At 61.2% G+C, this 57,671-nt stretch carries 48 protein-coding genes (1 of these 48 running past the window's edge); 9 read left to right on the forward strand and 39 right to left on the reverse strand.

Annotated elements, in window-relative coordinates; genetic code table 11:
• The first annotated feature begins 237 nt into the window (after positions 1-237).
• Positions 238-1,587, forward strand: a complete 1,350-nt coding sequence (locus KHA73_RS19770; protein WP_234586165.1) for an MFS transporter — start codon at positions 238-240, stop codon at positions 1,585-1,587.
• Between the two features lie 38 nt (positions 1,588-1,625).
• On the opposite strand, the gene mscS is transcribed toward KHA73_RS19770, so the two are convergent.
• Positions 1,626-2,492 carry a small-conductance mechanosensitive channel MscS gene (mscS, locus tag KHA73_RS19775; RefSeq protein WP_234586166.1) on the reverse strand — a complete coding sequence of 289 codons (867 nt, stop codon included), beginning with the start codon at positions 2,490-2,492 and terminating at the stop codon, positions 1,626-1,628.
• A 203-nt stretch (positions 2,493-2,695) separates the two neighbouring features.
• Here mscS and KHA73_RS19780 point away from each other — a divergent pair, with 203 nt between their 5' ends.
• Positions 2,696-3,364, forward strand: coding sequence for a DUF1345 domain-containing protein (locus KHA73_RS19780; RefSeq protein WP_234586167.1), 669 nt, complete (start codon positions 2,696-2,698; stop codon positions 3,362-3,364).
• A gap of 56 nt (positions 3,365-3,420) precedes the next feature.
• Here KHA73_RS19780 and fbaA read toward each other — a convergent pair whose 3' ends face one another.
• From fbaA to epd, 3 genes are all read right to left on the reverse strand, one after another.
• Positions 3,421-4,500 carry a class II fructose-bisphosphate aldolase gene (gene fbaA, locus KHA73_RS19785; protein ID WP_234586168.1) on the reverse strand — a complete coding sequence of 360 codons (1,080 nt, stop codon included), beginning with the start codon at positions 4,498-4,500 and terminating at the stop codon, positions 3,421-3,423.
• A 114-nt stretch (positions 4,501-4,614) separates the two neighbouring features.
• Entirely contained in the window at positions 4,615-5,778 is a 1,164-nt protein-coding gene (pgk, locus tag KHA73_RS19790) for a phosphoglycerate kinase (RefSeq protein WP_234586170.1), read from the reverse strand.
• A 30-nt stretch (positions 5,779-5,808) separates the two neighbouring features.
• On the reverse strand, positions 5,809-6,825 hold the full coding sequence (epd, locus tag KHA73_RS19795; RefSeq protein ID WP_234586172.1) for an erythrose-4-phosphate dehydrogenase: 1,017 nt from the start codon (positions 6,823-6,825) through the stop codon (positions 5,809-5,811).
• Between epd and KHA73_RS19800 the strand changes: the two genes are divergently transcribed.
• Positions 6,824-7,123 carry a hypothetical protein gene (locus tag KHA73_RS19800; protein WP_234586174.1) on the forward strand — a complete coding sequence of 100 codons (300 nt, stop codon included), beginning with the start codon at positions 6,824-6,826 and terminating at the stop codon, positions 7,121-7,123. The two genes, epd and KHA73_RS19800, sit on opposite strands and share 2 nt — an antisense overlap.
• A 104-nt stretch (positions 7,124-7,227) precedes the next feature.
• On the opposite strand, the gene KHA73_RS19805 is transcribed toward KHA73_RS19800, so the two are convergent.
• From KHA73_RS19805 to KHA73_RS19820, 4 genes are all read right to left on the reverse strand, one after another.
• Positions 7,228-8,298 (reverse strand): ABC transporter ATP-binding protein, encoded by a 1,071-nt coding sequence (locus tag KHA73_RS19805; protein ID WP_234586176.1) that lies wholly within the window; start codon positions 8,296-8,298, stop codon positions 7,228-7,230.
• Entirely contained in the window at positions 8,291-10,060 is a 1,770-nt protein-coding gene (locus tag KHA73_RS19810) for an ABC transporter permease (RefSeq protein ID WP_234586178.1), read from the reverse strand. The genes KHA73_RS19805 and KHA73_RS19810 overlap by 8 nt, the downstream gene beginning before the upstream one ends.
• Before the next feature lie 81 nt (positions 10,061-10,141).
• Positions 10,142-11,230, reverse strand: coding sequence for an ABC transporter substrate-binding protein (locus tag KHA73_RS19815; RefSeq protein WP_234586180.1), 1,089 nt, complete (start codon positions 11,228-11,230; stop codon positions 10,142-10,144).
• Between the two features lie 175 nt (positions 11,231-11,405).
• On the reverse strand, positions 11,406-12,323 hold the full coding sequence (locus KHA73_RS19820; protein ID WP_234586182.1) for a DMT family transporter: 918 nt from the start codon (positions 12,321-12,323) through the stop codon (positions 11,406-11,408).
• A 308-nt stretch (positions 12,324-12,631) separates the two neighbouring features.
• Here KHA73_RS19820 and KHA73_RS19825 point away from each other — a divergent pair, with 308 nt between their 5' ends.
• The 3 genes from KHA73_RS19825 to brnQ all read left to right on the forward strand — a co-directional run bounded on the left by KHA73_RS19825 (position 12,632) and on the right by brnQ (position 15,423).
• Entirely contained in the window at positions 12,632-12,964 is a 333-nt protein-coding gene (locus tag KHA73_RS19825; protein ID WP_234586183.1) for a tRNA-binding protein, read from the forward strand.
• A gap of 35 nt (positions 12,965-12,999) precedes the next feature.
• Positions 13,000-13,881, forward strand: a complete 882-nt coding sequence (locus tag KHA73_RS19830) for a 2OG-Fe dioxygenase family protein (protein ID WP_234586184.1) — start codon at positions 13,000-13,002, stop codon at positions 13,879-13,881.
• A 222-nt stretch (positions 13,882-14,103) separates the two neighbouring features.
• Entirely contained in the window at positions 14,104-15,423 is a 1,320-nt protein-coding gene (brnQ, locus tag KHA73_RS19835; protein ID WP_234586186.1) for a branched-chain amino acid transport system II carrier protein, read from the forward strand.
• Positions 15,424-15,470: 47 nt separating this feature from the next.
• Here brnQ and tkt read toward each other — a convergent pair whose 3' ends face one another.
• On the reverse strand, positions 15,471-17,465 hold the full coding sequence (gene tkt, locus KHA73_RS19840) for a transketolase (protein ID WP_234586187.1): 1,995 nt from the start codon (positions 17,463-17,465) through the stop codon (positions 15,471-15,473).
• A 238-nt stretch (positions 17,466-17,703) separates the two neighbouring features.
• Between tkt and loiP the strand changes: the two genes are divergently transcribed.
• On the forward strand, positions 17,704-18,456 hold the full coding sequence (gene loiP / locus KHA73_RS19845; protein WP_234586189.1) for a metalloprotease LoiP: 753 nt from the start codon (positions 17,704-17,706) through the stop codon (positions 18,454-18,456).
• A gap of 41 nt (positions 18,457-18,497) precedes the next feature.
• Here the strand turns inward: loiP and KHA73_RS19850 are convergent, their stop codons facing one another.
• From KHA73_RS19850 to KHA73_RS19915, 14 genes are all read right to left on the reverse strand, one after another.
• Positions 18,498-20,138: a thiamine pyrophosphate-binding protein gene (locus KHA73_RS19850; protein WP_234586190.1), complete on the reverse strand. Its 1,641-nt coding sequence runs from the start codon at positions 20,136-20,138 to the stop codon at positions 18,498-18,500.
• A 50-nt stretch (positions 20,139-20,188) separates the two neighbouring features.
• Positions 20,189-21,658, reverse strand: coding sequence for an aldehyde dehydrogenase (locus KHA73_RS19855; RefSeq protein WP_234586191.1), 1,470 nt, complete (start codon positions 21,656-21,658; stop codon positions 20,189-20,191).
• A gap of 16 nt (positions 21,659-21,674) precedes the next feature.
• Positions 21,675-22,469, reverse strand: coding sequence for an aspartate dehydrogenase (locus tag KHA73_RS19860; RefSeq protein WP_234586192.1), 795 nt, complete (start codon positions 22,467-22,469; stop codon positions 21,675-21,677).
• A 16-nt stretch (positions 22,470-22,485) separates the two neighbouring features.
• Positions 22,486-23,280, reverse strand: a complete 795-nt coding sequence (locus tag KHA73_RS19865) for an SDR family oxidoreductase (RefSeq protein ID WP_234586193.1) — start codon at positions 23,278-23,280, stop codon at positions 22,486-22,488.
• The gene (locus KHA73_RS19870) at positions 23,277-24,095 is read right to left on the reverse strand and encodes an alpha/beta fold hydrolase (RefSeq protein WP_234586194.1); all 819 of its coding nucleotides are present in this window, start codon (positions 24,093-24,095) and stop codon (positions 23,277-23,279) included. Before KHA73_RS19870 ends, KHA73_RS19865 begins: the two co-directional genes overlap by 4 nt.
• On the reverse strand, positions 24,095-24,619 hold the full coding sequence (locus KHA73_RS19875; RefSeq protein WP_234586195.1) for a cupin domain-containing protein: 525 nt from the start codon (positions 24,617-24,619) through the stop codon (positions 24,095-24,097). Before KHA73_RS19875 ends, KHA73_RS19870 begins: the two co-directional genes overlap by 1 nt.
• 30 nt (positions 24,620-24,649) lie before the next feature.
• Positions 24,650-25,912 (reverse strand): MFS transporter, encoded by a 1,263-nt coding sequence (locus KHA73_RS19880; RefSeq protein WP_234586196.1) that lies wholly within the window; start codon positions 25,910-25,912, stop codon positions 24,650-24,652.
• A 22-nt stretch (positions 25,913-25,934) separates the two neighbouring features.
• Positions 25,935-27,146: an NAD(P)/FAD-dependent oxidoreductase gene (locus tag KHA73_RS19885; RefSeq protein ID WP_234586197.1), complete on the reverse strand. Its 1,212-nt coding sequence runs from the start codon at positions 27,144-27,146 to the stop codon at positions 25,935-25,937.
• Entirely contained in the window at positions 27,143-28,084 is a 942-nt protein-coding gene (locus KHA73_RS19890) for a VOC family protein (protein ID WP_234586198.1), read from the reverse strand. The genes KHA73_RS19885 and KHA73_RS19890 overlap by 4 nt, the downstream gene beginning before the upstream one ends.
• A 105-nt stretch (positions 28,085-28,189) precedes the next feature.
• Complete coding sequence (locus tag KHA73_RS19895; RefSeq protein ID WP_234586199.1) at positions 28,190-28,984, reverse strand: IclR family transcriptional regulator; 795 nt, start codon at positions 28,982-28,984, stop codon at positions 28,190-28,192.
• 26 nt (positions 28,985-29,010) lie between these two features.
• Positions 29,011-29,766 (reverse strand): SDR family oxidoreductase, encoded by a 756-nt coding sequence (locus tag KHA73_RS19900; protein WP_234586201.1) that lies wholly within the window; start codon positions 29,764-29,766, stop codon positions 29,011-29,013.
• On the reverse strand, positions 29,763-30,806 hold the full coding sequence (locus KHA73_RS19905) for an aromatic ring-hydroxylating oxygenase subunit alpha (protein WP_234586203.1): 1,044 nt from the start codon (positions 30,804-30,806) through the stop codon (positions 29,763-29,765). Before KHA73_RS19905 ends, KHA73_RS19900 begins: the two co-directional genes overlap by 4 nt.
• A gap of 19 nt (positions 30,807-30,825) precedes the next feature.
• A complete protein-coding gene (locus KHA73_RS19910; RefSeq protein WP_234586205.1) occupies positions 30,826-31,134 on the reverse strand; it encodes a recombinase-like helix-turn-helix domain-containing protein in 309 nt (102 codons plus the stop codon).
• A gap of 2 nt (positions 31,135-31,136) precedes the next feature.
• A complete protein-coding gene (locus KHA73_RS19915; RefSeq protein ID WP_061798670.1) occupies positions 31,137-31,454 on the reverse strand; it encodes a non-heme iron oxygenase ferredoxin subunit in 318 nt (105 codons plus the stop codon).
• A 396-nt stretch (positions 31,455-31,850) separates the two neighbouring features.
• Here KHA73_RS19915 and KHA73_RS19920 point away from each other — a divergent pair, with 396 nt between their 5' ends.
• Entirely contained in the window at positions 31,851-33,086 is a 1,236-nt protein-coding gene (locus KHA73_RS19920; RefSeq protein WP_234586207.1) for an MFS transporter, read from the forward strand.
• 32 nt (positions 33,087-33,118) lie between these two features.
• On the opposite strand, the gene rluF is transcribed toward KHA73_RS19920, so the two are convergent.
• The 9 genes from rluF to speA all read right to left on the reverse strand — a co-directional run bounded on the left by rluF (position 33,119) and on the right by speA (position 43,975).
• Entirely contained in the window at positions 33,119-33,985 is an 867-nt protein-coding gene (rluF, locus tag KHA73_RS19925) for a 23S rRNA pseudouridine(2604) synthase RluF (RefSeq protein WP_234586209.1), read from the reverse strand.
• A gap of 219 nt (positions 33,986-34,204) precedes the next feature.
• Positions 34,205-35,125, reverse strand: a complete 921-nt coding sequence (gene speB, locus KHA73_RS19930; RefSeq protein WP_234586210.1) for an agmatinase — start codon at positions 35,123-35,125, stop codon at positions 34,205-34,207.
• Positions 35,126-35,416: 291 nt separating this feature from the next.
• On the reverse strand, positions 35,417-35,929 hold the full coding sequence (locus KHA73_RS19935; protein ID WP_234586212.1) for a fimbrial protein: 513 nt from the start codon (positions 35,927-35,929) through the stop codon (positions 35,417-35,419).
• Positions 35,930-36,005: 76 nt separating this feature from the next.
• Positions 36,006-36,551 carry a fimbrial protein gene (locus KHA73_RS19940; RefSeq protein WP_234586213.1) on the reverse strand — a complete coding sequence of 182 codons (546 nt, stop codon included), beginning with the start codon at positions 36,549-36,551 and terminating at the stop codon, positions 36,006-36,008.
• 11 nt (positions 36,552-36,562) lie between these two features.
• Positions 36,563-37,483, reverse strand: a complete 921-nt coding sequence (locus KHA73_RS19945; protein WP_234586215.1) for a fimbrial protein — start codon at positions 37,481-37,483, stop codon at positions 36,563-36,565.
• Positions 37,484-37,493: 10 nt separating this feature from the next.
• Entirely contained in the window at positions 37,494-40,022 is a 2,529-nt protein-coding gene (locus KHA73_RS19950) for a fimbria/pilus outer membrane usher protein (protein ID WP_234586217.1), read from the reverse strand.
• Positions 40,023-40,070: 48 nt separating this feature from the next.
• Positions 40,071-40,745: a fimbrial biogenesis chaperone gene (locus tag KHA73_RS19955; protein ID WP_234586219.1), complete on the reverse strand. Its 675-nt coding sequence runs from the start codon at positions 40,743-40,745 to the stop codon at positions 40,071-40,073.
• Between the two features lie 95 nt (positions 40,746-40,840).
• Positions 40,841-41,338, reverse strand: coding sequence for a fimbrial protein (locus KHA73_RS19960; RefSeq protein ID WP_061798657.1), 498 nt, complete (start codon positions 41,336-41,338; stop codon positions 40,841-40,843).
• Between the two features lie 660 nt (positions 41,339-41,998).
• Positions 41,999-43,975: a biosynthetic arginine decarboxylase gene (speA, locus tag KHA73_RS19965; RefSeq protein ID WP_234586220.1), complete on the reverse strand. Its 1,977-nt coding sequence runs from the start codon at positions 43,973-43,975 to the stop codon at positions 41,999-42,001.
• Between the two features lie 856 nt (positions 43,976-44,831).
• On the opposite strand from speA, the gene metK reads away from it, so the two are divergent.
• Complete coding sequence (gene metK / locus KHA73_RS19970; protein ID WP_061798653.1) at positions 44,832-45,986, forward strand: methionine adenosyltransferase; 1,155 nt, start codon at positions 44,832-44,834, stop codon at positions 45,984-45,986.
• Here metK and KHA73_RS24670 read toward each other — a convergent pair.
• The 7 genes from KHA73_RS24670 to hrpB all read right to left on the reverse strand — a co-directional run.
• The gene (locus tag KHA73_RS24670) at positions 45,902-46,180 is read right to left on the reverse strand and encodes a Hok/Gef family protein (protein ID WP_390900207.1); all 279 of its coding nucleotides are present in this window, start codon (positions 46,178-46,180) and stop codon (positions 45,902-45,904) included. The two genes, metK and KHA73_RS24670, sit on opposite strands and share 85 nt — an antisense overlap.
• 300 nt (positions 46,181-46,480) lie before the next feature.
• A complete protein-coding gene (gene fhuB / locus KHA73_RS19980; RefSeq protein WP_234586222.1) occupies positions 46,481-48,469 on the reverse strand; it encodes a Fe(3+)-hydroxamate ABC transporter permease FhuB in 1,989 nt (662 codons plus the stop codon).
• Positions 48,466-49,374 carry a Fe(3+)-hydroxamate ABC transporter substrate-binding protein FhuD gene (gene fhuD / locus KHA73_RS19985; protein WP_234586223.1) on the reverse strand — a complete coding sequence of 303 codons (909 nt, stop codon included), beginning with the start codon at positions 49,372-49,374 and terminating at the stop codon, positions 48,466-48,468. The genes fhuB and fhuD overlap by 4 nt, the downstream gene beginning before the upstream one ends.
• Positions 49,374-50,171, reverse strand: a complete 798-nt coding sequence (fhuC, locus tag KHA73_RS19990; protein WP_234586225.1) for a Fe3+-hydroxamate ABC transporter ATP-binding protein FhuC — start codon at positions 50,169-50,171, stop codon at positions 49,374-49,376. The genes fhuD and fhuC overlap by 1 nt, the downstream gene beginning before the upstream one ends.
• Before the next feature lie 47 nt (positions 50,172-50,218).
• A complete protein-coding gene (fhuA, locus tag KHA73_RS19995; protein ID WP_234586226.1) occupies positions 50,219-52,414 on the reverse strand; it encodes a ferrichrome porin FhuA in 2,196 nt (731 codons plus the stop codon).
• A gap of 254 nt (positions 52,415-52,668) precedes the next feature.
• Positions 52,669-55,173: a bifunctional glycosyl transferase/transpeptidase gene (gene mrcB / locus KHA73_RS20000; protein ID WP_234586228.1), complete on the reverse strand. Its 2,505-nt coding sequence runs from the start codon at positions 55,171-55,173 to the stop codon at positions 52,669-52,671.
• A 105-nt stretch (positions 55,174-55,278) separates the two neighbouring features.
• Positions 55,279-57,671: the 3' portion of an ATP-dependent helicase HrpB gene (hrpB, locus tag KHA73_RS20005; protein WP_234586230.1), read on the reverse strand. Its footprint extends 70 nt past the window's final position; only the last 2,393 of its 2,463 coding nucleotides appear in the window; its start codon lies off the right edge, out of view; the stop codon is at positions 55,279-55,281.

Below are 57,671 nucleotides of genomic sequence, written 5' to 3' on the forward strand. Positions count from 1 at the left end.
CCATCAGAACGGCTAATAGCCAGGTTGGCGTAACGGCTCCCGGCGCCTGAGGGATGCGCCGAGCGGCCGGCCAAGTAGCCGCCACCGCATCGCCCACAACCCCCTGGCTCTGGTATAATCGGGTTTCTACGCCATGCCAGCCAAAGCGGCTTTGGATCAGGCCCATTCCAGAAGGAACTGGACGCCTGCACTGCCCTCCAGCCAGCCCCACACCAGCCTAATGAAAGTGGAACGCCCATGAGCCCAAATACCGCTCGCATCAGTGAGATCATCGATCAGGCGAAGATATCCCCCTACCAGACCCTGATCCTCAGCCTGTGTTTTCTGATAGTCCTGCTGGACGGTTTTGATACCGCCGTTATCGGCTATATTGCCCCCGCCCTGCGCGAAGAATGGAGCCTGCAGCCTGCACAGCTGTCGCCCACCTTTGGCGCAGGCTTGTTCGGCCTGCTGCTCGGCAGCCTGATCTTCGGCCCGATCGCCGATGCCATCGGCCGCAAACGCGTGTTGCTCGCCTCGATACTGATTTTTGGCGGCGGTACTTTGGCCTCGGCCTATACGAACTCGATCGCGTCGCTGACCCTGCTGCGATTAATCACCGGCATCGGTTTGGGAGGCGCCATGCCCACCTGCATCACGCTCAGTTCCGAGTACTCGCCGGCGCGCCGGCGAATGCTGATGGTCACCCTGAGTTGGAGCGGCTTTACGGCGGGCCTGGCATTGGGCGGCATGCTGGCCGGGCAGATTATTCCCACTTACGGTTGGCGCGGCGTGCTGATGCTCGGCGGCATTGCGCCGCTGCTGTTGCTGCCGCTGCTGGCCTGGCAAATGCCCGAATCGGTGCGCTTTATGACGTCCAACCCCAAATACGCCGACAGCCTGCGCCGGGTCGTCGGGCGCATCACCGGCAAAAGCTGGGCGGGGGTGACGATTATCGATGACGAACGCTCCGTGCAGGCCAGATCGCCGATTTCGCACCTGTTCACCGAAGGCCGCGCGGTGCGCACCCTGCTGCTGTGGCTGGCCTTCTTCTGTTCGCTGTTCGTGTTCTACCTGCTCACCAGCTGGCTGCCGAGCATTCTCAAAGACGCCGGTTACGATATCGCGCACGCGTCGCGCATTGGGGCGATGGTGCCGCTGGGCGGTACGCTCGGCGCCATTTTGATGGCGCTGCTGATGGACCGTGTCGGGCCATACAAAGTGCTGGCGTTGTCTTATTTGGGCGCCGCGCTGGTGGTTGGCGCCACCGGTTACCTGATGGGCGACGTCTATACGCTGGCCGCCGCCGTCTTCCTCATCGGTTTCGGCGTGGCGGGCGCGCAAAACGGCCTGAACCTGGTCTCCACCACCCTCTACCCAACCGCCGCTCGCGTTACCGGGGTAAGCTGGGCGATGGCCAATGGCCGCTTCGGCTCCATCGTCGGCTCGATGCTCGGCGCCTGGATGATTAGCGCGGCGGGCAGCGCCGAGGCGTTCTTCATCTGGCTGGCGCTGCCGGTATTGGTGGGCTCCGCCGCCATCTTCCTGCTCTACCGGCTCAGCCGAAGCCGCCGCAAGCCGGTCGCCGCTCCCCTCACCCGCACCTGACGGCAAAAACAAAAAGGGGGCCGAAGCCCCCCTTTCGCTTATTCCGCCTTGGCGGACGCGTCTTCAGTACGATACAGATGAACGTCCATCTGCGGGAACGGAATGCCGATATTGTTGGCATCCAGCGCGCGCTTGAAGTTTTCCATCAGGTCGAAGTACACGTTCCAGTATTCTGCGTTGGTGGTCCAGGAGCGGGTGACGAAATTCAGCGAGGACGGCGCCATTTCGTTCAGACGCACGGTCACGCCTTTAGCGTGCATGATGCGTTTGTCGGCGGCGATCACGTCACCCAGCACCTTCTTCACCACGTCGATATCGGCGTTGTAGGCAACGCCCACCACGATATCCACGCGGCGGTTCGGCTCGCGAGAGTAGTTGATGATGTTGCCGGCGATGATTTTGCCGTTCGGCACCACGATGGTTTTGTTGTCGGCGGTGCGCAGCGTGGTGGAGAAAATCTGCACCTGATCGACGGTACCGGCCACGCCGCCCAGGTCAACGTACTCGCCTACCCGCAGCGGACGGAAGATAACCAACAGCACGCCGGCGGCAAAGTTGGACAGCGAGCCCTGCAGCGCCAGGCCAACGGCCAAACCGGCGGCGCCCAGCACGGCGATCACCGAAGTGGTCTGCACGCCAACGCGCCCCAATACCGCGATAAAGGTGAAGGCCAGCACGCCGTAACGCACGATCGCCGACAGGAAGTCCGCTACCGTGGCGTCGATGCCGCGCAGCTTCATCACGCGGTTTAACGCATTGCCGACCACGCGGGCGATGATCGAACCGATGATCAGGATAACGATGGCGGCGACAACGTTCACCGCGTACTGGATCAGCAGATCCTGATTCTTCACCAGCCAATCGCCGGCGCCGTTGATGCCGTCTACTACATTCAAATCTTTCATTCGTGTCGTCCTAACTCTGCCCCTAAAGGGATAAACGCGCAAAAATACACCGGCCTCTTTGGCCAGTAGGAAACCACCGCATTAGGGTAACCAACATTAAAGCCGCATGCCAACCGTAAGCGTTAAAAATAGCCGAAACACCGTCCGCGTCTTCTATGCTGAACACAGCGCTCTCGCTTTTTAAGACAAGGATCCCGCCCGCCATGCACATTCGCTCCTCGCTCAGGCACTACTGGCAGGTTCGGCCCCGGCTGCTGTTTTCGATCGGCGCCGGGCTGCTATGCTTTGCGCTGCTGCCCGCGCAGCTTTCGCTGCTGCAGCGATTGATGATTGGCTGGAACGTGCTGGCCTGGCTTTACCTGCTGTTTTTGTGGCGGCTGATGCTGGTGAGCACGCCAACGCATATCCGCCAGATCGCCCGCTCGCAGGACGAAAGCGCCAGCAAGGTGCTGGCGTTAGTCAGCATCGGCTGCCTGGTGAGCATTCTGGCGATCCTGTTCGAGCTCGGCAGCGCCAAACAGGTCAGCGATTCATTGAAAACTCTGCATCTGGCGCTGACCGGCGCCACGCTGGCGGTGTCCTGGCTGCTGCTGCCGACCGCTTTCACCATGCATTACGCCCACCAGTTTTACCGCCAGGGCGCACAGCAGGATCCGCTGCCGCTGCTGTTTCCCGGCAATCTCACCGAACCGACCTATATGGATTTCGCCTACTTCTCGTTCACCATCGCGGTGGCGTCGCAAACCGCCGACGTGGCGGTCGGCGCAGCCGAGGTGCGTAAAATCACCCTGCTGCAGTCGGTTATCTCCTTCGTGTTCAATATGGTGATCCTGGGGTTGTCGATCAACGTCGGCGCCGGCCTGCTGGGCTAGAAACGAAAAAGGCTCCCGATAGGGAGCCTTGCATGTCTTGCAGCAGGTGCCGAAGATTACAGAACGTCTACCGCGTTCAGATCTTTGAAGGCCTGTTCCAGACGGGTCACCATGCTGGTCTGCGCTGCGCGCAGCCATACGCGTGGATCGTAGTATTTTTTGTTCGGCTGATCGGCGCCTTTCGGGTTGCCCAACTGGCCCTGCAGGTAAGCTTCGTTCGCTTTGTAGTACTGCAGGATGCCGTCCCAGGTCGCCCATTGGGTGTCGGTGTCGATGTTCATCTTGATCACGCCGTAGCCTACAGACTCTTTGATCTCTGCGTCGGTAGAACCGGAACCGCCGTGGAACACGAAGTCCAGGCTGTTGTGCGGCAGGTTGTATTTCTTGGACACGTAGTCCTGAGAATCACGCAGGATGGTCGGGGTCAGCTTGACGTTACCTGGCTTGTAAACGCCGTGCACGTTACCGAACGACGCAGCGATGGTGAAGCGCGGGCTGATGGCGTGCAGTTTTTCGTAGGCGTAAGCCACGTCTTCCGGCTGGGTGTACAGTGCGGATGCGTCCATATGGCTGTTGTCCACGCCATCTTCTTCACCGCCGGTGCAGCCCAGTTCGATTTCCAGCGTCATGCCGATCTTGGCCATGCGGGCCAGATACTTGCTGCAGATCTCGATGTTTTCTTCCAGGGACTCTTCGGACAGGTCGATCATATGGGAAGAGAACAGCGGTTTGCCGGTAGCGGCGAAGTGTTTCTCACCGGCGTCCAGCAGGCCGTCCAGCCATGGCAGCAGTTTCTTCGCGCAGTGGTCGGTGTGCAGGATAACCGGCACGCCGTAATGCTCTGCCATCTGGTGAACATGGTGTGCACCGGAGATTGCGCCCAGAATCGCTGCGCCCTGCGGGACGTCAGTCTTCACGCCTTTGCCGGCGATGAACGCCGCGCCGCCGTTGGAGAACTGTACGATGACCGGCGCACGCACCTTCGCCGCTGTTTCCAGCACGGCGTTGATGGAGTCGGTGCCCACGCAGTTAACCGCCGGCAGCGCAAAGTTGTTCTCTTTAGCTACTGCGAATACTTTCTGAACGTCATCACCCGTGATGACACCCGGTTTTACGAAATCAAAAATTTTAGACATGTTTCTTTGTCCTGTTTCGTCAGCCTAGATGGAGGTAAATCGATTTTTCACGCCGCGCCGCCGTTGCCGCGCGGTATAAAACAAACGGGCGGCTTTCGCCCCCCGTTGTCTGAATTACTGCTTAGCGCGCTCTTCCAGCATCACTACGGCCGGCAGTGGTTTCCCTTCCACGAATTCCAGGAAGGCGCCGCCGCCGGTAGAGATGTAGGAGATTTTGTCAGCGATACCGAACAGGTCGATTGCTGCCAGAGTGTCGCCGCCGCCGGCGATGGAGAAAGCTTCGCTATCGGCGATCGCGCGGGCGACAATTTCGGTGCCCTTACGGAAGTTAGGGAACTCGAATACGCCAACCGGGCCATTCCACAGAATGGTTTTGGCGTTCTTCAGGATAACGGCCAGACGCTCGGCTGAGACGTCGCCCATATCCAGAATTTGCTCGTTGTCTTTGATCTCGTTGGCCTGCTTCACGGTGGCCACCGCGTCTTCAGAGAACTCGGTCGCTACGCGCACGTCGGTCGGCACCGGAATGTCGCAGGTTTCCAGCAGTTTCTGCGCGTTCGGGATCAGGTCCGGCTCGTACAGCGATTGGCCTACGTTGTTGCCCTGCGCCGCCACGAAGGTGTTGGCGATGCCGCCGCCGACGATCAGCTGATCGGCGATTTTGGACAGCGAGTCCAGCACGGTCAGCTTGGTGGACACTTTAGAACCGCCCACGATGGCGACCATCGGACGCGCCGGATTGCCCAGGGCTTTGCCCAGCGCTTCCAGCTCTGCAGACAGCAGCGGGCCGGCGCAGGCCACGGGCGCGAACTTGCCTACGCCGTGGGTGGAAGCCTGCGCGCGGTGCGCGGTGCCGAAGGCGTCCATCACGTACACGTCGCACAGCGCCGCGTATTTCTTGGACAGGGTTTCGTCGTCTTTCTTCTCGCCCTTGTTGAAACGGACGTTTTCCAGCACCACCAGTTCGCCCTCGGCGACGTCGACGCCATCCAGATAGTCTTTCGCCAGACGAACTGGGGATTTCAGATGATCTTTCAGGTAGTTAACTACTGGCAGCAGGGAGAATTCTTCGTTGTACTCGCCTTCGGTAGGGCGGCCCAGGTGGGACGTTACCATTACGCGGGCGCCTTGTTTCAGCGCAGCTTCGATAGTCGGCAGGGAAGCGCGGATACGCGCATCGGAAGTCACTTTACCGTCTTTCACTGGTACGTTCAGATCGGAACGGATCAGTACGCGTTTACCCGCCAGATCCAGATCGGACATCTTAATTACAGACATGGTGAACCCTCTTAGTTGAATCTCTATAAACTAGAAACCGCTGGCGGCCATTGCCCGTGTTGTATCCAACATCCGGTTGGCAAAGCCCCATTCATTGTCGCACCAGACCAAGGTCTTAATCAGGTGCTGCCCGCTGACCCGCGTCTGTGTACCGTCAACGATAGCGCTGTGCGGGTCATGGTTAAAATCGATCGAAACTAATGGTAGTTCCGTGTAATCAACTATACCACGAAAAGAACCCCGTGCGGCCTTTTGCAACAGCTGGTTGACCTCTGTCACTTTCACCGCTGAACTCACGCTGACGCTGAGATCGATCGCCGTCACGTTAATGGTCGGCACGCGCACGGAAATCGCCTCGAACCTATCGCAAAACTGCGGGAAAATACGGGTGATGCCTGCGGCCAGCTTGGTGTCGACAGGAATAATCGACTGGCTCGCCGCTCGGGTGCGCCGCAAATCCGCGTGATAGGCGTCAATCACCGGCTGATCGTTCATCGCCGAGTGGATGGTGGTCACGGTGCCGGATTCGATGCTGTAGGCATCGTCCAGCAGCTTGATCACCGGAATAATGCAGTTGGTGGTGCATGAGGCGTTAGACACGATGCGATGCTCCGCCAGCAGCGTCTGGTGGTTGACGCCAAACACCACGGTGGCGTCCAGATCGTGGCCGCCCGGGTGGGCAAACAGCACCTTCTTCGCTCCCGCCGCCAGGTGGGCTTCGCCATCCGCCCGGCTGCCGTACACGCCGCTGCAGTCCAGCACCACGTCAACGCCCAGCTCGCCCCAGGGCAGCAGCTCTACCGCCGGCTGATGCAGCAGACGGATAGCATCATCGCCAACGCTCAGCGTGTCGCGCTCCTGGCGCACGTCCCAGGCGAAGCGACCGTGGCTGGAGTCGTATTTCAGCAGGTGGGCCATCCCCTCGGCGTTCGCCAGTTCGTTGATCGCCACCACGGAAATTTCCGCTCGCCGTCCCGATTCGTACAGTGCGCGCAATACGCTGCGGCCAATGCGGCCAAAGCCGTTTATCGCTATGCGGATGGTCATGCTGCTCCTGAAAAAGGGCCTTCCCTCGCCGGGCGAACTCACCGGCGCCGGGCCGGCGCTGACTGGTTATCTGAATAACCCGCATAGAGTAGTGTATCGTACCGCCCGCTGTGAATCGCCGCGTTGCATTATTCCTCGGCGCCGGCGCGATGCCGCCGCCCTCACTCCGGCGTTTCTGCTGAAGACCGCATCAACTGAAACGCTTCAGCCGAGCATAAACCAAAGTTTTGGCAAAAGGAACAGATGCAGCGAACCGGCAAGCAACGGGAAGGAGTTTTACGAGAATAAGATGATCTAGCGCACACTTTTGGCCTGAGCCGCGGCCAGAGACAACCGGCAGAAGGCCGAATTTATCGTCGAAAGACCGCGCCCCGAATCGGGACGCGGTGATTGCCGGGGGGCTTACTCTTTCGGAAACACCCACAGATGCTCCGTCGGCAAGGAAAGCCGGCACAGCGCCTGCTCGCGCACCTCGCTGCCGTAGGCGCGCACCACAAAATCCTCGGCGACGGTGCGGAACAGGTACTCCCAGCGGTCGCCGAGGTACATGCTGGTCAGCAGCGGCAGCTCAAGCTGGTTGCCCTGCGGATCCTCGCCCAGGCGCACGCGCTCCACGCGGATCACCGCGATGCCCTCCTGGCCGACCTGCAGCCCTTTGCCCGCCACGCCCCACAGTGACCAATCCTTGCCTTCAATGCGCGCCCTGTCGCCCTCCAGCGCCACTACCTTGCCGGGCAAGCGATTGTTGCTGCCCATAAACTCGGCGGTAAACAGCGTGGACGGCGCGCCGTACATCGCCTGCGGCGTGCCCTGCTGTTCAATTTTGCCGTTGTTGAGCAGCAGGATGCGATCAGAAATGGCCATGGCTTCGTTCTGATCGTGGGTCACCATCAGCGCCGACAAGCCGAGCTTGATGATCAATTCACGCAGGAACACCCGCGCCTCTTCGCGCAGCTTGGCGTCGAGGTTCGACAGCGGTTCGTCCAGCAGGATCACCGGCGGGTTGTACACCAGCGCGCGCCCTATCGCCACGCGTTGCTGCTGGCCGCCGGACAGCTGATGCGGATGGCGCTGGCCCAGATGCCCCAACCCCAGCTGCTCCAGCACCGCCTGCACCCGCTGGGTGATTTCCGCGCCGGCGATTTTGCGCAGCTTCAGCGGATAGGCGACGTTTTCAAACACCGTTTTATGCGGCCACAGCGCATAGGACTGGAATACCAGCCCCAGATTGCGCTCCTCGGCGGGAATTTCGCTGCGCGCGCTGCCGTCGTACACCGCATTGCTGCCGATGACGATACGCCCCTGAGTCGGTTTCTCCAGCCCGGCCACCGCACGCAGCAGGGTGGTTTTCCCGCTGCCCGACGGCCCCAGCAGGGAGACCACTTCCCCTCGTTTCAGCTCCATGGACACCCCTTTCAATACCGGGTTGTCGCCATAGGTCAAATGCAGGTTGTCTACCGAAAGTTCAATCATGTAGTTTCACTCCAAAGCGCAGGGCGATACCCAGCCCCAACACCACCAGCAGGATGTTAATGAACGACAGCGCGGCGACGATATCGATAGCCCCCGCCGCCCACAGGGAAACCAGCATCGAGCCGATGGTCTCCGTGCCCGGGGAGAGCAGATAAACCCCGGTTGAATATTCACGTTCGAAGATCAGGAACATCAGCAGCCACGAGCCGATCAGGCCGTAGCGCGACAGCGGAATGGTGACGTGGCGGGTGATCTGCCCACGGCTCGCGCCGGTGCTGCGCGCGGCCTCTTCCAGCTCCGGCCCCACCTGCAGCAGCGTAGAGGAAATCAGCCGCAGGCCGTAGGCCATCCACACCACGGTGTAGGCCAGCCAAACGCTGAAGATGGTGCTGCGCAGCGAACGCAGCCAGACGATGAGGTTTTCCCGCAGCCATTCGGCCACCGGCAGCACCGACAGCCAGCCCTCTTTCAGCGACTTGTCCAGCCACATCGGCAGGAACAGGAACACCCACAGGAACGCCAGGCCGGCCAGCAGCCCCGGCACCGCGCGCGGCACCAGCACGCTGTAGTCGAGAAAGCGCGTCGCGCCGTCCGGCTTGCGGTGCATGGCGATGCCGATAAAAAGATAGCAGCCCACTGCCAGCGCCCCACCGATCACCCCGATGGCCATCGAGTTGACGATAGCGCGCAGCAGGTTGGGCTGCTGCCAGATGGTGCGGAAGGTATTGAGGGAGAGCTCGTCCCAGATTGACACACCCACCCCCCAGTTGGAGATAAAGGCGCGCAGCACCACCCCCACCAGCGGCACGCCGATGGTGACGGTCAGCCAGAACACCACCACCGCACCGGCCACCCAGCGCCATTTGCCCAGCGGCAGCGCGCGGGCCTGCGAGGCCTTGCCTTTTACGGTAACGAAGCGGTTGGCGGTGCGCATCAGCCGGCGCTGCAACATCACCAGCGGGATGGTGATGCAGATCAGCACCACCGCCACCGCCGCCATCAGATGATACGACGGCGTGCCCAGCTTGTTGGTTAACTGATACAGGTAGGTCGCCAGCACCAGGTTGCCTTCCGGATCGCCCAGCACCAACATCAGGCCGAACACTTCCAGCCCGAGGAAGAACAACAGTACGCCGGCATACAGAATCGACGGCCGCACCATCGGCAGGCTGACCGCAGTCATCACCTGCAGCGGCGTGGCGCCGGCGGTACGCGCCGCTTCTTCCACGTCAGAGCCAACGCTGCGCAGCGCCGAAGAGATATACAGGTAGGCGTGAGGAACGTGGGTCAGCCCGGCTATCACCACGATGCTGGCCATCGAATAGATGTTCCAGGGCACAAAGCCCAACAGCGCCTCGGCCCACAGCGAGAAAAAGCCCACCGGCCCGGCGGCCACCACATAGCCGAACCCCAGCACCATCGGCGAAACGAAGATAGGCACCAGGATCAGCGGTTCGATGAATCGGCGGCCGGGCAGATCGGTACGCACCATCAGAAAGGCCAGAATGCCGCCCAACGGAATGGCGATAATCACCAGGCCAAACGCCAGAATAAAGCCGCTTCTCAGCGCCTTGTAGAAATCCGGATCGGTAAAGATAAACTCGAAGGCTTCAAGGCTAAACACCTTGGAGGGAGAAAAAAACGGGGCCGAGAGGAAACTCTGAATGATGATAAACGACAGCGGAACATAGATAACCAGCGCGGTTATCAACACCACTAGGCCGCGCGGCAGGCTCTGCCACTTTCTGCGCCATGCTTGCATAAATTATCCCTATGGTTGTGAACGACGACGACCAAAGGGCGCGCGCCCCAGTGGCAGGCGCGCGTCCGAATGCAGTCCCTGTTATTTCGCCGCGGCGGTACGCCACTGTTTGATGTAGTCCAGACGCTTGGCCGGCTGCAGATATTCCAGCAGGCTTTCATCCACCGGGATCGGCTTCAGCGCGTTGCCCAGCAGCTTGGTCATGCCGTCGATGTCGTTCTTGCCCTCGATATCGTTGCGGATCGACGGAATATCCGCCTGATTGGCCAGAATGCTCTGCCCTTTCTCCGACAGCACATAGTCGAACCACAGCTTGGCGGCGTTGGCGTTGGCGGCCTGTTTGCTGATGAAGCTCACGCGCGACAGCACCAGGGTATAGTCTTTCGGATAGACGATGCCGAGCGACGGGTCGCTCTTGGCGCGCGCTTCGGCATAAGAACCGAGAATGTTGAAACCTATCAGGTTTTCGCCGGAAGAGACGCGCTCCATCATGGTGCCGGTCGAGGACTGCACCGCCAAGCCGCCCTTGGCCACGTCGGCTAACGTCTTGAAGTAGTTAGGATCGGCTTTGAAGTCCTGCACCGACAGCATGAACCCGACGCCGGATTTTTCGATGTCGTAAGTGGTGACTTTCTTCTTGAACTTGTCTGTCTGCCCGGCAATCAGCTTGGCCAGCGCCGCATGGGAATCCGGCACGTCGTTTTGCGGGATCAAACGCTTGTTGTAGATGAACACCACCGGCTCATAGGTCGTACCGTAAACCTTCTCTTGCCACACCGCCCACTTCGGCAGCTGCGCCTGTTCCGGGGAGGCGTATTCCTGCGCATAATCGGTCGCCAGCTTCAGAATGGTGTCCATCGAGGAGCTCCAAACCACGTCGCCGCTGGTGCCCCCCGCCGCCTGCTCGCTGATAAAGCGGTTATACAACTCGGTGCTGTTCATGTCGTTGTATTCGACCTTCACGCCCGGATACAAGGCTTCGAACCCCTGAATCAGCGGCGCCGCCGCCTTGGTGTCGGTGGTCGAATAAATCACCACCTTGCCTTCTTTCTTCGCGCCGTCGACCAACTTCTGGTAGTCGGCGGGGTAGCCCGCCGGGAAAGCGGCATAGGCGGAAGCTGAGCCCAGTATTGCTATCGCCGCCACGGTCGCGCTGATTCTTGTCATCATGATTCATCCCCTGATTACATTTAACAAACCAAAAATTAACATATATTTAATAACCTCGCTGAGGCAACGGCGTTGCTTTGTTATCTTTCGGTTTTGTGAGGTTGGACGATTTTCAGCCAATAAAAAAGCCCGATTTCAACGGGCTTTGTTCAGATAACGGGCTGAATAAACGGTGCTATGCCTGCAGCCTGGAACGCCGCCGCAGGCTGATTTTCTGCACGATGGCCACCCCGAGCAGCGTCAGGACAAACCCGCCCAGTTGCATCGGCGAGAGCGCCTCGCTAAACAGGAAATAGGCCTGCAGCGCGGCGGCCGGCGGCACCAGCAGCATCAGCGCGGTAATGCGCGTCAGGTCGCCATGACGCACCATCCAGATAAACAACGCGGTGCCGCCCAGCGAAAGCACGCCGGCCGACCACAGCAGCGAGAACCACAGCGTGGGCGAATTATCCCACTGTCCCGAGCCCATCAGCGCCGCCAACGCGCCGGTAACCAGCGCCGCGCCAAGATGCTGGATGGCGCCGGCGGCCCGCAGATCCGCCGCCGCCAGCGAAGACTTCTGCACCATGATGCCAATCGTCAACGCGACGATACTGCCAAAACCCAGCAGAATAGGCAGCAGCGCCATGTTGCCGATGTCGATGCCGGTCAGCCGCGGCGACAGCACCAATGCCACGCCGATAAAACCGATCGCCAGCCCCGCCCAGGAACGCAGGCCTATCGGCTTGCGCAGCACCAATGCAAAGATCAGCGCCGTGAACAGCGGCTGCAGGCCGCCGATCAGCGACATGACGCCGGCAGCAAGACCGTTCGCCACCGCCCACCAGCTGGCGGCGAGATACACGCCGTTCATCAGCATGCCGGTAAGCAGGTGCATGATGAACTGCCGCCCTTTGGGCCAGGCGCAGTTGGCGGCCAGCAGGGCAAACACCGCAGCGGCTGCCAGGAAACGGAAAGTCAGAAAGAGATTGGGGTCCGCATGCTCCGCCACCGCGCGAGCGGCGATGAACCCGGTCGACCAGATCAATATCAGGAAAAACGGCGCAATAACGGATTTGCGCCGATAAAAGCTTTCCTTGTGGGTAATTGTCATAGAGATACCTGAATAATGCCGTTTGTGGATCACTGCGCAGCATACTAACTAATTTAACATTGCCTTAACAGGCTTTACCGCAAGAAGTCTTGCCCTCGGTAAAAATAAAACCTGGCCAAGACGGCAGTCATTAAAGCGAAATAATATAATTCACCCAACTTATAATTCACCTTAATTTATTACATCATTGTAAATTTAGTGTTACGAAGCCGGGTTTTATTTTCGATTCTTTTCCCCTTCCCTCACGTTGTCGGCTTTTCACCCCTTTGCTAGCCTTCTGGGGGTCATTATTGTTCAGGCGGAAAACCATGGCCGAAATAACCGATTTTATGAAGCTGGATATGCGCATCGGCGAAATCATCTCTGTGGAATATAACGATAAAGCGTTAAAACCGGCCTATAAGCTGCAGATCGATTTCGGTGAAGAGATCGGCGTAAAAAACAGCTCGGCGCAATTATGTGAAAATTATAAACAAGATGAACTGCTTGGCCGGAAAGTTATCTCCGTGGTCAATTTCCCCGCCAAGCGGGTTGCCGGATTTAAATCCGAGGTATTGGTACTCGCTGCTGTCACCAGGGATAAAGGAACCGTCTTGCTGAAACCCGACTTCGACGTTGAGATCGGCAGCAAGATTTTATAACCGTCAGTTACCCTCACCCGAGAGGCAATAGAGAAATGCAACAGCTATCCCTGCTTGACGCTATAAAGAAGGAATATCAGGAAAAGCGCTCGACTTTTATTCCCGGTGATACCATGAAGGGCATCTTGTTGGCGCTTGGCGCACTGCCCGAAGACTTTGCCAAACTGACGCAGGTCAGCAATCATCTGGCGGACGATCCCACGTTGCCCTTCCGCAAATCGAGAAATGGCCGCTTCTGCTTTAACTTTGATGATGGCCGCATAGAGCGACTGGAATTCCAGCCTTTTGTGCTGTCGGTGGAGGAAGACTTTATCCGCCATGATTCGGGGAAAATTCGCCACTTCCGCGGCATCAACGATGACCTGCAGTTGAACACGGTATTTCAGGCGATAATGCGCTTCAAAGCCTACATCATCGATGGCGTCAGCGTGGCCCCGCGCACCAGGCTGAATCAGGACATCAATAAGTTTGTCTGCACCGTTTTCAATCTGCGTACCCTCACGACGCCGCACATGCTCGGTGAACCGGCGCTGGAAGGCGTGCACAGCGACGGGGTCGACCACACCATGACCACCTTCCTGGGCAGCGAGAACATGACCGCTGACAGCGCCAAAACCTTCATCCACGACATGCAGGAAACCAGTGGGATCAAATATCATCAGGCAAATAAGGCGCTGATCCTCGGTGAAATACAGCACAAGGCGTTCCTCGACACCCTGCTGGTCGTCGACCATGAAAGGAAGCACAGCCTGTCGCCGGTGGTCGCGCAGGATAAGGCCAAAGACTCGACCCGAGACATGCTGATATTCTTCACCCGAAAACCGGTTGAAGATGGCCATGTCTCGTTTAAATATGACTCCTTCAACCCACACGCCGAAATACCGCTTTCCATAGAGATGTTGGCCAAAGCCGGCTAACGCCTTTGCTATTTCAACCGGTTGCCGTTTATTTCCCGCCACCCGGCAACCGGTTTATTCCCTGCGTCAGGCTTATTCATCGCCGCGTACATCAGGCTTTTGTCGGCAAAATATTATATCCTGCACGCCGAAATTTTTATGGGCGCCCGATAGCCCATCGCGCCTGCCCCTGATTTACCGGCGCCAGGTTGTTTTTATCGTACACAGGCAACGCAATACCTTATGACGACACGCTTATCCCCCAAAGACATCATTGCCCTGGGTTTTATGACCTTCGCCCTGTTTGTTGGCGCCGGCAATATCATTTTCCCGCCGATGGTGGGCCTGCAGTCCGGCGAAAACCTGTGGCCGGCCGCGCTGGGCTTTATGGTCACCGCCGTCGCCCTGCCGGTGATCGCCGTGATCGCGCTGGCGCGCGTCGGCGGCAGCATCAGCCTGTTGACCGGCCCGATCGGCCGCCGGGCCGGCCTGTTGCTGGCGACCCTCTGCTATCTGGCGCTCGGCCCGCTGTTCGCCACGCCGCGCACCGCCAACGTCTCTTTCGCTTTGGGCATCGCGCCTTTTACCGGCGACGGCGCCCTGCCGCAGTTCATCTACAGCCTGCTGTTCTTTACGCTGGCAATGGTTATCTCGCTGTATCCCGGGCGATTGCTGGATAACGTCGGCCATATTCTGGCGCCGCTGAAGATCCTCGCGCTGGCCGCGCTGGGCATTGCCGCGCTGATTTGGCCCGCCGGCGCGCCGATCCCGGCCATCGGCAGCTATCGGGACGCTGCATTCTCCACCGGCTTCGTTCAGGGCTACCTGACCATGGATACGCTGTCGGCGCTGATGTTCGGCTCGATTATCGTTACCGCCGCACGCTCGCGCGGCGTCAACGATCGGGGGCTGCTGATGCGTTACACCCTGTGGGCCAGCCTGATTGCCGGCATCGGCCTGACGCTGGTGTATATCTGCATGTTCAAACTGGGGGCAGGCAGCGGCGGCCTGGTTGCCGGCGAACAGGATGGCGCGGCGATCTTGCACGCCTATGTGCAGCACACCTTCGGCGATTTGGGCAGCCTCTTTATGGCCATCCTGATGTTCATCGCCTGCCTGGTAACCGCAGTAGGCATGACCTGCGCCTGCGCGGAGTTCTTCTCCCGCCATTTACCGCTTTCTTACCGCACGCTGGTGGTGATCCTCGCCGCGTTCGCCATGCTGGTGTCCAACCTCGGGTTGGCCAATCTCATCCGCGTGTCAATCCCGGTGCTCACGGCCATCTATCCCCCGTGCATCGCCCTGGTGTTGCTCAGCTTCAGCCAAAGCCGCTGGCGCAGCGCCACCCGCGTGTTCACGCCGGTGATCGCCACCAGCCTGCTGTTTGGCCTCGCCGACGGAATCAAGGCCTCCAGCTTCAGCAGCCTGCTGCCCGCCGGGTTCGAACGCCTGCCGCTGGCGGATCAAGGGCTGGTATGGCTGCTGCCAACGCTGTTGGTGCTGTTGTTGACGGTAGTTGGCGATCGGTTTCGCACGCCGCGTCGCGCCGACGCCCTGAAATAAAAAAAGCCCGGCAATGCCGGGCTTTTTATGGGCTAACGCGAGACGCCTTACTTCAGCAGCGCCTGCGCCTGGGCCACCACGTTGTCCACGGTGAAGCCGAACTCCTTGAACAGCTGCTCCGCCGGCGCCGACTCACCGAAGGTGGTCATGCCCACGATGGCGCCGTTCAGGCCCACGTACTTGTACCAGTAGTCCGCGATACCCGCTTCCACCGCCACCCGTGCACTCACCGCCGCCGGCAGCACCGACTCGCGGTACGCCGCATCCTGCTTGTCGAACGCGTCGGTCGACGGCATCGACACCACGCGCACCTTGCGGCCCGCCGCAGTCAGCTTGTCCGCCGCTTCCACCGTGATGCCCACTTCGGAGCCGGTGGCAATCAGGATGAGCTCCGGCGTGCCCGCGCAGTCTTTCAGCACGTAGCCGCCGCGGTACACGTTCGCCAGCTGCTCTGCGCTGCGCGGCTGCTGGGTCAGGTTCTGGCGCGAGAACACCAGCGTGGTCGGGCCGTCGTTGCGCTCGATGCCGTACTGCCAGGCAATCGCCGATTCCACCTGGTCGCACGGGCGCCAGGTGCTCATGTTCGGCGTTACGCGCAGGCTGGCCAGCTGCTCCACCGGCTGGTGCGTCGGGCCGTCTTCGCCCAGACCGATGGAGTCGTGGGTGTAGACGAACACGTTGCGCAGCTTCATCAGCGCCGCCATGCGCACCGCGTTGCGCGCGTATTCCACGAACATCAGGAAGGTCGCCGAGTACGGCAGGAAGCCGCCGTGCAGCGCGATGCCGTTGGTGATGGCGGTCATGCCGAACTCGCGCACGCCGTAGTGGATGTAGTTGCCCGCCGGGTCGACGTTCAGCGCTTTCGAGCCGGACCACATCGTCAGGTTGCTCGGCGCCAGGTCGGCGGAGCCGCCCAGGAACTCCGGCAGCACCTTGCCGAAGGTTTCCAGCGCGTTCTGCGAGGCCTTGCGGCTGGCGATGTTGGCCGGGTTGGCCTGCAGCTGCTCAACGAATTTCTGCGCGTCGGCTTTCCAGTTCGCCGGCAGCTCACCGCTCATGCGGCGCGTGAACTCGGCGGCCAGCTCAGGGAAGGCCCTGGCGTAGGCGGCGAACTTGTCGTTCCAGGCCGCTTCTTTGGCCTGGCCGGCTTCCTTGGCGTCCCACTGGGCATAGATGTCCTGCGGGATTTCAAAGGCGGCGTATTTCCAGCCCAGGGCTTCGCGGGTGGCGGCCACTTCGGCTGCGCCCAGCGCGGCGCCGTGCACGTCGTGGGTGCCGGCCTTGTTCGGGGAGCCGAAGCCGATGACGGTCTTGCACATCAGCAGGGACGGCTTGTCGGTGACCTTGCGGGCTTCCTCAATCGCCGCCTTGATGGCGTCCGGGTTGTGGCCGTCGACGTTGCGCACCACGTGCCAGCCGTAGGCTTCGAAGCGCAGGGCGGTGTCGTCGGTGAACCAGCCGTCGACGTGGCCGTCGATGGAGATGCCGTTGTCATCGTAGAAGGCGGTCAGCTTGCCGAGCTTGAGGGTGCCGGCCAGCGAACAGACTTCGTGAGAGATGCCTTCCATCATGCAGCCGTCGCCCATGAAGGCGTAGGTGTGGTGGTCGACGATGTCGTGGCCCGGGCGGTTGAACTGGGCGCCGAGGGTGCGTTCGGCGATGGCGAAGCCGACGGCGTTGGCGATGCCCTGGCCGAGGGGGCCGGTGGTGGTTTCAACGCCGGGGGTATAGCCGTATTCCGGGTGGCCCGGGGTTTTGGAGTGCAGCTGGCGGAAGTTTTCCAGCTCGCTCATCGGCAGGTCGTAGCCGGTGAGGTGCAGCAGGCTGTAAATCAACATGGAGCCGTGGCCGTTGGAGAGCACGAAGCGGTCGCGGTCAGCCCAGTGCGGGTTGGTCGGGTTGTGGTTCAGGTAGTCACGCCACAGGACTTCGGCGATGTCCGCCATGCCCATCGGGGCGCCCGGGTGGCCGGAATTTGCTTTTTGTACGGCGTCCATGCTGAGTGCGCGGATGGCGTTGGCAAGCTCTTTACGAGAGGACATGTTTTACTCCAGGTCGGATTAAAAAAGCAGTCAAGTTTTCTATTTTCTCAGACTCCGCATTAAAACGGCAATCCCTAATGCCAAATGAGAGCGAGTTCACAACTTATTAGCACGATCGGACGGTTTTTCGGAATAACACTATTCTTGTCGCACCTGACGTACACTAGGCTCATGCGACAATATTTCCCCAAAGGAAAATGGCACCTTTCCCTTGTTACCATCACAGGAACATAGCGTTATGAAAATCCATACCTCTTTGATTGCATTAAGCATTGCCACCTTGGTAAGCGGCTGTCAAAACCTGAACACCGATACGCTGATGCAGTCTGGCGCGCAGGCGTTTCAGGCGGCGACGCTAAGCAACAACGACGTCAAAACCCTGAGTGATAAATCCTGCGCAGAGATGGACAGCAAGGCACAAATCGCGCCTGCCGACAGCACCTACGCCAAACGCCTGAGCAAAATCTCGGCGGCGCTGGGGGATAATATCAACGGCACGCCGGCCAACTATAAGGTTTACGTGACCAAAGACGTCAACGCCTGGGCGATGGCCAACGGCTGCATCCGCGTATACAGCGGCCTGATGGACATGATGACCGACAACGAAGTGGAAGGCGTGCTGGGCCACGAAATGGGCCACGTGGCGCTGGGGCATACCCGCAAAGCGATGCAGGTCGCCTACGGCACCGTAGCGCTGCGCACCGCGGCCTCTTCCGCCGGCGGCATCATCGGCTCGCTGTCGCAGTCGCAGCTGGCGGACATCGGCGAAAAGCTGGTGAACGCCCAGTTCTCGCAGAAGCAGGAAAGCGAAGCGGATGACTATTCATTCGATCTGATGAAACAGCGCGGCATCGATCCCAACGGCCTGGCCACCAGCTTTGAAAAACTGGCGAAAATGGAAGCCGGCCGCCAGAGCAGCCTGTTCGACGATCACCCCTCCTCCGAAGCGCGCGCGCAGCACATTCGCGACCGCATCGCGGCAGGCAAGTAATCACGAGAACGCCCGGCGAGCGCCGGGCGTTTTTCATTAGCTCAGTACAAGGTCTTCTGCGGCGGCCCGGCAAAGGTCAGCGGCCCAACGCTTTTCATGTCCACTTCGACCACCGACGGCCCCGGATAGTTGATAGCCTCCGCCAGCACGCCGTTGAACTGCGCCGCATCGTCCACCTTCCAGGCCTTCAGCCCCATCGCCTCGGCGACCTGGGTAAAGGCCGGCGTGTGCAGCTCGTTGTAGTACTGACGCCCGGCAAAATACTTGTCCTGAATGCCGCGCATCACGCCGTAACCGCCGTCGTTCATGATCAACAGCGTGATATTCACCTGCTCCTGCGCCATGGTCGCCAGCTCGCCCAGCCCCAGCGCCAATCCGCCGTCGCCCACCAGCCCCACCACCTTGCGCTGCGGGTTGGCGATCGCGGTGCCGATCGCCATCGGCAGCCCCATGCCGATGGCCCCGGCCAACGAATGAATGTTGCACAGCGGCGAGATGGCGCGGAACAGGCGGCTGCCCCACACGCTGCCGGACACGGTGATGTCGCGCACCAGCAACCCGTCCTGCGGAAGCGCCGCGTCGATGGCGTCGTTGAGCTTAACGTACTCGCCGGACTGCTGGCGCAGCGCGCTTTCCGCCTGCTGCACCGCGCGGGCTATTTCTGCATCCCAGGCGGCGTTTACCTTTTCGGCCGGGCTCAGCCGCGCCGCCAGCGCATCGAGCAGCGCCGCGCAGTCGCCGTTGACCTGTTCGTCGGCCAGATAATTGCGGTTGGCCGCCGCCGGATCGATGTCTATTTGCACCAGCGGCCGCGGCAGCGGCAGCGTCCAGGTGCGGGTTTCGTTGCTGCGCAGGCGCGAACCGGCCACCAGCGTCAGGTCGCATTGGCTCAAAATCGCCTCTATGCTCGGCGAATTGTGGAACGCCCGCAGGCTGCGCGGGTGGCTGTCCGGCAGGATGCCGCGCCCATGGGTGCTGGAGATCACCGCCACCCCGGCGTCCGCCAGCTTGCGCACCGCAGCGCCGCAGGCCAGCGCGCCGCCGCCCAGCCACAGCAGCGGCCGCTTGGCCTGCTTCAGCCGCTGGTAAAGGCGTTCCGCCGCCTGCGGATCCGCCGCCGGCAGCGCAGCCGGCGACAGCGGCCGGCTCAGCACCGCGCTGGAGACCAGGCTACTCTGAATATCGATCGGAATTTCCACCGCCACCGGGCCGCAGGGCACCGTCTGCGCGTCCTGGATAGCCCGTTGGATCACCGCCACCGCCTGCTCCGGAGAGTTGACGCGGTAAGCGCGCTTGGAGCAGGCGCTGAGGAAACCGAGCTGATCGCGGGTTTCGTGAATAAACCCGGCGTCGGCGTCCAGATAGGCCTTTTCCACCTGGCCGGTGATGTGCAACAGCGGGGTATTGGCGTTGAGCGCCTCAATCATCGCGCCGACCGCATTGCCCGCGCCGGCGCCGGTGCTGGTCAGCGCCACCCCCAGGCCGGAGAAGCGGCCGTGAGCGTCGGCCATGGTGACCGCGCCCGCTTCACCGCGTGCCGGTACGAAGCGGATCGCGCCGCGCTGCCCCACCGCATCGGCAATCGGCAGATTATGAATCGAAATGATGCCGTACATCGCCGACACCTCGTACTGTTCCAGAGTCCGGGCTATCGCCTCGCCAACCGTTATTTTATCGCTCATCATCCGCCTTCTTGTATGTTCGTTGTAGGGTTACGCGCAGTGGACCGATTCTAGTCACTCCAGCGGTTCACCTGATGGCTCAGCGCCAGATACAGGCTTTTTTGCTGCATGTAGGCTTTGATGCCGTGCAGGCCCTTTTCGCGGCCCAGACCGCTTTCCTTAAAACCGCCAAACGGCGTGGAAATAGAAAATGTCTTGTAGGTGTTGATCCAGACGGTGCCGGTTTCCAGGCTGTCCGCCAGCGCCATGGCGCGCGGGAAGTCACGGGTCCAGATGCCGGCCGCCAGCCCGTAGACCGAATCGTTGGCCTGCTCGATGAGCTGCTGCTCGTCGTCAAACGGCAACGCCACCAGCACCGGGCCGAAAATCTCTTCCTGGCAAGCGCGGGCGTCGTTGTTCAAACCTTCGATAATGGTCGGCAGGTAGTAACTGCCGCCCGCCAGCAACGGGTCCGCCGGTGCTTCGCCGCCGATCGTCACCTGCCCGCCTTCTTCGCGCGCCAGCGCCACGTAGTCCGCCACGCTCTGGCGGTGTTTTTCGCCGATCAGCGGGCCGAGATGCACCCCCGGCACCAGCGGATTGCCGATGCGCAGCCCGGCCGTCAGTTCGATCAGGCGCGCCAGCAGCGGTTGATAGAGCGAGCGGTGCACAAACAGCCGCGAACCGGCGATGCACGCCTGCCCGGCAGAGCTGAAGATGCCGTAGCAGATGCCGCGCGCCGCCTGTTCCACGTCGGCGTCTTCCAGCACGATGGTCGGCGATTTGCCGCCCAGCTCCAGCGAGGTCGGGATCAGCTTGTCGGCGGCGATGTGCGCCAGATGGCGTCCGGTGCCGGTGCCGCCGGTAAAGGAAATCTTTTTCACTAACGGGTGGCGCGCCAGCGCCTCGCCGATCACCGAGCCTTTGCCCGGCAGCACGCTGAACACCCCGGCGGGCAGACCGGCCTGTTCGAACAGCTCCGCCAGCTTCAGCGCCATCAGCGGCGTGGCCTCGGCCGGTTTGAGTATCACCGCATTGCCCGCCGCCAACGCCGGCGCCACCTTCTGCATTTCGCTGGCGATCGGCGAGTTCCATGGCGTAATGGCGGCGATCACCCCCATCGGCTGATACTGACTCAGCGTCATCACTTCGGCGCTGCGCTGGGTCGGCAGCTCGCCCTCCAGCACCTCGCAGGCGGCGGCAAAATAGCGCGCGGTGGCGGCGGCGCTGGCCACCAGGCCACGGGTTTCCGCCAGCGGTTTGCCGTTGTCGCGGGTTTGCAGCTCCGCCAATTGCTCCTGCTGCGCCAGGATCAGGTTGCTGACGCGGTAAAGGATCGCCGCGCGCTGATGCGGCATCAGCCCGCGCCAGCTCGGCGCGCGCCAGGCGCGTTCCGCCGCTTCCACCGCCTCGTTCACATCTTCGATGCCGGCGGCGCGCAGCCGCGCGTTGACGCTGCCGTCGGCCGGAAATACCGAAACCATCTCTTCACCGCGCCCATCACGCCAGCGGCCGGCGACAAAAATCTTTAACCTTTCCATATTCTGCTCCCGCCGTTCAGGCGATAAAGCCGCCGTCGATCAGACGGCGACAGGCTTGCACCGCGCTCAGCGCCGCCAGGGTGGATGTCTTGGGGTTGCTCGCCAACGGATTGCCGCTCAACTCAATGTGGAACTCCCCGAAGCTGCCGCACACCTGCAGCCGGTGAGTGTTGCGGCGCGTCGCGGGATCGACCAGCAGCCGCACCCGGGTGGCGTCCATTCCCATGCCGTTGAGGGCGATGGTCGCCGCCACGTTGGCGTTGGCCGGGAACAGCCGCGCCGCCTCGCGCGCCGAGCCTTCGAAAAAGACCTGAGCTTCGTTCACCGCATCAAGGTCGATCAGCTGCTCCGCCATGCTGCCGCGCCAGCTGGCCGGGCTTTTGCACGCCTGATAAGTCACGCTGTCCAGCCCGCCCTCGCGCGCCGAAGCCAGCCCGTCCATGCCCGCCACCGCTCCGGACAGCACGATCACCTGCCCCCGGTGTTGCCGGCAGGCCAGTTGCAGCCGCTGCTGCAGCGCCGCATCCGCCAGCGCGCCGGTGGAGATCACCGCCAGTGGCCAGCCGCGCTTCACGACCGCTTCGCCAAATTCCGCCACCGCCTGCTGGCTGGCGCACTCCAGCACTAAATCCGGCCGTTCGGCACATTGTTCGGGATGGGTCAGCGCCTGCACCCGGCCGCCAAAGGCGCGGTCGATCGCCGCATGATGAGCCGCGCGCGCCAGGATCCAGCCGACCGTGACGCCGTCCGGCAGCCGGGCCAGCACTTCCTGCGCCATCGCGCCGTAGCCAATCATCATGATCTTCTTCATCTTTCAGCCCCTGCGGTTACAGATGACGGTTAAAACCGCCGGAAACGTCCAGCGCCGCCCCGGTGGTAAAGGAAGCCAGCGGCGAAGCGAGGAACAGCAGCGCCTGCGCCGGCTCCTGCGGTTTGCCGAGGCGCTTCATCGGAATGCCGCGCCGTTCGGCGATCGCCGCCGTCCACTGCTCCCAGCTCTGATCCTGGTCGCTGCGCGCCTCGAAGCGGCGGCGCCATTGTCCGGACTCCACCATGCCCAGCAGGATAGAGTTGACGCGGATGCCCTTCTCCACCAGCTCTTTCGACAGCGTCAGCGTCATATTGAGCAGCGCCGCACGCGCCGCCGAGGTGGCGATCATGTGCTCCTCCGGCTGCAGCGCCAGCAGCGAATTCACGCAGGTGATCGAGGCGATGTCCGAGCGTTCCAGCGCCGGCAGGAACGCCTGCACCGGATTGATGACGCCGAACAGCTTCAGTTCGGCCTCGTGCAGCCAGGCCTCGCGCGGGGTCTGGTCAAAGTGGGCGACAAAGCCCTGGCCGGCGTTGTTGATCAGCAGATCTACGCCGCCGAAATGCGCCGTCACCTGGGCGGCGAACTGCGCCACCTGCTGCGCATCCAGCACGTCGCAGCGCAGCGCCAGGATGTCAGCCCGAGGAAACTCGTCGCGCAGGCGGGTTTCCGCGCCGGCCAGCTTCTCCCTATCGCGGCCGCAGAACGCCACCTTAGCCCCTTCAGCCAGCAGCAGCCGCAGGGTTTCAAAGCCGATGCCCGACGAGCCGCCGGTCACCACCGCCACCCGTTTTTCAAGCTGAAAGTTCATGGTTGAATCGCTCCCGTAAAGTCCTGCACATAGCGGTTAAAACAGGCCGGCGCATCGAGATAGCTGGCGTGGCCGGCGCCTTCGATCAGGCGCAGCGGTGCGTCCTGCTCCTGCGCCAGGCGGCCCGCGCCCTCCGGCGGCGTAATGCTGTCTTCATCGCCGCACCACACTTCCAGCGGCCCGCGATAACGCGCCAGATAGCGGCCAATGTCGTCGTTGGCCAACATCCAGGCGGCGCTGAGAAAACCGTCGGGATCGAGCTGCTGCATGCCGCTGCGCACCCAGGCGATATTTTGCGGATCCGTCCCCTCACGCAGCAGCGCCGCCGCCCGTTGCTCGCCGTAGCCCTGCGGCCCCAGCGTTTCCATCATCCGTTTGCGCTGGCCATACACCTGCCGCCGTTTTTCTTCCGGCGCGCTGGCGTAGCCCTGCGCCGGATCCGCCAGCACCAGCCCGCACAGCCCGTCCGGGTAGCCGGCGGCGTAGGCGCTGCCGATCAGCGCGCCGAGCGAATGCCCGACGATCAGCGGCTGTTCCAACCGCAGTTCTGCCACCAGCGCCGCCAGCGCCGCGGCATAGTCGGCCGCATCCGCCGCCCCAGCGGCCAGCGGCAGGCTGCCGCCGTAGCCCGGTGCATCCCAGGCCAACAGGCGGTGGCCGTCGATCAGGCCGCGATCGCTGAACTGCCTGATCCACGACGCCGAGCTCGAGCTGATGCCGTGCAGCAGTACCACCGGCCGCCCGTGCCCGGCCTCGCGCCAGCTCAGGGTATAGCCCCCGCAGCGCGCCTGCTGGCGTTGCGCCAGGCCGCTCATCAGTTGCGCTTCACTTTGGATAACGGATGATCCGCCGGGTAAGTCGGGGTTTCCGGCTTGGCGGTGCCCAGCATCACGCACATCAGCGCCTCTTCCTCGCCGTGGTTGAATAACCCGCGATAGACGCCGGCCGGCACCGAGATCAGGTCACGCTCTTTCAGCTTGGTCTCGTAATAGTCTTCTCCGTCCTGAATCATCAGCGTGATGCTGCCCTTGAGCATAAAGAACACTTCTTCCACGTCGTCGTGCAGGTGCAGCGGGCCTTCGCACTTCGACGGCAGCACCATGGTGGAGAAGGTGAAATTGCCCGCCGGAATGGTGTTGGTGTCGTTGACCACGCCGGTGGCGCCGGTGCCGATGTAGCGCATCTGCGCGCGGCGGTATTTCGGGTCGAAATCGGCCTGGAACTTCAGCGCGTTCCAGTCGTATTTGCGGCCTTCGAAGCGGGCGATGCGCGATTCCACCCAATTTTCCATCGACAGTTCCTGCGGCTTGACGCCGGCTTTGTTATCAACCTGGGACATGTTGTCACTCCTCATTGCATCAGACGATTATCAGTACTTTTTCAGCAACGGCAGCAGAATGATGCAGCCGATGAAGGCCATCACCACCAGGAACAGCAGGCCGTTATCCATGTTGCCGGTGGCGGCGATCAGCGCCCCCATCAGCACCGGCGCCAGCGCGCCGGCAAAATTGCCCAAACCGTTAAAAATGCCGCCGGCGGTGGCGCTGACCTTGCTGCTGGTGGCTTTCGCCAGCAGCGCGAAGATGTTCGGCGCTCCGGCGCCCCACATAAAGGTGCTGAAGGCCATGGCGGCGATCACGCTGTAGGTGCCCTGCAGGTGCAGCACCACCGCCAGCCCCAGGCCGGCCCCGCACAGCGAGAGGAAGCAGGCCAGCGCGCGGCGATCCAGCTTGTCCGACAGCCAGGCGCCCAGCACTTCGCCGAGCAGCATGGCGATGAAAGGCAGTGAAGATAGGTAGCCGGCGTGCTCCAGATGAATGCCCTTGCCCTTGATCAGGTAGCTCGGCAACCAGCCGTTCATGCCCCACAGGTAGGTGAGGAAGGCGATGTTGAACAGGCAGATCATCCAGAAATGCGGGCTGCGCAGCAGCTCGCGGCGATGCTGTTTGCGCTCGGCGATCGCCGGCTGGGAAACCGTAGCCGCCGCCGGGCGCGCCACGTTCAGATGGCGCATGCCGAACAGCACCAGCAGCATCACCGGCAGCGTCAGAAACGCCATAAAGAAGAAGGTGGCCTGCCAGTCGAAGGTATTGAGGATGTACAGGGTGACCGGGAAACCGAGCGCGGCGCCCAGCGGCGTGCCCAACAGCCACAGCATGGTGGCGCGCGCCTGCAGCCGCTGCGGGAAGGCCTGGCGAATAATGGCGTAGGCCATCGGCAACAGCGGCCCTTCAGCGATGCCGAGCAGGATGCGCAGCGTCATCATGGCGTGATAAGAGCGGGCCATGCCCATCAGCACCATCAGCACGCCCCACACGATCATCATGCCGATCAGCACTTTGACCGGGTTCAGCCGGTCGCCAATGCCGCTGAGCAGCATCGAGGAAATGCCGTAAGAAAACAGAAACGCGCTCATCAACAGCCCGAGCCGCGCCGGATCAAAGCTGATGCCCAGCGCCTGCTGGAATTCGCCGTCGGAAAACAGCGCCGCGATGCTGATCTTGTCGAAAAACGCCAGCAGCACGCAGGCGAACAGCGCGATCGGCACCGACCAGCGCACCCGCTGCTGCGGATTTTCGACAACGGCTTCCCCCACCCGTCCAGCGCGGGCGTCAATGTCTTGCGTAGTCATGAAACGCTCCCGATGCCGGGCGTTATTTCAACGCCATCAGAGAAAACTCCACGTCCGCCAGCTGCTGCGGTTCCAGTACCCTTCCGCTGGCCAGCCAGCGTTTGCCGAGCTTGATGGTGCGCGCGTCGTTGAAGGCCACCATCTGCACCAGCTGCCGGTCGGCGTTCAGCGTGAAGAACACCTGCGACTGCGGCGTGCGCCGCACGATGTGATGCACCCCGCCGATCGGCACGCCGAGGATTTGAATATTGACGTCGTATTGATCCGACCACAGCCAGGCAACGTCGTCGTAAGGGGCGGCGAAGGCGTCCAGCATGGCGCAGGCGGTGCTGATGGCCTGGTTCTGCGCATAGGCCCAGGACTGCAGGCACAGGCCGAGCGTCGGATGACGCGCCACGTCGCCGGCGGCGAAGATAGCCGGGTGGCTGGTGCGCCCCTGGCCGTCGACCACGATGCCGGCGTCGATTTTCAGCCCGGCGCTGTGCGCCAGCTCGAGGTTCAGTTCCACGCCGATCCCCACCACCACCAGATCGAACGCCTGAGGATCGCCGAGCTCGCTGCCGATCCAGGCCGCGCCGTCGCGGTCTTCCAGCGAGATCTCGCCGCAGCCACACAGCACCGTCACGCCCTGCCGTTGATGCAGTTCAAGCAGCGCCTGGGATACCCCGGCGCCGACGCTGCGCATGCACAGCGCAGGCTGGCGTTCAAACACCGTTACCTCGGCGCCAAGGCGGCGCGCCGAGGCGGCGATCTCCAGCCCTATCCAGCCGCCGCCGACGATCGCCAACTGACGGCACCCTTGCAGCGCCTGGCGCAGCCGGGCCGCATCGTCCCAGGAGCGCAGCGTCATCACCCGCGGGTGCGCCGCCCAGGCGGCATTCGGCAAACGCGGCCGCCCGCCGGTGGCGATCAGCAGCTGATCAAACTGCAGCTGCCGGCCGTTGCTGAGCGTCACCACCTGCCGCGGCGCATCGATAGCTTCGGCGCGCAGCGGGCGGTGCCAGTCGATATTCAGCTCCGCCACCGTCTGTTCGCTGAACAGCCGGCTGAGCGGCGCGGCGCCGTCCAGCAGCGCCGCCTTGGAGAGCGGCGGGCGTTCATAAAAGTCATAGGGTTCGTCGCTGACCACCGTCAGGCGCCCGCCGTAGCCGCGGTCGCGCAGCGTTTTCGCCGCCCAGCCGCCAGCCTGGCCGCCGCCGATGATCAGGATGCCCGCCGGTTCTGGCTGGCTCATAACGCCTCCGCCTTTTTCAGCTGACGACGGGTGTCGTGATCGATGCCGCCTTCCACCGCCCATTCGGTGAACGACACCAGCGAGTGTTCCAGCTCGCGCGGTTGCCAGTTCTCCGTCAGGAAATCGTCGTTGGTGTAATACTCGAACGCGCCGCCGGTCGGGCTGTTGACGTACCAGAAATAGGCCGAGGAAATCGGGTGACGGCCTGGGCCGATAAAGGTGCTCCATTTCTCCTTGTTCATGGCGATGCCGCCGCCGATCACCTCATGGATATCGCGCACGGTGAACGCCACGTGATTCAGGCCGCGCGGGCGGTTAGGCAGCTTCAGCAAAAACAGGTTGTGGTGGCCGCCGCGCGCCTGGGTGCGCAGAAATACCGCGCGGTCGATATAACGATCCGAGACCTGGAAACCCAGCACCTCCCGGTAGAAGCGTTCGGTGGCCGCCAGATCTTCGACGAAGAACACCACATGGCCGATGTTGATCGGCTGCGCCTGCGAATACACCGGGCTGGGCTGATCGATACGGCGCACGTCGCCCCACTGATTGATCGGCGTGACGGGCACGTCAACCTGCTGCTGGCGGCTGACGCCGAAACGCAGCGTCATGCCGTTGGGATCGACGCACTCCAGCTCTTCGCCAACCTGACGGAAGCCCGGCATCTGCGCCAACAGCGGCTGCAGCGCCGCCAGTTCGGCTGGGGAAGCCACGCCCCAGGTCATGCAGCGCAGGGTGGAGCCGCCTTCGAACGCCGTCGGCAGCGCTTCGCTTTGTTGCGGGTGCAGCACCACGCGCGCCCCGCTCAGGGTAGTGAATTCACGCTGGGGCTCGCCCCAGTGCTGCGTTACAGACTGCAGGCCGAAGTCCTGCATGAATTTCTCGCAGGTAGACAGATCTTCGACGCCAAACTCCAGCTTTTCGATTCCGATTACGCTCATTGTTGTGCCTCACGTTCTCGCTGAATGCGGTTTTCAGGCATGATCGAACCCCGGCCCCCGTTTTTCATGAGCCTCATCCCTGCCTGAGTAAAAGAATAGTGTCAGTTAACCGACGTTTGCCTGCGGCGGCGCGCCCAGGAAGCCGGAGATTTTTTCCGCGGCGTCCCTCACCTCCATCCGCAGCCGCTCGCGATCCGCTTTCGGGATCTCGTCGAACGGCACCATGATGCTGACCACCGCCTCCACCCGCCGCTCGCGGTTGAAGATCGGATACACGATCGAGGAGATGCCGTGGCGGAAAAACGACTCGCCGATCACATAGCCGCGCGCCTTGTCCTGTTGCACCATCTGCCACAGCGCTTCGCGATCCGCCGGGGTGCCCGGCGCGTTGCCCGGCAGCTGCGCCTGCGGATACAGCTGTTCGAACTCGTCGCGGGTGGCGCTGGTCAACAGCATGCGCCCGAGCGACGTCTGGTGCACCGGCAAACGGGTACCGACGCTGACCTGATTGATTTGCGAACCGGCGGCGCTGACGCGGGCGATGTAGATCACATCGCGCTCATCGCGGATCGCCAGATGGCTGCTGCACTGGCTGCGATCGCGCAGCTGCTCAATCACCGGCTGGCCGGCCTGCGCCACGTCCAGCGAAGCGATATATTCAAAGCCGAGGCGCAGCACCTTGATGCCGAGCGCAAAGGTGTTGGTGCGCGGGTTGCGCTCCAAAAAACCCAGGTGCTCCAGCGTCTGCACCACGCGGTAGGCGGTGGCCTTTGGCATATCGACCAGGCGATGCAGCTCGGCAAAGGTCATTTCCTTATGCTGCTCGCCAAACGCCAGCAGCAGCTGCAGCCCGCGATCCAGTCCCGGGATCAAATACTTACACGCGTGATCGTCCGCCATGTGCTGCTCCTGGCTAAAGTGTTGAGTTAGTTGAAGACGAAGCCGCCGTTGACCGGCAACAGTTGCCCGGTGACAAAGTCCGCCAGCGGCGACAACAGGTAAAGCACGCTGCCGTTGACGTCGTCCGGATGCTGCGCCCCGGCCAGCGCTCGCCCCTGTTCATACAGCTGATGGCGCTCGGCCGGCACGTATTCGGTGGCTTCCACCCGCGTCAGCCCCGGCGCGATGGCGTTGACGCAAATCCCCTGCGGGCCCAGCTCACGCGCCATCGAACGGGTCATCGAGATAATCGCCCCTTTGCTGGCCACGTAGGCCATCAGGCGCGGCGCGCCCCACAGCGCGGTGTCCGAGGCGACGTTGACTATTTTGGCGTGCGGGTTCTGCGCCAGCAGCGGCACCGCCGCCTGGCTCACCAGCCAGGTGCCGCGCACGTTGACCTGCATCACCCGATCCCAAAGATCGATATCGTATTCCATCATGGTTTTGCCGCCGACGCCGGTGGCCAACGCCGCGTTGTTGACCAGCCCGTCGATCGCGCCGCCTGCGGCGATCGCCTTGAATGCCGCCGTGATCGACGCCGGCGACGCCAGATCGATGGTCTGGGTTTCCACCAGAGCGCCCTGCTCGCGCAGGCCGGCGGCGCTGTCCGCCAGCTCATCCGCCAGAATATCGCACATCACCACCCTGGCGCCGGCCGCGGCGATGGCGGCGGCGAAGCTGCGCCCCAGGCCGCGCGCCGCGCCGGTAACCAGGATACGTTTGCCGTTCAGCAGGCCGTTCACTGCGCCGCCTCCCGCTCGCTGAGCATCGCCAGCTGCTTTTGCGCCTCTTTCTGCATCATGCGGCGCAGGCGGGAAAGGCCGACGTCGTGCTGGTAAAGATATTCGCGGCCGCGGGCGTTAGGCGCCATGTTTTCCAGCACGATGCGATCCTGCTCCAGCACGTCCCAGTGCAGCGCCTCCAGACGGTTGCGGTACATGAAGCGCCAGATATCACGCTGCCAGTCTTGCACCTTGCGGATACGCCAGAAGAATACCCGGCAATGATCCTTGTCTTCCGGCACCACCATGCCGATGATCCAGAAGTGGCCGCCTGGCCCGAAGCGTTTTTTATACGGGATCGACAGGCGCATCCAGTAAGCGCCGCTGCTGCCGAACTCCACCCAGTCAAAGTTGACGCCGATCTGGCCGTTTTTCTTGAAGATAAAACCGCAGTCGGTAGGTTCCAGCGCCATATCCGCCTTGCGATCCCCTTCCGCCATCGAATGCGAAGAAGAGTGCAGATAAGTGCCGTGCATGGGATCCATCACGTTTTCCAGCGCGTACTGATAGTTGCAGTCCCAGCTGGCGGTGCACAGGAAGTTGCTGTACGAGACTTCGTCCGCCAGCTCCTGCGGGAAGTTCAGCTCCGGCGGCGCTTCGTCCGCGGTGACGCCGAAATAAAGGAATACCGCGCCGTAGGCCTCTTTCGCCGGGTAAGATCGCAGACATTTCTGCCCCACCAGCGGGCACTTGTCTACCGCCGGCACGTCTTTGACCGTGCCGTCGCCGCCCACTTCCACGCCGTGATACCAGCAGGCGATGCGATCGCCGAGGTTCCACCCCATGGAAAGCCGCGCGCCGCGGTGCGGGCAGCGATCTTCCAGCGCATGGATGGCGCCTTCAGCGTCGCGCCATACCACGATCTGCTGCGCCAGACGGGTGATGCCCACGGGGTTGTTGCCCACTTCCCAACTGGCCAGCACCGGATACCACATGCCGCGCAGCCCCTGATCGAGATAGTCCTGCAAATTCTGTGCGGAGGATGTTGTGTTTGCCGTCATTATCTTCTCCCGGAGGTGCTCAGAAACCGTTAACGTGAAGGAATTCGCGGAACGTCGCCTCATTCCACGGCTGGCCGCTGCGATCGAACAGGCGGCGCTGATTCAACGCGCTGACGATCTGTTCCAGCTCTTCCGCACCCTGCTCGAAGATCTCTTCCAGCGCCGCAACCAGCGCGGTTTCAAAACCGTCCGGCACCCGGGCGCGGTTTTGCCAGACAACGTTCTGGAACTGGCCCGGCTGATGAATTTGGCCATTGCCGCCTTCACGCGCCGGGATCACCTGTTGGGTGTCCGGCAGCCAGGGATTGAAATCGGTGATGTGCTGCATGGTTACTCCTCCGCGATAAAGGTGATCTGAATTTGGTTGTCGATCACCCGGGTGGCATAGGTTTGCAGATCGCGGCCGCCCGGCTCGCGCAGGCATTGCCCGGTGCGCACGTCGAACAGCGCTTCATGCAGCGGGCACTCAACCTTACCGTCGTCAACAAACCCCTGGCTGAGCAAGGCATAAGCATGTGGGCAAACGTCTTCCAGCGCGTAGTAGTTGCCGTCGATCAGGTAAACCCCGACCTCTTTCCCTTCCACTTTGGCGGAGAAAGGAAAATCTTCTTTCACCTGAGACACTTCACACACGTTCTTCCAGCTCATTGCTTTTGTCCTCTATCTGATTGTTTCATATATGAAACTCAGTTTCTTATTTAATACATCCACTATATGTCTGGTGAATCTTTCGTCAAGGGAGCAAGACGGCGATTGTTAATGAAAGGTTGTTTAAAAATGACAAATGCGGAGAGGATCACGAAAAAATGCACCGATATGAAAAACTGATAAACCTTCTGCGCTATATAAGGAATTTATCGCAAAAAAAACGTTGATCTGGTCGGTGTTATGCGAGTAAAAGTTTTCCCCCAGGATCTGCCACATCATTTTGATAACAATTAATTCACATTTAATCGGTTAAAAACCTGCCTTTCTGCACTATGAAATCAGCGGGTTAGTTTCTTGCCGCCTGGATTTGACCATCGCCCGCAAAAGGAGCGCATCGTGCAACAACGTCAACGCTGGTTCGGGGTCATTGCCCTGCTGTTTTTAATCGTTATCGCCTATGCGGATCGGGTGAATATCGCCGTGATGCTGGTCAATCCCGACTTCCTGCACCACTTCCAGCTCGGCGGCAACCGCGCGCATCAGGGCGTGTTGATGACGGCGTTCTTACTGGGTTACGGGGTTTCCGCCATGCTGCTGACGCCGTTCCTGGAAACCTTGATGGGTTACCGGCGCGCACTGACGCTGAGCATCCTGCTGTGGGCACTGCTCACCGCCGCCTCGCCGCTGGCGGGCTCGGCGCTGCTGTTGCTGGCGGTGCGCGCGCTGCTCGGCATCAGCGAGGGGCCACTATTTTCGTTGAAAACCATGTACATCGGCGACCATTTCGCCGCCGACGAGCGCGGCAAACCTAATGCGGTCAGCACCCTGGGCGTTTCGTTGGGGCTGGTAATCGGCTTTCCGCTGGTGAGTTTCCTGATGGCGCACTTCGGCTGGGCGATGTCGTTCTATCTGCTGGCGTTGATCAATCTGCTGCTGGGGCTGGCGCTGGTGCGGCTGTTTATTCATCCGGCTTCGCTGCCGCCGCGCGCCATGGAGCGGCGGCCGGTGCTGCGCCGCGTCTGGGAGACCTTCGTTCAGGCCTGGCGCACGCCGATGCTCGGCTGGATCATGCTGATCGAGATCGCCACCCTCAGCTACCTGTGGGGATCCAGCTCCTGGCTGCCGGCCTATTTGATCGACGAGAAAGGCTTTTCCATCAAACAGATGGGCTGGATGGCTGCGCTGCCGTTCATCGTCAGCATCGGATCGAAATACCTCGGCGGCGTGCTGCTCGATCGCATTCGACCCTATCAGGCGCCGCTGATTTTCGCCTTCGGCGGCGCGGCGACCGCAGCATGTATCTACGGCCTGATGCACAGCCAGCAGCTCGGCTGGATCGCCTTCTTCCTGCTGGCGGCCAATGCCTGCTGGGGCGCGCAGGGCGCGGCGATCCCCACGCTGTTGCAGCATTACGCCCCTCCACAGGCGGTGGGCAGCGCCTATGGCCTGATTAACGGCGTCGGCAATCTGTTCTCGGCGTTTGTGCCGATGATGATGGGAATGGTGATGGCCAGCCAGGGTAAGGTGTCTTCGGGGTTCGCGGTGCTGATGGTGTCGCAGCTGGTGACGCTGTTGGCGGGCGGCGTGCTGTTCAGCCGGATGCTGATGACGCGCGCGGCGCGGCGGGCATAGGCCGGCGAAACGCCGGCCTCGCGTTGGGCGGCTCAGCGCCCTTTCTTTTTGCGGCCAGGCTGGGCGAAACGCTTGCGGCCGGCCGGAACGCCGCCGGGCCTATCGGCGCTTTTCGGCCCGCTGACGGCAGGCTTTTTCTTGGCCGCAGGCTGGGCCTTCTTCGCAGGTTTGGCTTCCGATGAGGAATCCTCAATCGATTTAAACAGTTCGATAAGCTCGTCGTCGGTTAAATCACGCCACTCGCCCGGCGGCAGCCCGGTGAGGCTGACGTTCATGATGCGGGTGCGCTCCAGCTTGGTGACCTCATAGCCGAAATGCTCGCACATGCGGCGGATCTGGCGGTTAAGCCCCTGAACCAGCACGATGCGGAACACAAAAGGCGCTTCTTTCTTCACCTTGCACTTTTTGGTCACGGTGCCCAGCATCGGCACACCGGCGCCCAGGCCGCGAATAAACTCGTCGGTTACCGGCTTGTTGACCGTCACCCGATATTCTTTCTCGTGGTCATTACCCGCACGCAGGATCTTGTTCACCAGATCGCCGTGGTTGGTCAGGAAGATCAGCCCCTGTGAATCTTTATCCAGCCGGCCAATCGGGAAGATGCGCGTGCTGTGGTTGACGAAATCGACGATGTTGTCTTTCTCGCCGTCTTCCGTGGTGCTGACGATGCCCACCGGTTTGTTTAACGCGATAAAGACCAGATCGTCTTCATTGCGGGGTTCGATCAGCTGACCGTTGACCTTGACGACGTCCCCTGGAAATACCCGATCGCCAAGCGCCACGCGCTTGCCGTTGATAAAAACGTTGCCTTGTTCGATGTAACGATCGGCATCGCGGCGGGAGCAAATGCCGCTCTCGCTGATATATTTGTTAAGACGTGTTGAAGGCTTGGTCAGCATGCTTTCTCCATACCCGTCGTCTTTCAAGCCGCAGCGTTGTTACCTGCACTCCCCCCAGTCACTTACAAAAGCAAGCTCCCGGGGATGAGCGAGCTGGGCGCCTGGCTGCGGCTTGAAATCCATAGGGTATATAGATCCCGGTTGTGTGTATTTCTCTATGATACCGTTACAGGCGGCTCGGTTTACAGCCCCTAACCGCCTGTTAATACTCTTGGGAACTTATTTGGTTTTTTTCGCCGCCTGCAGGTACAGCATTTCCAGGCCCAGCGTCGCTGCGGCCAGCGCGGTGATTTCTGACTGGTCGTAGGCCGGCGCCACTTCAACCACGTCCATGCCGACGATGTTCAGCGACTGCATGCCGCGCACCAGCTTCAGCGCGCGATCGGAGGTCAGGCCGCCGATCACCGGGGTGCCGGTGCCAGGCGCAAACGCCGGATCGAGGCAGTCGATGTCGAAGGTCAGGTAGACCGGCATGTCGCCAACGATCCCTTTGATCTGGGTCAGCAGGTCGTCCACGCTGCGATCGTTGACCTGCGCGGCGTCCAGTACGGTGAAACCGTTGTCATGATCGAACTCGGTGCGGATGCCGATCTGCACCGAATGGTGCGGGTCGATCAGGCCTTCGTTCGGCGCATGGAAGAACATGGTGCCGTGATCGTATTTGCTGCCGTTAGCGTAGGTGTCGGTGTGGGCGTCAAAATGCACCAGCGCCAGCTTGCCGAAATGTTTGGCGTGAGCGCGCAGCAGCGGCAGCGTGACAAAGTGGTCACCGCCGAAAGAGAGCATGCGCTTGCCGGCCTTCAGCAGCTTTTCCGCGTGCGCCTGCAGCTTGTCGCTCATGTCCTGAGCGTCGCCGAAGTTGAACACGATGTCGCCGCAGTCAACCACGTTCAGACGATCGCGCAGATCGAAGCTCCACGGCCAGCGGTTGCCTTCCCAGGCCAGGTTGGTGGAAACCTGACGGATAGCCGCTGGGCCGTGGCGGCCGCCGGCGCGGCCGGAGGTTGCCATATCAAACGGAATGCCGGTGATGACCCACTCTGCATCGCTGTCGTAAGGCATGAAGTTCAGCGGAAAGCGCAGGAAACCAAAGGCGTTGGACACTAAAGAATTATCGGACTGATGGCCTAAGGTGCTCATAGTAAACCCTCGTAGTTCAACAAGTTGCCCAGACTTTGGCGCCGGGCGGTTACAAAAAAAAATCCCTCCCGCGTCGTTAGCCCGACGAGAAAGGGATTGATGTAATGTTTGTTTCGGTGCTACCGATAGAGAAGATTATGGCCGCATTTTTCCTAAGCTTCAAGCGGGTGAGATTAATTCCATACCCTGACATTTTGCTTAAGTTGGGTGGTGATGTTTGCAATGCGGAGCATCACCTTGTCGCTCGGGATGATACATCGCACCTTGGAATAGATATTTCACGCTATGTAATTATTTATAAGTCACGCTAAACTGAATGGTGGCATTAGCTTTTCCTGATGCAATGGGTAAAGCGTAGGTTTTATAACGAGCAAACAACCCTACCTCACCACTATTACTTACACTATCAGCATAGCCGCTTCTGTTAGGATAAAAGATCAGCTCATCCATTTGATAACGACTGATTTGCAGACCTAAACCTTTGGCGCTTTCAGATGAATTATCCAGCATAAATATACCAGAGCTAGAATCTGGTGTTTCGCCTTCAAATTCAAACCAAACATAAGTACTGGGAACGCAATCTGAAAATTTAAACTTGAATGGCACCCATGCACTGGTCGCATTTATCTTATTCAGTTCAGTAGCATCAAGATCCCCTAGCCCTACAGTCAAGCTTTTTGTCTGCAGATTACAAGTAGGCTTTACAATATCGGCAATAATACGCAAGTTGCCATCGCTGGCATGAGCCGTGAGCAGAGCACTTCCGAGCAGGCCACCGGTCAGGAAATAAATTACTTTTTTCATAGAAAATCCTTTTAGCATTCATTATAAATGGCCGTTCAAAGCATGTCGGCATCTATATATAATAAAGTTAATTTATTTATGGATGAACAATACTAAATTGAATATCAGCAATGGCCTTTCCGAACTCAACAGCAGAGGCATATGCGTCTGTCATTATTGCATAAGTGGTAAATTCTAATCTATTTACAGTCCCAGTTTTCAATGTAAAGAGTTCACTGAGTTCATTAGGAGCGAGATGGGTAGACGTATGGGTTGTTTCTGGATAATAGTAAATCATAAAACCAACGCCTTTGGCAGCGCCCGGCTCAGAGCTATTATTGGCCGCGAACACACTTTTTTCCCAATCCCAGCCGTTTGGATTCACCGCAGTCCCTTCAAACCTCACACGTACCTGCGAAATACTCGCCGGGCAATCCTGTAACACAATATTAAATTCTTTATGCCCGCCATGAGAGGTCGTCGTTCCTAAATTCAGAATCTGATTCTTAGAACCCGCATCGACTACGCAGGCACTTTCCACCACCCGGCCGGTCACATTAATACTCCCATCCGCCGCCTGCAGCGGCGGCACCAGCATGGCGGCGCCGAGCAGCGTCAGGGGCAGGGCTATTTTTCTCATCATTATCTTCATCCTTATTGATAGGTGAGGCTAAAGGTCGCCACCGCATTGGCTTCGCCGGCGGCGATCTGCGGTTGCGTTTGGTAATAGCGGGCGCTGAACGGGTAGCTGTGCAGCCCCTGCGGGGCGGTTTCCAACGGCAACCGCTCCCCCAATGCCAGCGGTGCGCCGCGGTAGAGCAACTGCACCCCGACGCCGCGTGCGCTGGATGGCGCATCGGGGCTGACCAGAGCCAGCACGCCCGGCGCGTCGCTGCCGGCGGCAATGCCGTCGAACTGAATGTTGACCTGGGCGCCGGCGTCGCAGGCCAGATCCAGCAGGAACGGCTGTTCGCCGCGTGTGCTGCCCTGGCCGCGAAAATCGCTGCGCGCCACGTCCCCCAGCGCCACCGTGCGGTTGCGGTTGCCCTGCAGCTCGCAGGCCAGCCGGGTGATGGCGACCGGTTTTTGCAACGCAATGTCCAGCACCGGCCGGCCGTTGACCGCGCGGCGCGCCAGCGTTTCCACCGCCAATACGCCGGAAGACAACGGCCCGGTCACCACCAGCCGCAGGCTGAGCTGTTGCTTGCCGGCGGCGATCGCGCCATCGGCCGGCCAGCCTTCATTAAAGCCGCCGTCGGTGCTCAGCGCATAACCCAGACCGCGAATGTTGGTGCTGTAAACCGCGCTGCGCCCGCTGCGTGCGCCACTGTCGTTGCCCAACAGGTTGAGGCGGGCATCGCTAACGCTTTCGCAAGGCGCCAGTGATGCCGGTTGCTGCACCTGACGCGCCCCTTGCCATATCACGCTGCCCACTGGCAGATCACGCTGCAGGGTTTGCGCGGGGATGTCGAACAACACCCGTTCCGGGGTTTCCACCTGCGGGCACTCGGCCCCCCAGGCGCTGCCCGCCGCCCATAGCCCACACAGGCCGAGCCTCCATACTCCTGTCTTCATCCTTCACTCCTTAACGACACTGGGCCGCCATCTCCGGAATCTCCGGGCCGACCGTCTCCGGCAGGCTGTAGTTGACCTGGCACTGCTGGTCAGGCTGCTTGCCCCACTGCACCTGCAGCGTGCCGCTGGCCGGCATGCCCGCCAGGAACAGCTGGCCGCCGTCGCCGACGATGCTGCTGTTGTCGCCGCCCGCCAGGCCGGCGATGGCGCCGAACGGCACCGGGCGGCCATCGGCGCGCGTCAGCGTCATCATCAGCCGCGCCCCCACCTTGGTCTGGTAGTCCGCCAGCACCACCGCACCGCGGGTTGGTATCACCGTCTGGCTGGTCAGCTCCAGCTCCACGTCGTCCGCCAGGGTGGTCGGGTCCAGCGCAATCGGGTTCTGGCGATAGGCGGAGAGATAAGGCACCACCGCATAGCCGCGAGCGTCGGTTTTCACCCCCACCTGGTTGACCACGCTCACCCCGCCGGCACCCGGCGCATGCACCAGCGCCACCGTGTCGTTCAGCGGCTGCGACAGCGTCAGCCCGCCGGCATGCAACAGCAACCCGCCCTGCATGTCATAATTCAGCCGCTGGCGCTGGCCGTCGTGGCTCAGCCCGGCGCCGAGCAGCGCCTTGCTGCCGCGATAGCCGAGCGACAGATTGCCGTTTTCCCCTTCGCCCTGGTTGCCGTAGCCGCCGCTCAGCCCCCAGTTCAGGTTGTCGCCTTCCAGCGCGGTGCCGTTTATTCCCAGAGTTTGCGTAGTCTGCCCGCGGTTGCTGTTGCTGATGCCGTAGCTGGCCCAGGTGTTGTGCGCCCACAGGTTCAGCGGAATGCTGAGATTCAGCGCCACCACCCGATCGGTTTCCGCCCCGCGGCTCTGGTTCTGGCTATAGTTGAGGCCGTAGCTCACCCCCTTGACGCTGCCGTTGTAACCCAGGCTGACCGAACGGCGCTTGCCCTGTTCACCCCAGCTCTGGTCTTCCGTCAGGCTCAGGAACAACGAGCCGGGCAATAATCCCAACCCCTGCTGCAGCGAAAGCTCTTTGCGGCTGCGGGTAGCGCTATTGTCAGCCCGGCCGTTGGTTTGCATCGCCTGTTGCAGCGTGGCGTAGCCTTCGCTGGCGTGGCGGTAACCGGCCATGCTCAGTTGGGTGCCGGTGAGCGGGAAGCTTTTCTCATAGCGCAGGCGCCACATCTGGCCCTGCTGGTTATCGCCCTGGAGCGCGCCTTCGCGCCGCCGGATCCAGCTTTGGGTGATGTCCAGCGACAGCGCGCCTGCGCGGCCAAGGTTTTGCCCCACGCCCAGCGCCAGCGAACGATAACGGTTGGCCCACTGGCCGCCGCCGTAAACCGTGGTGCCGAACGGCAGGCCGTAAATTAAAGTGCCTTGCATGAACTTTTCGTCATCGGCGCTCGCGTCCTGCGCACGGTATTGCCCGGCGGCCAGGCCGTAGCTCAGCCGCCCTTCGCGTTGCAGCACCGGCAGCGAGGCGAACGGCACCAGCAGGCGCTGTTCCGCGCCGTCGCTTTCCTTGATGGTGACGTCCAGATCGCCGCTGCCGGAAACCGCATACAGATCGCTGATTTCAAACGCGCCCGGCGGCACATAGCGTTGATCGATCACCACGCCGTTCTGGCGGATGATCACCTCGGCATTGCTTTTGGCGATGCCGCGCACCACCGGCGAGTAGCCGCGCAGGCTATCCGGGTACATCTCCTCCACCGAGGCCAGCAGCATGCCGCGCAGCGGCAAGGAGTCGAAGATATCGCCCGGCGTGGTGGCGTCGCCCAGCGTCAACAGCCCGTTCAACGGCGTGATATCCCGTTGCACATAGCTGTTCAGCGTGCGCCAATGCGCTTCGCTCCGGCTGTCGCGGCTCCACACGCCGTCGTGCCGTACGCGCCAGGCCCCCCAGTTGGCGCCGTTGCGCAGGTTAACGAAATAGCTGCTTTCATTACCGCCGCCCTGCCGGCTGCGATCGTTCGCCCCGCGCAGGGTATAGTTGCTTAACACCGCCGGGATGCCGCTATCCCACTGCTCCGGCGGCACGTAGCCGCGCGCCTGGCGCTTTAACGCCGCCTGCGGAATGCTCAGCCTAAGCTGTTGCTGCTCGAACTGCAGTTCCGCTCTGGCACCGGGGATCGCCTGCGGCAGATTGATGCACTCACCGGTCTGCCGCAAAGCGGGAAACGCGGTGAGATCGACGCCAAACCCGGCCAGGTCTTCCAGCGTCAGGCAGGGCTGCAGCCGCTCCTGGCCCTGGGCGTCCGGCTGCAGCGAGAAGGCCAGCGTGCGGGTATCCAGCCGCTGTTCGTTGAGAAACACATCGACGCGGTATTCCCCCGGTGGCTGTTTGTCGCCGTCGGAGAACAGCGCCAGATCCACTTCGGTTTGCGGCGTATTGCCTACCTGCAGCAGCGACGAGCTGAAACGGTATTCCGCCTGCGCCATGCCGCTGCACATCAGCAGGCCAGCGATCTGCCAGGCCAACGGCGCCAGCCGGTATTCGCGCGGCCGCGGCTTACGCCGGCGGGGCGCAGTTTTGCTGTTCATGTTCCACGTCCCTGTTTGTGCCGCGTCCCTGACGCACTGATGGTGCTATCACAGCGCCTGCTGGTGCAGCTCGCTCAGGCCACCGTAGTCATTGATCACCTGCCAGCTGACCTGCTTGCCGCCGGCCGAAGCCGGCAGGGAGTAACTCAGCGTGGCGAACGGCGCCACCATCTGCGGCTCCTTGATTTTTTCACCGGCGACGGTCACCGTGGAGAAGCTTAAGAAGTAAGGGGAGTCATTGATCGCCTTCAGCGTGCCGCCGCTGCGCTCCCAGCGCACTTTCTTGGCCGCCTCTTCCAGCGAACCGCTCAGCGAGGCCGGGCGGTAGAACAGTTTGATGCGGGTGCGCACCGCGATTTGCAGGTGGTTGCCTTTGCCTTCGGCCTCCGGCGGCACGGTCTTGACGCTGAGCCAGAATACCGATTCGCGGTCTTCCGGCAGCGCCTGGCCGGTTTTCACCACCCGCAGGGTATTCTCCCTTCCGCCGTTCAGGCGGAACAGCGGCGGCGTCACTATGAACGGCGCCTTGACGTTGCCTTCCAGGTCGGCGTTAACCCAGGATTGCACCAGGTAAGGAATGTCGTCCGGGTTCTTCACCGTGATGGTCGCTTCTTTTTTCGCGCCGGGATATACCAGCCGTGTGCCGCCAATCACCACCCCGGCGGCGGCCTGAAAGCTATTGATTAACAGCGCGGCGCAAAGCGCAATATAGACTGGCTTCATTATGGTTCATTCCCTTGAGGTGATTGACTGAAACGCGCTGAAAAAATCGCCGGCGAAATATAACTCACCGGCGGATAACAGCTAAGATATATAAATTAATTATATGAAATGCTGAATTGAAGGGTGGCATTAGCGTCGCCGGCGGTGACTTTATCCGTCGATTTATAGGCCGCAACGAATGGCAGTAAATTATTTCCCTCAGATAATGGGATATCTGCCGTGCTGCTGCCCGGAATTACGGCTTTATTGCCAGGCCTTTCAATGCGCAGCGCCAGGCCGGTGGCGCCGGCGTCATTCAACTTGAACAGCTCGGCGTTGTTGGCATCCGCCGCGCCGTCCAGGGTCACTTTGGCATTCTTCAGGTTCACCGGACAGTCTTTCAGTTCCAGATCGAAGGCACGAGAACCCGATTCATCACCCACTTTTTTAAAATCGGTGGCCGCGACATCGCCCATTTGCACGTTAAGCGTCGGGTTAACCACGCAGGCGTTATTGATAATTTTACCGGTGAAGTTAATCACGCCGTCGGCGGCAAACGCGGAAGATGAGAGCACCGCACAGGCCAGTGCAGAAGCAACCAGATAGTTTTTCATATAAATCCCTTATATAGTTTAAACAACTCATTCATATTTCGACGTTAATACATCGATTCACAGTGGCGCTGGCGCCACTTCTTTTTGTATCGATATTACTGATACAGATACCTTATGCGAGATACGAGATAACCGGCCGTACGAACCACTTCTTGGCATACGTTGCTGATGGGGAGAGGACAAATTAAAACCCGAAAAAGATAATAAGGCATTTAAAAAGATCAATTCAACCACAAACCCAAAATATTACCGAACAAGGCTAATAACATATCCGTTAATGATTTGTTTTTATGTAAAACCAGATTTCACCCTATGCCGCCCTCACAGAAATAGAGCGAAAAGCCGTTAAATCCATTAAAAATAAATCAGTTAAATCAAACCAGCAATAAAATGCAGCATGAATAAATTATCAATCAACAATAGGAAACAAAGTGTAAAATAAAGAAAATATGAATGGTTATGGAATTTATAGTTCACGAAAAAAACAATAATTATAATGCATCCGCTTTTAAATATTTCTCGCATGAATATATATAACTAAAGTAAGTTAATTCTTATCTACAAGCGAGAGAACGTTACCTGTAAACAGAGACGTAAATTAGGCGGGATCACACAAAAAAGGCCGGGCACCTTAACGGCGCCCGGCCTTTCAGGACGATATTATTCGTCTTCCAGGTAGGTATAGCCATACAGACCGGCTTCGAACTCTTCCAGGAACTGCGCCTGCAGCGCGTCGTCCAGATCGGTTTCTTTTACCTGATCGCGGAACTTGGCCAGCAACGCGGTCGGATCGAGCTGCACGTATTCCAGCATGTCCGCCACGGTGTCGCCTTCGTCCGACAGCTCGGTTTCCACGCTGCCGTCCGGGAACACGAACACGTCGACCGACGCGGTGTCACCGAACAGGTTGTGCATGTTGCCGAGGATCTCCTGGTACGCGCCGACCATGAAGAAGCCCAGCGCCGGCGGGTTATCCGGATCGTACGGCGGCATCGGCATGGTGGTGGCTACGCCGTCGCCGTCAACGTAATGATCGATGGTGCCGTCGGAGTCGCAGGTGATGTCGAGCAGCACCGCGCGGCCTTCCGGCGGCTTATCCAACCCTTCCAGCGGCAGGACCGGGAACAGCTGATCGATGCCCCATGCGTCCGGCATGGATTGGAACAGCGAGAAGTTGACGTAGAACTTGTCCGCCATGCGTTCCTGCAGTTCGTCGATGATCGGACGGTGCGCGCGGTTGCTCGGATCGAGCTGCTGCTGGATCTTGTTGCAGATGTTCAGATACAGCTGCTCGGCCCAGGCGCGCTTGGTCAGATCCAGCATGCCGTGCGCGTACTGGGTGTGCACGTCGTGCAGGTCCATCTGGCTGTCGTGCAGCCATTCGCGCAGCGAGCGGCGGTTTTCCGGCTCGTTCATTTCCAGCCAGGTTTCCCACATGCTCTCCAGCGCGCGCGGCGCGTCTTCCGCCGGCGGCAGCGGCTCGCTGAACTCATTGCGTTCAACGCCGATCACGTTGGACACCAGCACCGTGTGGTGCGCGGTCACCGCGCGGCCGGATTCGGTGATCACCGTCGGGTGCGGCAGGCCATGCTCGTTACAGGCGTCGCCGATACCCCAGATGACGTTGTTGGCGTATTCATTCAGGCCGTAGTTCACCGAACAGTCGGACTGCGAACGGGTGCCTTCATAGTCGACGCCCAAACCGCCGCCCACGTCAAAGCACTGGATATTGACGCCCAGCTTGTGCAGTTCGACGTAGAAACGCGCCGATTCCCGCACGCCGGTGGCGATGTCGCGAATGTTGGCCAGCTGGGAACCCAGGTGGAAGTGCAGCAGCTGCAAGCTGTCGAGGCGGCCCGCTTCGCGCAGGGTTTCCACCAGCTTCAGCACCTGTATCGCGGCCAGACCGAACTTGGACTTCTCGCCGCCGCTCGACTGCCACTTACCGGAGCCCTGCGACGCCAGACGCGCACGTACGCCCAGGCGCGGCACCACGTTCAGCCGCTCGGCCTCTTCCAGCACCATGTTGATCTCGGACATCTTCTCGATCACCAGGTACACCTTGTGCCCCAGCTTCTCGCCGATCAGCGCCAGGCGGATGTATTCGCGGTCTTTGTAACCGTTGCACACGATCACCGAACGGGTCATGCCGGCATGCGCCAGCACCGCCATCAGCTCGGCCTTGGAGCCGGCTTCCAGCCCCAGCGGTTCGCCGGAGTTCACCAGGGATTCGATCACCCGGCGGTGTTGGTTCACCTTGATCGGGTAAACCAGGAAATAGCCGCCCTCATAGCCGAAGGATTCGCGCGCGCGTTTGAACGCGGCGTTGATCGAACGCAGGCGGTGCTGCAGGATCTGCGGGAAACAGAACAGCGCAGGCAGGCGCTGGCCGTCTTTCTGGCGCTCTTTGACCAGTTCTGCCAGATCGACACGCGCCTGCGGGACGTCCGGATCCGGGCACACGCTGATGTGGCCCAACTCGTTGACGTCATAGTAATTGTTGCCCCAGTAGGCGACGTTATACGTGCGCAGCATCTTGCTGGCATTACGATCATTCATGGCAACCTCCTGCATGGAGCGCAAAGATATAGATTCGCCCGCAGCTGACGGACGATGAATCAACAGATCATCAGACATTACTCGCCTCACATCGCGTACTGACGATACGGTCAGCCACTATCGCAGCTACAACCCGCGAGAACAACCCAACAAACCGCCCTTTCGGCAGCGAATAAGACTGCCGTTCGCGGTCAGCGTTCGGTTTATGCCCAAAAGAATTATTGTAAGACACCCTGTTCAAACCTCGTGAATCGGGTCAAGAAACATCCCACAGGAAGGCTGCAGGCTACCCTTGTTCAGTTCTTCAGACGACCGTTAGCCGGCCCGAGGATCCTGAGTAGCGCCCAAGTGTTCATCACACCTGGAAGGTGGTGTAGAGACAAGACGGGAAATAGCAGAAGAATGTGCGCCAGAACGGCACTGCTGTTGAGAACCAACAACCGGTAGACAACGGATCATTAATCCAACCACCTCCACGCGCGTCGTCCAGGGAGCGAACGAACAAGCCTCTAATATAATGTAAGAACGTGACCGTTCGATGAAGCGGCGACGACGGAGCCAGAAGTTCACCGCTTCCGGCCCGGCGCTGTGCAGCAAATGAGCCGCGCGCGCAGTTTATACCGGTAACCCAGGTAAAAAGCAAAATGAAAATTCGGCGGAAACTGTTTCAAGCGGTGAAAATGGCGCCAGCCCGTTTGCGCAAAAGAGCGGAAGCGCAAAAAATTACTGGCAATCCGGCTAAAGCCTGACCTAAAATAGACGTCCAGATGTTAATCCATCTATACTGGTTAACTGATAAACTGCTTAACGGCTTTGCCTGAGGGGCGTTGCAGGATGCATCTCGCGCCATCAGCGGAAGACCCTTCGCTTTGATGCCGGATCTCCAGCGCTGTGCAGTAATTTCTAACCCGTCTTATGCAAGGTAAAGAATACAATGGCTAAACACCTATTCACGTCCGAATCCGTCTCCGAAGGACATCCTGATAAAATCGCCGACCAGATTTCCGATGCCGTACTCGACGCCATCCTGGAACAGGATCCTAAAGCGCGCGTAGCCTGCGAAACCTACGTGAAAACCGGCATGGTATTGGTCGGCGGCGAAATCACCACCAGCGCCTGGGTCGATATCGAAGAGATCACCCGTAAAACCGTGCGTGAAATCGGCTACGTTCATTCGGATATGGGTTTTGACGCCAACTCCTGTGCGGTACTGAGCGCCATCGGCAAGCAATCCCCGGACATCAACCAGGGCGTTGACCGTACCGATCCGCTGGAACAGGGTGCTGGCGATCAGGGCCTGATGTTTGGCTATGCCACCAACGAAACCGACGTGCTGATGCCTGCGCCGGTGACCTACGCGCACCGTCTGGTGCAGCGCCAGTCCGAAGTGCGTAAAAACGGCACCCTGCCGTGGCTGCGCCCGGACGCCAAGAGCCAGGTGACCTTCCAGTATGACGACGGCAAAATCGTCGGCATCGACGCCGTGGTGCTGTCTACCCAGCACTCCGAAGACATCGCGCTGAAAGATCTGCAAGAAGCGGTGATGGAAGAGATCATCAAGCCGGTGCTGCCGGCGGAATGGCTGAGCGCCAGCACCAAATACCACATCAACCCGACCGGCCGCTTCGTTATCGGCGGCCCAATGGGCGACTGTGGCCTGACCGGCCGCAAGATCATCGTCGACACCTACGGCGGCATGGCCCGTCACGGCGGCGGCGCGTTCTCCGGCAAGGATCCGTCCAAGGTTGACCGTTCCGCCGCTTACGCCGCGCGCTACGTGGCGAAAAACATCGTCGCCGCCGGCCTGGCCGACCGCTGCGAGATCCAGGTTTCTTACGCCATCGGCGTGGCGGAACCGACCTCCATCATGGTGGAAACCTTCGGCACCGAGAAAGTCCCTACCGAACAGCTGACGCTGCTGGTGCGCGAGTTCTTTGATCTGCGCCCATACGGCCTGATCCAGATGATGGATCTGCTGCAGCCGATCTATCGCGAAACCGCCGCCTACGGCCACTTCGGCCGCGAGCACTTCCCTTGGGAAGCGACCGACAAGGCAGCGCTGCTGCGCGAGGCCGCCGGCCTGAAATAAGCCTGCGCATCAACATGAAAACGGCGAGCCTTGGGCTCGCCGTTTTTGTTTGGCGGGTGCTCGTGGATCAACGCGCCGACAATCAGCGGGCGGATGCGCAGCTCGCAAAGCTGGCTGTGTGTTATCCATGCCAATGATATAACCGTGGCACAAATAACGATCAGTTTTAATACGCTCCGTTTGTCAGGCATCATGCCTTCTTCTCCTTGCCGCGCGGCGGGTAAGAAGCTAACTTAACGTTGTCAGGCGTTAGAGTGGGCCTCGGGTTGATGTACATCGACTCGGGGCTTTTCTCTTTCTGTCCCTGGCGTATGCTCAGGACGAAAGATCCAGAGCACCCGCGCGCAGTATATTCATCTCCCCGCACATTCCCGTTCCCCTTTTCGCACTCAATGCCGTTTCTGCGTCCCGATGCGCAACGCCTTGCAACGGCCTGAAAGCAGAAAAGACCAGGGCCCGGCGATGCCGAGCCCTCGATGTTGCGACAGCGCCGATTACGACGTCTGCTTGCGCAACAGATAGACGAAATACGGCGCGCCGATAAAGGTCGCCAGCAGCCCGGCGGGGATCTGATACGGGAACATCACCATCCGCCCGCACCAGTCGGCGAACACCATCAGCAGGCCGCCCAACAGCGCGGCGATCAGCATCTGCGGCAGCGCACGGCGGAACCCCAGCATGCGCGCCATATGCGGCGCCATCAGGCCGATAAAGCTCAACGGCCCCACGGTCAGCGTCGCCATGGCGGTCAGGGTGGCGGCCAGCAGCAGAATGGCCAGCCGCACCGGCGTCAGCGCAATGCCCACCGAACGGGCGGTGGCGCCGCCCAGCGGCAGAATGGTCAGCCAGCGGCGGCACAGCGGCGCCAACGCGATCAGCCCGGCGGCGATCAGCGCGGTGCGCACCGCCTGAGCGGCATCCACCGAGTAGGTTGAACCGGAGATCCAGGTCAGCAGGCCGCCCATGCGCGGGTCGCCGCTGGCCAGCAGCAGGAAAATGGTGGTGGTGAAGGCGGTGCTGAGCGCAATGCCGGCCAGCAGCATGCGCTCGGTGGAGAAACCGCCGCGCCCGGCGGCGATCATGATCACCAGCAGCGTGCCGGCGGCCCCCAGGCTGCCCGCCGGCAGCAGCCAGGCGAAGGCATCGCCCGGCACGATAAACAGCATCACCACCACGCCAAAGGCCGCGCCGGAGCTGATGCCCAGCACTTCCGGGCTGGACATCGGGTTGCCGGTCAGCTTTTGGATCAGGGTTCCGGCCACCGCCAGCATCATGCCCGCCGCCAGCGCCGACAGCACCCGCGGCCAACGCCACGGCAACAGGGACTCCAGTTCCGGCCCCAGGCTCCAGTGCCAGCCGTGGGCGTTCTTGCCGAACATCAGCGCCACCGCCAGTCCGGCTAACAGCAGCGCCCCCGCCAGCGCTATCCAGCCCGGCAGATGCCCGCGTTCCGCCGGCACCTTGTCGCCCAGGTTCGTCGGCGGCGGCGTGGCGGCGCTGCGCAAGCGCGGCAACAGCCACAGCAGCAGCGGCGCGCCAAACAGCGCGGTCGCTGCCCCGGTCGGGATCTCACGCCACACCTGCGTCAGCCAGATCATCACCTGATCGGTCAACCACAGCAGCAATGCACCCAGCAGCGGCGCCAACATCATGCGGTGCGCCAGCCGGCGCGCCCCCAGCATTTTCGCCATCAACGGCGCGAACAGCCCGATAAAGCCAATGACCCCCACGGCGTTCACCAGCATGGCGCTGAAGATAATGGCCAACGCCAGCGCGCAAAAGCGCGCCATCGACAGACCCAACCCCAGGTTACGCGCCACGCCATCGTCCAGCCCCAGCAGCGTCAGCGGGCGCAACAGCAGCACCGCCAGCGCGGCTGCTACCAGCAATCGCGGCAGGATAAACTGCACCGCGCTCCAGTCCTGCTGGTTCAGCGCGCCGGTGCTCCACAGGAACAAGCCCTGCAGCCGATCGTAATTGAACAGCGCCAGCAGGCTGTTGACCGCGCCGCAATACAGCCCCAGCACCAGCCCGGCCAGGATCAGCGTCACCGGCGACATGCGTTTGCCCCAGGCCACGCCGAATACCAACCCGCCCACCACTATGGCGCCGGCCATGGCGGCCAGCTGGCGGGTAAATTCACCGCCCGGCAGCACCCACAGCGTGGCGATGGTCAGGCCCAGCTGCGCGCCGGCGGAAACCCCCAGCGTCGCCGGCTCCGCCAGCGGGTTGCGCAACACCTGTTGAAACAGCACGCCGACCAGCCCCAGCCCGGCGCCGGCCAGCAAAGACACCGATAGCCGCGGCAGCAGGCTGTAGTGGAACAGCATTTGGTTCACGTCTTCGATGCCGGGTGCGCTCAGCGCCGCCCCCCACTGCGCCAGCGGCAGCTGCTGCAGCAGGTTGTAGATAGTCAAGCCGCCGGCCGCCGCCAACAGCAGCAGGATCAGCGTCAGGGGTAGTGCCCGATTGCCTGCGTTCATGAATTGCGCTCCTGCACCTGTTCCAGCACGCGGCAAAAACGCATCGCCGACAGCGTGGCGCCGTAGAACCACACCGCCGGCACCTGCCGCAGCTGGTTTTGTCGCACGAAAGGCAGCGCCCGCCACAGCGGCGTCGCGCTGACCTTGTCCATCATCGCCTGATTGCCATGATCGAGATAAATCGCCCGCGCATTGCTCACCGCCATCAGGCGTTCAATCCCCACGACCGCGGTGCCCCAAAAGTTGGTTTCCCCTTCCCAGGCGTTCTTGATGCCAAGCTGGTCCATCACTTCCTGGAACAGGCTTTTCTGGCCGATAATCAGCGCATGGCGGCTGTCGATCAGGGAGAACATCAGCAACGGCTGCCGGGTATATGAATGCAGGCGCTGGCGTGCGTCCTGCATAAAACGGTCAAACTGCGCCAGATGTTGCACCGCGCGGGTTTCCACCCCCAACCGCTGGGCCAGCGCCTGCAACGACTGCCTGGCCACCGTCAGCGGTTTGCCACTGCCGTCGTTGAAGCCGAAGCTCATGGTCGGGGCTATTGGTTGCAGCTTTTGCGGCGTCGGGCCGTAGCCCTGCGACAGCAGCACCAGAGAAGGCTTCAGCTGCTGCAGCAGTTCCAGATTGGGCTCGGTGCGCTGGCCGACGTCGAAAACCGACGCAGGCAGCTTCGGCTCCTCCACCCACAGGTTGTAGTTATGGATGTCGGCCACCGCCAGCGGCATGATGCCCAACGCCAACAGCAGCTCGATGGGCAACCACTCCAGCGCCGCAATGCGGGTGATATCGGGCGGCACATCGATGGCCCTGCCCGGCAGGGAAAACAGCAGCGGCGACAGCGCCATGGCCGTCAATAAACGGCGGCGCATCGGGTCAGGATAAGCATTGAAAGAAGCAGACATCAGTAGACAAAACTCACCGGAGCGCCGCCGCTTGGGTGCGGCAGCGTGCCCATAGGGATCCCATAAATTTGCTCCAGCACCGGGCCCCGCATCAGTTCCAGCGGGGCGCCCTGGGCAATCATTTCACCGCCGCGCAGCGCCACCAGATGGTCACAGTAGCGCGCCGCCATGTTGATGTCGTGCAGCACCGCGATCACCGTCAGGCCGCGCTCGCGGCTCAGGCGCTGGATCAGCGCCAACACCTCAACCTGGTGGGCGATGTCCAGCGCCGAGGTCGGTTCGTCCAGCAGCAGGCAGCGGCTGTCTTGCGCCACCATCATCGCCAGCCAGGCCCGTTGACGTTCTCCGCCGGACAAGCTGTCCACCAGCCGGTTGGCGAAGGGCTTCAGGCCCACCAGCGCTATCGCCTCCTCCACCTGTTCGCGGTCGTTGACGCCGAAGCGGCCCAGCGCGCCGTGCCACGGGTAGCGGCCGATAGCCACCAGTTCGCGCACCGTCATGCCTTCCGCCGCGGGCAGCTGCTGCGGCAAGTAAGCGACCTGGCGGGCAAAGGCTTTGCTGTCCCACTGCGCCAGCGGCTGCTGATTCAGCAAGGCGCGGCCGGCCGTAGGGTTATGGTGGCGGCCGAGTATTTTCAGCAGCGTGGATTTGCCGGAGCCGTTATGGCCGATCAATCCGCAGACTTTACCTTCGGGGAAGGTCAGCGACAGCGGCTGCAGCAGCACGCGGCCGGGCACGGCGAAGCTGGCGTTGTCCAGCGCGAAGGCGGCGTTGCGGTTGAAGTGTTTATCCTGCATAGATCCTACTTTGACCGGAGCGGCATGGCGCCGCCCCGGCGAGCCAATTAGAAGCGGAAGGTTGCGGTGGCGACCACCTGACGTTCTGCGCCCCAGTAGCAGGCATAATCGCGGTAGCAGCTTGAGACGTAGGTCTTGTCGAACAGGTTGTTGATATTAACCCCGACTGACGAACCCGGCAGGCCAAAGCGCGCCAAATCATATTTGATCGTCGCATCCACCAGGGTGTAATCAGGCACTTTAAAGGTGCTGTTGTCGGCGCTGTTGAAGCTGGAGCTGGTGCCGACATAACGCACGCCGGAGCCCAACGTCAGGCCGCTGACCGCCGTTTCATGGAAGGTGTAGTCCGCCCACAGGGAGGCCGTATGCTTGGGGATCTCCGGCGTCGGCTTATCCTGGAAGTTGGTATCCTCGGTGTACTTGGCATCCGTGTAAGTATAAGACGCGATCAGGTTGACGTTGGCATTCAGCGCCGCCTTGGCCTCCAGCTCGACGCCGCGCGAACGAATCTCGCCGCTCTGCACGCTGAACTGCGCGTTATCCGGATCCGGCGTCAGGTTGTTGTTTTTGGTCAGCTGATACAGCGCCGCCGTCAGGACGATCGGTCGATCCTTCGGCACGTATTTCACGCCGGTTTCAAATTGCTTGCCGATCGAAGGCTTAAAGGTGCTGCCGCCGGCGGTGGTGCCCAGATTAGGTTCGAACGATTGGCTGTAGCTGAAGTACGGCGTGATGCCGTTGTCAAACAGGTAGTTCAGGCCACCGCGCCAGGTGAACTGCCCGTCGGTTTGTTCGTCCGTGGTGCCCAGGTTGCGGTTAAAGGCAGAGGTCTTCGCCCAGTCGTAACGGCCGCCCAGCGTCAGCACCCATTGGTTCCACTCGCCCTGTTCCTGCGCATACAGGCCGGTTTGCTCTTGGCGGTTCAGGAAGTTGTAATAAGAACCCACGTCAATAGCATCATTGCCATACTGCGGATGAGTCATGCTAAGAGCGCTGGCGCTACCATAAATAGCATTAATGTCGTTACGCATGCGCGAGTAATCCACCCCAAACAATAAGGTGTGATCAATCTGTCCTGTTTTCACCTTCGCCTGCGCTTGGGTATCTACAGAGAAATTGTTCAGGTGTTCCTTCGATTGAACATAGAGGCGATTAATCGTCGTCGGCGATGACAAACCATATCCGTAAATGCTCTTCAGGTCGGTTTCCAACTGCATATAACGCAGATTCTGGCGCACCGCCCAGGTATCGTTGAAGGCGTGCTCGAAGCTGTAGCCGATCATCCGTTGCTTGCGCGAGGTGTAGTTGCTGGCTTCGCCCTCATTGAAATCTGTCGGCAACTTGTTGCCGTTCGGCAGCGGGATCAGCGTTCCCTGCTTCGGCAGCCAGCCGTAATAACCGGTATAAGGATCGTTTTGAATGTTGGCCAACAGCGTGAAGTTGGTTTTGTCATCCGGGCGCCAGCTAAAGGAAGGCGCAATCGCGTAGCGCTTCTCTTTGCTCATGTTCTGCTGCGCATCGCTGTCTTTTGCCAGGCCGGTCAGACGATAGGAATAGATCCCGTTATCGTCCAGCGCGTCGCTGAAATCGAATCCGGTCTGGAACAGATTGTCGGTGCCCATTTTAAACTGGATTTCGCGCAGCGGCTCGGTGGTTGGCCGCTTGCTGACCATCGAGACCAGGCCGCCGGGGCTGCTTTTGCCATACAGCACCGACACCGGCCCGCGCAGCAGTTCGGCGCGCTCGAGGAAATACGGATCGATGGAGGCTTCGCTGTAGTTATCGCCCTGCAGGCGCAGCCCATCCAGATACTGGTTGGTGTTTACCGCCGGGAAGCCGCGAATGGCCACCGAATCATAGATCGTGGAACTGCCGCGGCTGGCGAACACGCCCGGCGCATAGGCCAGCGCGCCTTTCACCGTATCGGGCTGGCGCATGTCCATTTCTTCACGCGTGACCACGGACACCGACTGCGGGTTCTTCTGAACAGGCGTATCGGTTTTGGTGCCGGTGGCGCTCTGTTTCGCTACGTAGGTGCCGACCGGCCCCCAGGCGCTTTCCTGCAAGGACGCAGCGCCACCGCCCACGACGGTGAGAGTTTCTTCCTTGGCTGCCGGCTTGGCATCGGCGGAAAATGCCGGCATGGCCAGCGTACCCAATGCTGCAGCGACAGCGAAAGCTGACATACTGACGGATGAACGGCCCGGTTTGGCTGCGGGAGACGAAAGACGCTTGGTCGGCATAATTTGGTTTCTCTGATGGATAATTCAATAACGAATGTAAACGATAATAATTATTATAAGCGTCGCATTTTATGCAGAAGGCAAATTAAACTGCAAGCCGAATTCATCTGCCAAATAGGTTAGCAATTAACCGCTTAGCCTTATTAACCTCGTGGAAATAAAGCGTGCGAAAAAACAAAAAAGCCCGCAACAAAGGTTACGGGCTTAATAATAAAGAAAAATTTTTCGCTTAAGCGTTTTACCTCAGCGACGGTTTACTGGCCGAACATGTCCTTGATCCAACCGGCGACGCCATCCGCATCTTTCTGCTCACCCGCAGCCTGTTGCTGCTGTTGCTGCTGTTGTTGCTGAACAGCCGCCTGGCTGGCCTGACACAGCCCCTGCGGGTTATCGGTCCATACCGGGATGGTGCGCCAGCTACCGCCGCCGCAGATGAAGTTGCCTGCCGAATCTATGCCCATCTGGTTGATGCCTTCCGGTGGCTGCAGCATCAGCGGCAGTGGCGTCTGGTTTTCCAGATAGCGGCGGTACAGGGTCAGCGCGCCGTTGGCGCCGGTCAGCTTGGCCGGGCCGTTGTTATCGCGCCCCACCCAAGCGATCGCCACTTCCTTGCCGTCGATGCCGGCAAACCAGCTGTCGCGCAGATCGTTGGTGGTACCGGTTTTCGCCGCCAGGTTGTAGTTCGGGAACTTCACCGACAGTGAGCGGGAAGTTCCGCGGATAACGCCCTGTTGCATGGCGTACAGCGTCAGGTAAGCAGCCTGCGCCGGCACCATGCGTTCCGCCTGCGGGAAACTCTGGTACAGCACCGAACCGTCCTCGGCGATCACCGAGCGCACCGCAGACAGCGGCGCACGGTTGCCGCCGCTGGCGATGGTCTGGTATTCCTGCGCCACTTCCACCGGCGTCAGGCCGATGGCCCCCAGCAACATGGAAGGCACCGGATTGATCTCCGCTTTGGGTATGCCCAGACGCTGCAGCGTGGCGCTGATCTGATCCAGCCCCACCGACAGGCCAAGGTTGACCGTCGGCACGTTGAGCGAGTTGGCGAGCGCGTCGACCAGCATCACCTTGCCGCGGAATTTACGGTCATAGTTGTTCGGTTGCCAGAGAGCGCCGTTCGGCTGTTTCAGCGACAGCGGCGCATCCGCCAGCCAGGTGTTGAGGCGATACTTGTCCGGCTCGGAAAGCGCGGTCAGGTAAGTCGGCGGCTTAGCCAGCGAGCCGACCAGGCGACGGGCCTGCACCGCGCGGTTAAAACCGGCGAACTGCGGGTTGGAACCGCCGACCATGGCGCGCACTTCGCCGCTGAAGCGATCGACAATCACCATCGCCGCTTCCAGATCCTTCACATGGCGCGCTGCGCGCAGCGCCGGAATGCCGTCCTCAACCGCTTTTTCCGCCGCGTCCTGCGACACCGGATCCAGAGTAGTGAAAATTTTCACGCCGGACAGGTCGTTGACCTTATCGCCCAGTTTGGTCTGCAGCTCCTGACGCACCATCTGCATAAACGCCGGCTGCGGGGTGATGACCCCGCCTTTCGGCTGCACGCCCAGCGGACGCGCGCTCAGCATGTCATACAGCTCGGCGTCGATCACCCCCTGGTTCTGCAACAGCTTGAGCACCAGATTGCGGCGCTCCAGCGCCAGCTTAGGGTTGCGCCACGGGTTATACAGCGAAGCGCCCTTCACCATGCCGACCAGCAGCGCCTGCTGATCGAGGCTCAGCTCATCCACCGGGCGGCCGAAGTAGTACAGGCTGGCCAGCGGGAAGCCGCGGATCTGATCGTTGCCGCTCTGGCCGAGATACACCTCGTTCAGGTACAGCTCGAGAATGCGGTCCTTGCTGTAGCGGTAATCCACCAGCAAGGCCATATAGGCTTCATTGGCCTTGCGCCACAGCGAGCGTTCGTTGGTGAGGAACAGGTTCTTCACCAACTGCTGCGTCAGGGTGCTGCCGCCCTGCACTGCGCGGCCGGCGGTCAGGTTGGCCAGCACGGCGCGGCCGATAGAGTACGGGCTGATGCCGTCATGCTCGTAGAAATGGCGGTCTTCTGTGGCGATCAGCGTATCCACCAGCAGATCCGGGAAACCGGCGCGGGGCACGAACAGCCGCTGTTCGCCGTTCGGCGACTGCAGCATGGTGATCAGGCGCGGATCGAGGCGGAAGAACCCGAAGCTGCGCTGGTTTTCCATATTCTCGATCTTCGCCAGGCGGTTGTTTTGGAAATCCAGCCGGGCGTGGATCTGCCCTTCTTTGCCGTCAGGGAAGTCGAACGGGCGGCGCAGCATCTCGATGCTGTTGGCCTGCACGGTAAATTCCCCCGGGCGAGTCATGCGGCTCACCTGGCGGTACTGCATGCCTTCCAGCAGATCGACCATTTCCTTTTTGCTGTACGGCATGCCCGGTTCCAGGTTGACCATGCGGCCGTACACCGCCGCCGGCAGTTGCCAGACTTTACCGTCGATGCGGCTGCGGATCTGGGAATCCAGGTAAACGCCATAGATCGCCAGCAGCACGGCGACAATCAGGATCAGCTTAATCAGCAGCCCGAGCCAACGGCGCTTTTTACGCGGCGGAGTCGCTTTCACCTTACGGGGCATGCGCTGCTGCTCCTCTTCATACTCATCATCGTCATACTCGTCTTCTTCGTATTCATCATAATCGTCGTCTCGGCGACGGCGCGGCGGCTTGCGCGACGCGGTGGGTTTTGGTTGTTTTCCTTTGCGCCCGATGGGCTCGCGGTCATCCCCGGCCATTGCTGTTGTTCTCCGAGCTTGGCGGCCCAGCCGCCATTATTAGTCGCTTAATCTGTCCCGGCGCCAGGCCGCTGAACAGAAGAAACATCTGAATTCCATACGCATTCACTGGTACTTTTTGGTCCGGCGCGTCGGGGCGGTATTGGCCGGGTCGTCGGGCCACACGTGTTTCGGATAGCGCCCCTTCATCTCTTTTTGCACCTCGCGATAGGCGCCCTGCCAAAATGCGGCCAGATCGCCGGTGATTTGCAGCGGCCGGTGCGCCGGTGAGAGTAACTCAAGCACCACCGGGATGCGACCCTCAGCCAACATTGGGCTGCGCTGTTCACCAAACACCTCCTGTAAACGCACCGCCAGCGCGGGCGGTTTGCCGGCGTCATAACGGATCGGCAGGCGGCTGCCGGTCGGCACAGTGTAATGAGTGGGTAAGGCATTATCCAGCCGCTGCTTTTGCTGCCAGTCCAGCAAGCGGGCCAACGCCTCGGCGATATTAACCTGCTTCAACCCGCGCAGATCGCGCACGCCGTTCAGCGAAGGCAGCAGCCAGCGCTCCAGCGCGTCCAGCAGCGATTCATCGTCCACCGGCGGCCAGGCGGCCTCCGGCAGCCAGCGCTGCGCACACTGCAGCCGCACCCTCAGCTGCTCGGCGGCGGTGTCCCAGTTGAGCACCGCCAACCCCTGCGACCGCACCCAGCCGATCAGCGCCTGCTGGAGTTCTTCATCCGCCGGCTTGGCCAGCGGTTGGGCGCGCAGCGTCAGGCGGCCAATTTGCTGGCGCTTCCAGGCGCGCAGCGTGCCCTTTTCTTCATCCCACTCCACCGCCGTTTGCTGCGAGACTATCGCCGGCAGCTGCGCCGCCAGCGCGTCGATCTCCACCGGCAACGCCAGCAGAATACGCGCATCCGGGCTGTTATGCCCCTGCAGCAGGCTGGGGATAATCAGCCAGGGCGCACGCGACAACGCTTCATCCTGATTCATCGCCGCGCCCATGCCGTTGGCCAACAGATAACGGCCATCCTGCCCGCGCCGCTGGCCGATGCGATCGGCGAACGCCAGCGCCAGCAGGCGCGGCGCCAAATCGGCATCGACCTGCCCCGGCCGCTGCGCAAGGCGGCGCGTCAGCTGGGCGGCGCGACGCTGCCAATTCGGCTGCGGCCGGCTCAGCCAATAGCCGATATCCATCTGCCCGCCGCGCGGCGGCTCCTCCAGCAATGCGGCCAACGCCGCCGCCGTCGCCACCCCCTCGGCGCCCAGCGCAGCACCGGCGGCCAACATCGCCGCCAGCCTCGGCTCACAGCCCAGCGCGGCCATCTGGCGCCCCTGCGCGCTGAGCTTATCGCCCTCGTCCGTGGCGCCAAGCCGGCGCAGCAGCCCTTTGGCCGCCGCCAGCGCCGGCGCCGGCGGCCGATCGAGCCAGGTCAGTTGGGCCGCATCGTGGCAGCCCCACTGCAGCAGCTCGAGCCAGAAGCCGGCCAAATCGCTTTGCAAGATCTCCGGCTCGGCATGCTCCGCCGCACGCTCCGCCTGCTCTTTGGCGAACAGATGCCAACAGATGCCCGGCTCCAGACGCCCGGCGCGGCCGGCGCGCTGCACCATCGAGGCCTGGCTGATGCGTTGCGTCACCAGGCGCGTCAGGCCGTTGCGCACGTCATAGCGCGCCACCCGCTCCAGCCCGCTGTCGATCACCAGGCGGATACCTTCAATCGTCAGGCTGGTCTCGGCGATATTGGTCGCCAGCACCACCTTGCGCCGCCCGGCCTGAGCCGGCTGGATCGCTTTCTGCTGCTGCGCCAGCGGCAAGGCGCCATACAGCGGGCACAGATCGGTATCGCCGGGCAACTCGCCGTTGAGGCGTTCCAGCACCCGGTTGATTTCCGCCACGCCCGGCAGGAACAGCAGCAGCGAGCCCGGCTGTTCGGCCAACAAACGCTTCACCGCCGCCGCCACGCCGTCCTCCAGCCGCTGATGGCTGGCCAGCGGCTGATATTGACGATCGACCGGGAAACTGCGCCCTTCGGAAACCACCGCCGGCGCCTGCGGCAGCAGCTGCGCCAGCCGGGCGTTGTCCAGCGTCGCCGACATGATCAGCAGCTTCAGATCTTCGCGCAGCCCCTGTTGCACATCGAGCAGCAGCGCCAACGCCAGATCGGCCTGCAGGCTGCGCTCGTGAAATTCGTCGAGGATCACCAGCGAGACGCCCTGCAGCTCGGCGTCCTGTTGCAGCATGCGGGTGAGAATGCCTTCGGTCACCACTTCCAGCCGGGTCTGCGGCCCGCTTTTACTTTCGGCGCGCATGCGGTAGCCCACGGTTTGGCCGGGTTCTTCACCCAGCTGTTGCGCCAGCCGGTAGGCGACGTTTTTCGCCGCCAACCGCCGCGGCTCCAGCATGATGATGCGGCCGGGCAAGCCGGCTTTAGCCAGGATCTGCAGCGGCAGCCAGGTGGATTTGCCGGCGCCGGTCGGGGCGTGCAGCAAGACCTGCGGGGCGGATTGCAGCG

Source organism: Serratia entomophila, from assembly GCF_021462285.1.
GTDB classification, from domain to species: Bacteria; Pseudomonadota; Gammaproteobacteria; order Enterobacterales; family Enterobacteriaceae; genus Serratia; species Serratia entomophila.

Coding starts and splice junctions, on each gene's coding strand:
- KHA73_RS19910 (WP_234586205.1), bottom strand. CDS start 31,134: ATGCAGCACATCACCGATTTCAATCCCTGGCTGCCGGACACCCAACAG.
- fhuB (WP_234586222.1), bottom strand. CDS start 48,469: ATGAACGCAGGCAATCGGGCACTACCCCTGACGCTGATCCTGCTGCTG.
- KHA73_RS19880 (WP_234586196.1), bottom strand. CDS start 25,912: ATGACTACGCAAGACATTGACGCCCGCGCTGGACGGGTGGGGGAAGCC.
- epd (WP_234586172.1), bottom strand. CDS start 6,825: ATGACCATCCGCATAGCGATAAACGGCTTTGGCCGCATTGGCCGCAGC.
- KHA73_RS19780 (WP_234586167.1), top strand. CDS start 2,696: ATGCACATTCGCTCCTCGCTCAGGCACTACTGGCAGGTTCGGCCCCGG.
- loiP (WP_234586189.1), top strand. CDS start 17,704: ATGAAAATCCATACCTCTTTGATTGCATTAAGCATTGCCACCTTGGTA.
- KHA73_RS19850 (WP_234586190.1), bottom strand. CDS start 20,138: ATGAGCGATAAAATAACGGTTGGCGAGGCGATAGCCCGGACTCTGGAA.
- fhuC (WP_234586225.1), bottom strand. CDS start 50,171: ATGCAGGATAAACACTTCAACCGCAACGCCGCCTTCGCGCTGGACAAC.
- KHA73_RS19770 (WP_234586165.1), top strand. CDS start 238: ATGAGCCCAAATACCGCTCGCATCAGTGAGATCATCGATCAGGCGAAG.
- KHA73_RS19860 (WP_234586192.1), bottom strand. CDS start 22,469: ATGAAGAAGATCATGATGATTGGCTACGGCGCGATGGCGCAGGAAGTG.
- KHA73_RS19800 (WP_234586174.1), top strand. CDS start 6,824: ATGCTGCTCCTGAAAAAGGGCCTTCCCTCGCCGGGCGAACTCACCGGC.
- KHA73_RS19830 (WP_234586184.1), top strand. CDS start 13,000: ATGCAACAGCTATCCCTGCTTGACGCTATAAAGAAGGAATATCAGGAA.
- KHA73_RS19955 (WP_234586219.1), bottom strand. CDS start 40,745: ATGAAGCCAGTCTATATTGCGCTTTGCGCCGCGCTGTTAATCAATAGC.
- fbaA (WP_234586168.1), bottom strand. CDS start 4,500: ATGTCTAAAATTTTTGATTTCGTAAAACCGGGTGTCATCACGGGTGAT.
- KHA73_RS19890 (WP_234586198.1), bottom strand. CDS start 28,084: ATGAGCGTAATCGGAATCGAAAAGCTGGAGTTTGGCGTCGAAGATCTG.
- KHA73_RS19865 (WP_234586193.1), bottom strand. CDS start 23,280: ATGAACTTTCAGCTTGAAAAACGGGTGGCGGTGGTGACCGGCGGCTCG.
- KHA73_RS19940 (WP_234586213.1), bottom strand. CDS start 36,551: ATGATGAGAAAAATAGCCCTGCCCCTGACGCTGCTCGGCGCCGCCATG.
- fhuD (WP_234586223.1), bottom strand. CDS start 49,374: ATGTCTGCTTCTTTCAATGCTTATCCTGACCCGATGCGCCGCCGTTTA.
- KHA73_RS19950 (WP_234586217.1), bottom strand. CDS start 40,022: ATGAACAGCAAAACTGCGCCCCGCCGGCGTAAGCCGCGGCCGCGCGAA.
- KHA73_RS19960 (WP_061798657.1), bottom strand. CDS start 41,338: ATGAAAAACTATCTGGTTGCTTCTGCACTGGCCTGTGCGGTGCTCTCA.
- KHA73_RS19825 (WP_234586183.1), top strand. CDS start 12,632: ATGGCCGAAATAACCGATTTTATGAAGCTGGATATGCGCATCGGCGAA.
- KHA73_RS19945 (WP_234586215.1), bottom strand. CDS start 37,483: ATGAAGACAGGAGTATGGAGGCTCGGCCTGTGTGGGCTATGGGCGGCG.
- KHA73_RS24670 (WP_390900207.1), bottom strand. CDS start 46,180: ATGATGCCTGACAAACGGAGCGTATTAAAACTGATCGTTATTTGTGCC.
- fhuA (WP_234586226.1), bottom strand. CDS start 52,414: ATGCCGACCAAGCGTCTTTCGTCTCCCGCAGCCAAACCGGGCCGTTCA.
- tkt (WP_234586187.1), bottom strand. CDS start 17,465: ATGTCCTCTCGTAAAGAGCTTGCCAACGCCATCCGCGCACTCAGCATG.
- metK (WP_061798653.1), top strand. CDS start 44,832: ATGGCTAAACACCTATTCACGTCCGAATCCGTCTCCGAAGGACATCCT.
- KHA73_RS19915 (WP_061798670.1), bottom strand. CDS start 31,454: ATGAGCTGGAAGAACGTGTGTGAAGTGTCTCAGGTGAAAGAAGATTTT.
- brnQ (WP_234586186.1), top strand. CDS start 14,104: ATGACGACACGCTTATCCCCCAAAGACATCATTGCCCTGGGTTTTATG.
- KHA73_RS19905 (WP_234586203.1), bottom strand. CDS start 30,806: ATGACGGCAAACACAACATCCTCCGCACAGAATTTGCAGGACTATCTC.
- mscS (WP_234586166.1), bottom strand. CDS start 2,492: ATGAAAGATTTGAATGTAGTAGACGGCATCAACGGCGCCGGCGATTGG.
- KHA73_RS19805 (WP_234586176.1), bottom strand. CDS start 8,298: ATGATTGAACTTTCGGTAGACAACCTGCATTTGACCTATGGCGACAAC.
- KHA73_RS19935 (WP_234586212.1), bottom strand. CDS start 35,929: ATGAAAAAAGTAATTTATTTCCTGACCGGTGGCCTGCTCGGAAGTGCT.
- KHA73_RS19855 (WP_234586191.1), bottom strand. CDS start 21,658: ATGGAAAGGTTAAAGATTTTTGTCGCCGGCCGCTGGCGTGATGGGCGC.
- mrcB (WP_234586228.1), bottom strand. CDS start 55,173: ATGGCCGGGGATGACCGCGAGCCCATCGGGCGCAAAGGAAAACAACCA.
- KHA73_RS19820 (WP_234586182.1), bottom strand. CDS start 12,323: ATGACAATTACCCACAAGGAAAGCTTTTATCGGCGCAAATCCGTTATT.
- KHA73_RS19885 (WP_234586197.1), bottom strand. CDS start 27,146: ATGAGCCAGCCAGAACCGGCGGGCATCCTGATCATCGGCGGCGGCCAG.
- KHA73_RS19875 (WP_234586195.1), bottom strand. CDS start 24,619: ATGTCCCAGGTTGATAACAAAGCCGGCGTCAAGCCGCAGGAACTGTCG.
- pgk (WP_234586170.1), bottom strand. CDS start 5,778: ATGTCTGTAATTAAGATGTCCGATCTGGATCTGGCGGGTAAACGCGTA.
- speA (WP_234586220.1), bottom strand. CDS start 43,975: ATGTCTGATGATCTGTTGATTCATCGTCCGTCAGCTGCGGGCGAATCT.
- KHA73_RS19810 (WP_234586178.1), bottom strand. CDS start 10,060: ATGCAAGCATGGCGCAGAAAGTGGCAGAGCCTGCCGCGCGGCCTAGTG.
- speB (WP_234586210.1), bottom strand. CDS start 35,125: ATGAGCACCTTAGGCCATCAGTCCGATAATTCTTTAGTGTCCAACGCC.
- rluF (WP_234586209.1), bottom strand. CDS start 33,985: ATGCTGACCAAGCCTTCAACACGTCTTAACAAATATATCAGCGAGAGC.
- KHA73_RS19895 (WP_234586199.1), bottom strand. CDS start 28,984: ATGGCGGACGATCACGCGTGTAAGTATTTGATCCCGGGACTGGATCGC.
- KHA73_RS19870 (WP_234586194.1), bottom strand. CDS start 24,095: ATGAGCGGCCTGGCGCAACGCCAGCAGGCGCGCTGCGGGGGCTATACC.
- KHA73_RS19815 (WP_234586180.1), bottom strand. CDS start 11,230: ATGATGACAAGAATCAGCGCGACCGTGGCGGCGATAGCAATACTGGGC.